Below are 48,737 nucleotides of genomic sequence, written 5' to 3' on the forward strand. Positions count from 1 at the left end.
CTGCGCTACTTCACCTATGGACATGGCGGCTACTTCAGCCCCAAATCCTACGTCTCCGTAGGCATCCCATTTGAAATAGCAGGACGCAAAGGCAAGTTTGCGTATCAACTGGGTACCACACTGGGCCCGCAACACTTCAGAGAACTCGCAGCCCCGTACTACCCGAATTCAGCGGCAGACCAGGCCGAGCTGGAACAATTTGCGGCGGCCAACCCCACCATCAACATCCAGACGACGTATCCGGGGCAAACCCGTTCAGCGTTCGCCTTCAAGATCAATGGTGCGGCAGAATACCAACTAACCCCGCACCTGTTCCTGGGGGGGCGTTTGACGGCAGATAACTCGGGGGATTTCAATGACGCAGCAGCAGCGGTGTACCTGCGCTATAGCTTCGAGACCAGAAAGTCCCCGATTGCCTTCCCACCGGTTACTCCTAAACCTTACTATTCCGGAAATTAAATCGTGAAAGTCATCACCTCCTTATTTTCCTCGCGGCTAATCATGGCATCCATGCTGGCCTGGTCAGCGACTGCAGTGGCACAAGACCCGAATGCAGAAGGCCGCAACCTGATGGCAGAAGGTAATACCAGTGCCGCCAGCAAGAAATTTGCCGAAGCAGCCAAGGTCAATCCGTTTGACGCCTCTGCCCTCAACAACCAGGCGGTGGCGCTGGCCGCCCAGGGCGATACCGAAAAAGCCCTGAACCTGCTGGAAAGAGCCAATCGCCTCAGCCCCAACCGCGCCGATATTGCCGCCAACCTGAATGAATTGCGCAACTGGATGAACCGCAATACGCCACAAGTTGCCGCCATCGAGCGAAAAGCCCCGGTACCCGGTGCCTACCCCACCCAAGGGGGTGATATCCCACCAGAACCCCCACCTTTGTGGAAAAAATAAGCAGATAACATAAGCAAATAACGGCAACGTCCTTGCAAATTGCCTGATTTTGATGCACTATTGATTTGGATAGCCCTTACCAAAGGGCACGACATGGCAAAAACAAATATTTAATCAATAATTGATATGAAACATATTGTTTTCTTTTTCTTCTTTTACTTTAGCTATTCCAAGCCAACGGCGGTGGGAAGACGGTAAGCACTCGAAGAAAAAGCGCTAAACCAAAATTCTAAAAAAACCGCCCGATCTGGCGGTTTTTTTTTGCCTGAATTTTTTACGGAATAAACGTAACGCATAAAAGCAAGACCTCTCAACACAGAGACACGGAGACACAGAGACAGGCAAGAGAAGGGCGAATAAGTGGAATGAACACGGAGCCCCCTCCAGGGTTTCTTGACTTTACTCTGTGGCCCCTCTGTGTCTCTGTGCCTCTGTGGTGAGATTTCAGGTTTTAAGCAGTTTTCAAATTTTCTTATTTTAATTTTCTTATTTTAAATTTTAGTATCTGACAGGAGTTAACATGCAGCGCACCGACGATTTACGCATACGCGAGATGAAGGAACTGGTTCCACCATCGCATTTGATCCGTGAATTTGCCTGTTCCGAAAAAGCTTCGGAAACCGCAGCCAATGCCCGCACTGCCTTGCATCGCATTTTGCATGGCCAGGATGACAGACTGATGGTCGTCATCGGCCCATGCTCCATCCACGACACCAAGGCAGCGATGGAATACGCGCACCGACTGGCCGCAGAGCGTGGCCGTTTTTCTGGTGAGCTGGAAATCATCATGCGCGTGTATTTTGAAAAACCACGCACCACCGTCGGCTGGAAAGGTCTGATCAATGACCCCTACCTCGACAACAGCTTCCGCATCAACGATGGCCTGCGCATCGCTCGTGAACTGCTGCTCAACATCAATGAACTTGGCCTGCCTGCCGGTACCGAATACCTCGATGTCATCAGTCCGCAATACATCGCCGACCTGATCAGTTGGGGCGCGATCGGTGCCCGCACCACCGAATCACAGGTGCACAGGGAACTGGCATCCGGCCTGTCTTGCCCGGTCGGTTTCAAAAACGGTACCGATGGCAATGTCAAAATCGCCGTTGACGCCATCAAGGCATCGTCACAGCCGCATCATTTTTTATCCGTCACCAAGGGCGGCCATTCTGCCATCGTATCCACCAATGGCAATGAAGACTGCCACATCATCCTGCGCGGCGGCAAAACGCCCAACTATGACGCTGCTAGTGTCGATGCTGCCTGCAAAGACATCGCCAACAGCGGCCTGGCATCACGCCTGATGATCGATGCATCGCACGCCAACAGCTCCAAGAACCCGGCCAACCAGATCCCCGTCTGCGCTGACATCGCCAAACAAATCGCCGAAGGCGATACCCGCATCGTCGGCGTCATGATCGAATCCCACCTGGTCGCCGGTCGCCAGGACCTGGTGCAAGGCAAAGAACTGGTCTACGGGCAATCCGTCACCGACGGCTGCATAGACTGGGATTCCAGCATCCAGGTACTCGAAGGTTTGGCCGATGCGGTCAAGCAAAAGCGCTTGAAGGAAGCGTATTGAAATTATTTAATTTCGTTATGCGGTAGTTTGTTCCGGTCATGACAGTGCAAGTAAGCTTTGAGGTATATTTGTGCTGTTGTGATGGACAAGGCTCAACCCCAGACAAGTGGAAAAACTCCCCACCAAGCTGATCGTATCGGCAGTAATGCCAGGAAAGCTCGATCTAGAGCAAAGAATGATGGCCGACCATGCGCTTAGCATGGGTATTCCTGTCGAGACCGCATCTGAAAAGATGATGGAACGGGGCAAGGTGCAGGTTTCCCGCGATTTTCTGGTGATGGGGACAGTTCCTTTTGTTCAGCATGCCTTGAGATTGCTCGGTGCTGCTTTACCGGAACATACACCTTACCCGGAAGTCCTGGCCCCTTGGCTGTATCGCAAGGTATGGAAAGAAAAAAGTCTGCGTCGTGTGCTGGATCGCTTGGGCGCAGATGGCGCACCGGTTTTTATCAAGCCGGCATCAGGATGGAAACGTTTTACCGGTTTTATAGCCAAAAATCCAGAAGATTATCGCCTGAGTGCTGTTTCAAAGAATATGCAGGTCTGGGTGTCTGAGCCCATACAATTTTTGAGTGAATGGCGTGTATATGTGCTACGCGGAGAAATTCAAGATATCAAATTCTGCGATCATGGCGGTGACCCGGCTTTGCGCCCAGGCCTGCACGAAATAGAAAGCGCAGTGAATACTTTGCGTGATCATCGTCTGGCACCAGCAGGTTTTGTGATTGATTTTGGAATTACATCGAAAGGGCAGACGGCACTGATAGAAATGAATGACGGATTTTCTTTCGGCGCATATGACGGCGTTTCGGCACAGATATACTGGGATATTAACTGGGCAAGATGGGATGAACTTGTTTCGGCTCAGCTAACTGTTTAATGTGCTTGTGGCGATTGAAATTGGAACTGCTCTCTAACGCCATTTCGGCCCGTTGACAGCATGCCCGATTGGCTCCAAGACACGATGGAGGATAGTTTGATCAAGCTAATATTTTTCGATTACGATGGTGTACTCACGACCGACAAAACTGGTTCGCTGACGACTAACAGATATTTAAGCAAAGCGACAGGTCTTGAATTTTCACGCGTGAAAAACGCGCTCAGTCGATACAACAACGATCTTATATTGGGAAAAACTACTTACTCTCGCATTTGGGGCAATGTTTGCGAAGAATTGGGATGTGAGATAAATATTAGCTTGCTAAAAGAAGCTTTTGAAAGCACGCCGATAAATGGCCCTATGTTTTCATTGGCGCAACAACTTAAATCCAACTACGCTATAGGCATAATCACCGACAACAAGAAAGATAGATTCGACCATCTGAAAATCACGCAGAAATTAGATAAATTATTTTCCCCTATCGTGGTCTCTGCAGAAATTGGCATGAGCAAGCAAGGCACAGGCATCTTTTTGCATGCATTAGATCGTGCCAGCGCCGTTTCTGAAGAATGCATCTTCATAGACAATAACCGAGATAATCTAATTGCGGCCACCATGGTTGGTTTTAGAACTATTTTCTATGACGATGAGAAAAATGACATTGAAGCCTTAGTTCTCAGTTTAAGAAATATGGGCGTCATCTTGGATAAGCGATAATTGATAAACAATGAATTGCGATTACTGTAGCCCGCATAGCCCGTGTAGGTGCGATTAGTGTAACGTAATCGCACGCAGTACGCCTCGATTAAAAATACTACTGGTCTTCTTACAATCATGCGTGCGAATACGCAGGCTATTCGCACCTACGTGGGCTGTCAGTTAGAGCCAGCCTAGGTAGGCGCGATTAGTGTCAGGTAATCGCATGTAGTCTGAGCGTCAAAATACCAGCAACTGTCTCAAAACCATATCTGGCAATCTGTGCATGCACTGACCAGCTATCGCCGGAAGCGGGTGCGACTTTATTCTTCAAGGACGTAGCTGGCTGTAATTGCCTTACGTGCGACTCGCTCCCCGGCTACGAGATAAAACTGGTACTTTATAACTACCTACCCAGTCGTCGCCAGCACTACCTGCGCTACAAATCGCATACTTTCTTCACACTACCTTCATTTTCCCTTCACAGCGGTGTGTCATTCTGCGTTCTCTTCGAAGAAGGGAATGACATGATGGATCTGCTTATTTCCAGGAAGAACAAGTCATAGATATGAACTTCGGTACCCCGGTATCGCAGGTTCAGTTCTTGTCCCATATTTTTCTCAGTTCACGATTGTCTTTTTGAATGTTTATGCATGTTTGAATTATTTGCCCCCATACTGATGTGTTTTCTCATGCCATTGCTCTTGCCATTGGGGCGATGGCTTACTGTTTTTAGCTGGTTAGTTTTAATGACCGTCTTTACTAACGCCATCGTGACATTGCAAACCATGTCGCAGGTGGAATCAAGCGGTGGCGTGACTGACGACCTGATGATGTTCCTTTTAATTGTAAATCTATTTTTTCTATGCCTTGGCCTGATAATCCGGCTGATCGCAGCACAGTTACTGACCTGGTGTGGGTATCATGGATATGGCGACTTGCATGGATTCAAGTCTTGGTGGAAAGGAAATCAGCCACTGGCACTGCACTGGTTTTTAAAACTACTGCTGTTGCTACCGCTGGTGATATTGACAGGCTTCAGTGTGTATTCCGGCCCTGGTTCAGGGGAAACGACTGGCAATGATCCATTTATGGCAGGGAATGCAATTGCGCCAGCAATCTATGGGACTCTGTTAGGGATGATATGCTGTGACGCCCCGTTTTCTTGGAGTATTCTGGTAGTTCTGCCCGGGATCGCTTATCAATTGAATTACAGTTGGAACGTGCAGGGATATCTTAATGCCAGATCCTGGCCAGACACCTTCAATTATTTGATCGTGTATGCAACCCCCTTCGTTTTTGCCGCATATCTTTCAGGCCTGTTTCGTCGTACGAGGGTTTGTCAAAATGCAGATTGATTCCGTGCAGGCTATAAGCTTATAGTATGCGTTAGTGCAATGGGCTAGACTACTCTGAAGACAGGACGTCAAATAACTGATTGCATGGTTGATGTGCTGGAAAAACCGGCATTACCTGTCAGTTTTGAAGTCGTAGGAAAAATCGAGACACATATCAAAGGAAACATTTTTTTTGGTGGCGTCGTGCGTGCCAATGATGAAGGCTATAAAGAATTACGCGCGAAGGCATGCGCCATGGGTGGGAATGCTGTAGTGATTGATGACTTGATCGAGTCATCGGCGGCGGAGATGCGCCATATACATATTTGGGCCAGGGTGCTTGTTATCCCCACAGTGGCTCAGAAATGAAAACCCAAGTTAAAGCTGCCTCAATTGGTTGTTTCATTGCCGGGACGCTAGTACATACCAAAATTGGTTTACCTTCAATTATTTGATCGCCTATGCGATGACCTTTCTTTTGCTTGCCTACCTTTCAGGCCGTCTTCGTCGCACGCGGTTTTGTCAAAAACTAAGCTGATTCAGTGCAGAGAAATATTGCTCACGCTCCGCGAGCCACCGGCGTATGACTGCTTATGTGGACACGCTGTTTGACCCCAGGGCTTAGTTATCCGCGTCCAGCGAACGGGAACCGCGAAAATTACTCAAGCTGCGCCAACCCCAAAGCGTTGTGACAATGATCGCTGTGAGGATGATGATGAAGTAGCTGATTGAGCCTTCCCCGAGCTCGTAGCCGTGACGGCCTCCCGGAAATGCCGTACGGGTCGTTGTACCCACTGCGTGTGCTATGACGACAGCAAAAAGCGAGAAATTTGAGTTGTTATAAATCCACACGGTTATGACCCGGAAGGCAAGGGTTGCCACAAGCCCCCAGGCGATAAGTTGTGAGGTTTGACTCATTTTAATCATTGATGGAAGATGCCACAGCGCCCAAGGTACGCCAATAATGAGAGACGTCTCTAAGGCCGAATGCTTACTTTGCAGTGCATCGGTGGCGTAGGCTGAGTAGCCAATCTCTTCTACTGTTGCCGCAACGGTGAACATTGCAAGGGCACCAAGTAACGACGTTGAAATAGTTAGATAGTGGGGAACAGGAAGCGCAGCGATCCTCATTGCCGCATACGTCACGGCATATAGACATGGCAGGAGGAATATCGCGATGACTAACCATCTCTTGTTCTTAATTCTGTCGTAGTCAAGGATGCGAGCAAGAAACCGTTTCAAGCCTGCCGTTCCGTTCTCCATGTAGATTAGCGCGCAGGCAGCAATGAATGGGCTTAGTGTGGCACCAATATCTGTTACTGGAATGTCGTCAGGCAGGAAGCTATGAACTGAATTGACGCTGATGATCCAAAAAGGCGTGCTCAATGCGAATACCAGAACAAAGAAAGCGAGTGGATGACTCTTGTTGAGGTCTTGGGTGGTCATGGGTTTCCAATAGTGATTTACATCGTCGACAGCGTCTGGAATTTTGTCACTTGTCAGAGTAAAACTGGCATTGATTCTGAGTGCAGTGCCGTTATATCGTGCTGATAGGTCAGACGTTGCTTGGGCACGCAGTGCTTGGGGGTAGGAAGATAACGACTTTTCCGGCGTCAATGTGGATTTTAGCCCGTGTAGGTGCGATTAGTGTAACGTAATCGCACGCAGTACGCCTCGATTAAAAATACTACTGGTCTTCTTACAATCATGCATGCGAATACGCAGGCTATTCGCACCTACGTGGGCTGGTACTTTATAACTATCTACCCGGTCGTCGCCAACTCTACCTGCATTACAAATCGCATACTTTCTTCACACTACCTTCATTTTCCCTTCACAGCGGTGTGTCATTCTGCGTTCTCTTCGAAGAAGGGAATGACAGATGGTCCATAGCGTCATCTGTTTATTTCCAGGAAGAACAAGTCATAGACATCGACTTTGGTATCGCAGGTTCAGTTTTCATTTCATATTTTTTTCAATTCACGATCGCTTTCTGAATGTCTACGCATGCTTGAATTATTTGCTCCCATACTGATGTGTTTTTTCATGCCGTTGCTCTTGCCATTGGGACGCTGGCTGACTGGCTTTTGCTGGCTCGCTTTAATGAGCATCTTTATTAACGCCATCATGACATTGCAAGCAATGTTGCAGATGGAATTAAACGGCGGCGTGGCAGACGACGGGATGACGTTCCTGTTTTTATTGGCATGTCTTTTTTTCTTATGTCTGAGCCTGATCATCCGACTTATCGCCGTACAGTTATTGACGTGGCGTGGGTATCATGGATATGGCGACCTGCATGGATTCAAGTCTTGGTGGAAAGGAAATCAGCCACTGGCACTGCACTGGTTTTTAAAACTATTGCTGTTGCTGCCACTGGTGATATTGACAGGCTTCGGTGTGTATTCCGGCCCTGGTTCAGGGGGGACGATTGGCAATGATCCATTTATGGCAGGGAATGCAATTGCGCCAGCAATCTATGGGACTCTGTTAGGGATGATATGCTGTGACGCCCCGTTTGCTTGGAGTATTCTGGTAGTTCTGCCCGGGATCGCTTATCAATTGAAATACAGTTGGAACGTGCAGGGATATCTTAGTGCCAGATCCTGGCCAGACACCTTCAATTATTTGATCGTGTATGCAACCCCCTTCGTTTTTGCCGCGTATCTTTCAGGCCTGTTTCGTCGTACGAGGGTTTGTCAAAATGCAGATTGATTCCGTGCAGGCTATAAGCTTATATTGTGTGTTAGTGCAATGGGCGATGTCTGGCCTGCCCATGGGCAGGGTAAATTGCAAAAAGGTAGTTTAAACAAGCAAGTTACAACATTGATCCTTTGCTTAGTTGCATGGTATTGTTGACCCCGCTTTCTGCGCGCAGCATCTGCCAGCCCGGGACAAAGCAAGTTTTGTCAGGCTGGACTGGTTTTTGCCCCACATCCCACACCGTCAACCCGATGAAAATACCTGATTATTGGCAACGCGAAAGCAGTGATTTCAGGCGGTTTCTGGCGCAGCCTCACCGGCGCAGGCCTGATGCGACAACGGTCGCCAATGGCGGTGGCCGCATGCTGTTTTTGCTGGTGCTGGCCTTGCTGGTGGCCTTGTTTATTTCTATCCCTGTCGATCTCATGCTTGAACATTGGGCGGGCATAGAATCAAAACTGGATATGTCGGGCCTGCAGTTATTTCTTGTCGCGGTTGTGGCTGCCCCTATATTGGAGGAACTGACGTTTCGTGCAGGCTTGCGCAGTGCAACATATTGCCTGTTCGTTGGCCCGTCAGTGATTGCCCTGCTGTTGATGGCATATACGTTGGCGATGGTGCTGGCCGTATTGTCGGGCGTGATTGCGCTGATTGATTTGTTTTATATGAAATGGGCCATCTCCAAAGGAAAAAACGGGCTTCGTTTCACACGCGGTCGTACTTATCTGCGTCGCTTTCCTTTGGTGTTCTGGTCCTATACAGCTGCATTCGCGCTGATGCACGTCAATAATTACAGTGTGGCAGGGCTGGCTGGCTTGCTGGTTGTTTTTGCGGTGTCGTCGCAATTGATGATAGGCATGGCTGCCAGCTATCTGCGCCTGCGCAACGGACTGATCAGCGCCGTGATTTTTCATGGGCTGTTTAATTTCGTCTGGATAGCGCTGACCTTGGGATTGCTTACAGCGTTTGACGTATCTTGACAAAACTGATAAGTGAAGAAGCGCTTGCTGGTCATATCCGGTATGGACGCATGATTTTCCGGTCTGTATCTTGATGATGCGATCAATCAGGGTATTCCCTCAAAATCAAGGAACATAATCATGTTGAAAATAGTAATTGCCATGCTGGTGCTATTGGCAAACCAGGCATTCGCTCTCGACGTAACCGAAACTGCCCTGAAAGGTAGCTGGAGGATAGTCTCGTATAACGGCACCGCCTATGACGACGATGACAGGTGGGAATATAGCGGCCATCACATGTCGCAAGTGACGTATTCAAAGAACGGTAAAATTCACATGATGAGCCCATCGGTTTATTACATTACAGACGGTCATTTACTGGAATTTGATTTTGGTGTTCTGGATATAAATCAGCTCGATAAAAAGACCATGAAAGCCAGTGTCGGGGGTATAGTTTATGTATTTCAAAAAGTCAGTGATGAGGTGTATGTCAAGCCACGGGGAAAAGAAAAAACAATTTCGAAAGAGGTTGCTGGCATGGCATCAGGAATGGCGAAAGCGCTGTTTGGACAGGGCGAAGACAATGCAAAAGCATTGAGTTGCTCCAAAGCTGTCAAAGACACCTGGCGTTTTCTGGATCAGACCATACTCCAGGGCGAAGTCAATTTTAATGACGGCTACCTTACCAGGAAAGAACTGGACGATACCAGCAAAAAGCTTAACACCATCCGCGACGCCATTGACGTGAAGTCTTGTGAGGGTTCACAAGGGAAGACCAGGCAATTTTATCTCTGCCTGAGTAACCCGAAAAACATCATTATGTATTGCTCGGACAAGTATAAATTCAATCCAGGTGCCAAGGCATCTCCGGCCAAGTAAGTCTCGTCTTTTTTTATGCATGACTGATGCTTATTCGTGGCTGTTGTATATTGGGCTTCCAATGCTGTGAGCCTACTGAATAAAGTTATTTATTCAAGCTGAAAAAGTTATAAAATAGTTAGTAAATTCAACTATTTGTTATGACTCTCTGAGGCAAGCGATGCGTATCAACACACCTTTACAGCAAGCGAGCCAACAGCAAAGTCAAGCAGAGCCAACGCGCCAGCGGGTATCCACGGTTGTCGATACCCGCCAGCAAGCTTTGAGGCACAGGCAAATGCAAGAACGGGCGAACAATAGCCCGCAAGCCAGGCAACTCAAGGCACGCAGCGATTTGCTACAAGCCAAATCCACCGCCACGCAGCGACAAGTACAACAAACAGCGCCAGCATCCGCCGCAAATAAGACAGGTATGCCCAGCCAGCTCAAGGTTGGTATTGAATCCTTGTCTGGCATGCGCATGGATCATGTGCGGGTGCACTATAACTCTGCACAACCAGCGCAATTGAATGCCCATGCGTATGCGCAAGGCAACGATATCCGTGTTGCACCAGGGCAGGAAAAACACCTGCCGCATGAGGCCTGGCACGTCGTGCAGCAGGCGCAGGGACGCGTGCGCCCCACCATGCAAATGAAGGGCGCAATACCGGTCAATGATGATACCGGGCTGGAAGCGGAGGCAGATGTCATGGGGGCACGGGCACTGCAGATGGCGGCAATGCCTGCTACAGAAAATACCCCTCCCAACTTCATGCAAACAAATAATGTCGCTTCAGTTGGTAAAGGCAGCGTGCAAAGAAAGATGACGATTGAGGATCAGCCTTATTCTTACCAGGAAGAAACGGGCAGAATTCACAACATGGGCATGAACAGACAACACACTTTCACTCCTTCAAACAAGCCCAAGGCGAAAGAATGGTCATCGGATGTATGGAAAAGGCAGTACGCGGACGTAGATGAATTCCAGGACCATGTATCTGGGCAGCCGGTTAATTGTGGATTGTTTCGGTCGCTGGGCTTATGGTACCGGCTTCCATTTAATCCGGGAACACCTTTTGTCCTGGCGGAAAACCATGCGACTAAAATTATGCCCATCATGATAGAGAGTAATCGTAAGGGCAGCATTTTGCATGAGAGCAATGGCGTCATTCCTATCAAGTCAAAGAGCCCCGAGCAGAAACCTGATGGCGTTACCGGTTTTCATAAAACAGCAATGGAATCGGTGGTTGCCAAGACCCTGTTTGGTGTGGTGTTTCATCCAGCTGAAAAAATGAAACCCTCAGAACAACCAGGCCATGTAACGGAAGCGCCTTCAGTATGGATAGGAAAATACACCAATGCCAGTGTCAAAGGTAAGGACGGGTTCAAAAGACCCTATTACAAGAATGAGCAAGGCGTTAAAGTCATACAAGAAGAAAATGCAGGCGTGGCTTACAGTTCAATCAACACGATGTTAAGAGTTAAAGCACAGTTTGACGAAGAAGCAGATAAATATGTTGAGGCTAATGCGATAACAAAACCAGAGGCAGTCAAGTATGTAAAAGAAACAAAAGCAGCATTGGATCAGTGGTGGACTGCCATGTTACAAGTGCGAGCATTGTATGCTGCACCGGACGGTGATGCTAAGGCAATAGAAAATATAGAAAGTGAAATTACTAAAATGAGGGAGAAGCTCATTCCTCAACTAAGGCTGTTATTCAGGGATGAGTATAAGGATGAAATTGGCGGCCTGAAAGAGCGAAAAGCCGCTACCAAGTCAATAGGGTACGAAGGTGAAATGGGGGAAACCATAGCCATGCGGGATCTGGCCATGTTGACCGTTATTCTCAACCAGAAGAAGCAGGGTTGGGGAGATTACGAAATGATTTCCATGGGGGATGCGCATGCAGAAACCTTAAAAGCCCCACTGACCAACGAAGCAAAATTGGAAGTGATCACCAGGAAAGAATTTATCGACGACAGCAAAAGCGCACTTTAATTTCCGACCTGAGGATATCAACAAGAAATCTCATCGGCGGCGATCAGCTTGTCACCATAAAAATGCACCGCTTCAAATTTGACCTGATGACAGCTATGCGATATTGAACATGAACGACGAAGGGTAGACATGAAATTCAATGTACGGGCGTTCTCTGTCGACTTGACCGTCGAACCATACACATTTACGGTGCCGCGCGACGAAATGATCGATACGTCTGAAAATGCGATTTTCCATGATTGCGAATCGATTCGTGACATAGAAATTGTCTACGAGGACTATTGGAATTATATGAACAGCGAGCACGCCGTTCATGACGCGTCGTCTAAAGTCAAGGTACTGTCCGTCATTCAATTGCCTGACGACGCTTGAGCAATGTACGTGTTGACTTAAAACCGCTTCGTCAACGTCATCTGATCTCCTTCACGTCGCATTTCCATGCGGTTGAGGAAGGACATGCCAAGCAGGGGCATGGTCAGGCCATTTTCGATGACAGAGGCTTCGACCTGGTGTAATTCAACATCGCCGACCTTGATGGTGTCGATCTTGACCAGGTAGGTGTCCACCACGCCGCCGGCGGTGTTGGCGCGGCCAAGGCGGCCTTCTTTGTATTTCAGGCCCATTCTGACGGCTTCGCTGGCGGGCAGGGCGATCAGGCTGGCACCAGTGTCGACCAGCATGCTGACGCTGACGCCGTTGATGACGGCAGGGGCCATGAAATGGCCACGGTCACCCGCTTTCAGGACCACGGAATTGCCGGAACTGGCGGCGGCATGGTGTACGGCCTGGCCGATGATCAGTACCCGGCGTTTGCCATTGATGATAACGGTGGCAGATTCGCGGTCGGCTTCGACCAGCTTGCTGTCACCATTGATGGTGGCACCGACAGAATAGGTTTTGGGGGCTGCGCCGTCTACCACCAGGATGGCTTTGCCGGGAAACAGGCCAACCACGCCGATATCGGTGGCCATGCTGTTGCCTGCCATGGTCAGCATGGTCAGCGCTGCGGCTGTTGCTATTGCCAGCAGGGCCTTGCGGCCTGGTAAGCTTGGTACATGTGTTCGGCGCATGATGGCTTAATCCCTGAAGTTGTTGAATTCCAGCGGTAAATCCTTGATTTCTTTGCGCAGCATGGCCATGGCACCTTGCAGATCGTCGCGCTTGGCGCCGGTGACACGTACTGAATCGCCCTGTATGCTGGCCTGTACTTTAAGCTTGCTGTCCTTGATGGCTTTGACAATTTTCTTGGCATCTTCGGTTTCTATGCCGTTTTTTACCTTGATGCCCTGCTTGACCTTGTCGCCACCAATTTTTTCGATCTTGCCCAGGTCGAGGAAACGCACGTCGACATTGCGTTTGGCCAGTGTCATGGTCAATTCGGTACGAACCTGGTCGAGATGGAATTCGGAATCGCCATAAATGGTCAGTTCACGGTCTTTTTGCTCTACCTTGGCGCTGCTGCCTTTGAGGTCAAAGCGATTGGTGACCACTTTGTTGGTCTGGTCAATGGCATTCTTGACATCCACCATGTTGGCTTCGGATACGGTATCAAATGAGGGCATGGTTTACTTCCTTGCTAAAAATATTAATTGGGGACCTGACCAAAACTGCCCCGGCAAGGTATTACAACGCTTTGGGGCAATTTCGAGTCCGTCCTATAACCTATAAGTAACTGCATTTTAGCAAATGCAAGCAGGCTAAAGAGCGCTAAGGCTATAATTTCGGGTATATGACGAATTTATCTACACTTCAGGCAGATTATCCTCTGCAAAACCTGAATACTTTTGGTATTGCCGCCCGTGCCCGCCAGTTTTTGCAGGTGCAGAGCCCGGCGCAATTGCGGGCCGTGTTTGATGACCCCACATTGCAAGCCATGCCACGCCTGATACTGGGTGGCGGCAGTAACCTGGTGCTGTCAGACCAGGTGGATGCCCTGGTCCTGCAAATGTGCCTGAAAGGCCGGCAGATTGTTGATGACAATGCGCAGCGGGTGCTGGTGGAGGCCGCTGCCGGTGAAAACTGGCATGAATTTGTCTTGTGGACCTTGCAACAAGGCCTAGCCGGGCTGGAAAACCTGTCACTCATCCCTGGCACTGTCGGCGCAGCGCCGATACAGAATATCGGTGCCTATGGGCTGGAAATGCAGGATGTGTTTGACAGCCTGACAGCCTTTGATTTTGTGACCGGCGAGACGGTACAACTGGACAAGGCAGCTTGCCGGTTTGCTTATCGCGACAGTATTTTTAAACACGACTACAAAGACCGCATGGTGATCCTGGCGGTGCGTTTCGCCTTGCCCAAACCATGGCAAGCCAGGCTGGCGTATGCAGATGTAGCGCATTATTTAAGCCAGCACGATATCGGCGATGCTGCCCCCGTTGATGTTAGCAACGCCATCATCGCGATACGCCGCGCCAAATTGCCAGACCCGGCACAGATAGGCAATGCCGGCAGCTTCTTCAAAAACCCGGTGGTATCTGGTGCAAAACGCGACAGCCTGCTGGAGGTGTACCCCACACTGGTCAGCTATTTGCAAAGTACTGGCGACTACAAGCTGGCCGCCGGCTGGCTGATTGATCAGTGTGGCTGGAAGGGCAAGCAACTGGGCCGCGCTGGCGTGTATGAAAAACAGGCACTGGTGCTGGTCAACCGTGGCGGTGCCACCGGTGCCGATGTGCGGGCGCTGGCCAGTGCGGTGCAGGCAGACGTGCTGGCGAAGTTTGGTGTGATACTGGAAGTTGAGCCGGTATTTGTATAGGGAAGCTCTGATTAAGCTACTGCGCGACGCTATTTTGGGCCTGCGATGCTCGCCGTACAGTCGTACGACTGCGCTTCTTAACCCAAACTAGCGCCGCTCGCTACGCTTAATCAGAGATTCCCAAGCACTTTGCTTTAGTAATTCATTCTTCAATCTGCTTTATCCAACAGGACAGTGAATGTCAGAATTTTTACCCATCAGTGCCAGTAATGATGACCAGTTGAACAATCAAGACGATCAGCCGGGTCATGACGCAGAAGAGCAGGGAGTAAATGCATCATCCATGCAGCGTCTGTTGACAGAAGCCTTGCGTGTCAGCGTGTGCCGTGCACCGCGCTGGGATGGCATGCCCGCCTCGCCGGGGCTGATTGCCGGTTTGATGATTTTGTATCTGCTGACGCACATTGCGGTACAGCGCGTGACGATTATTGGCCCTGCGCAGTTTTACTGGCAGGTATTTGCATCTGGCTGGTTTTATTTTGCTGCGCTTGCCTGGGTCTGTTATCGCCTGCGGCCAGTCCGTTTGGAAACGCATTTGCGCCAGGCATCCTCTTCCATGGCCCCGGATGCCAGTCATTTATTCACCCTGGCACTGGCGCAGACGCTGGTGTTGAATGTGGCAGTGTGTTCTGTTGCCGCGTTGCTGATCCGGGTGGGACGGTATGACTATTCTGCTTTGAGCTGGCGCATGCAATGGCTGGTGTATCTGGCGCCCGTTTGCGTGGTCTTGTTGATACAACTGCTATTCTTGTGGCGGGCAAGTGATCGCCGCAAGACGATCATGGTGTCTGTCATCATGGTGATGCTGGTGGTGTGCGGGCTGGAATTAAGCACCAGGTCGATGACCTTCTGGTACCCGCGCGAGCAATCCAAAACCAGTGAGGATGCAGCCGACAAATCACCGGAAATCACGCAGGAAATATTTGAACAACAGGCCGCCTTGTTTGCCCGGAAACTGGCAGACATACAGCCACAAAGAGCGGGCACCATCGATCTGTACAGCCTGACTTTCGCCCCTTACGGTGAAGAAAATGTCTTTTTGAATGAAACCAGCATGGTGTCGCAGGTGATGGCGCAGCGTTTTGATGCGCAGGGGCGCAGCCTGCAACTGGCGAATAATCCCCGCACCATGGCTACGCTGCCCTGGGCCACGCCACTGAACCTGCAAAGAGCCATTGCGCATATCGCCAGGCGCATGGATGTGAATGAAGACATTCTGTTCATGCACCTGTCTTCGCATGGTGCCAGTGATGGCGAACTATCTGCCGGCATGTGGCCACTGACCATCAAGCCGGTGACCCCGGCAGATTTGAAGCAATGGCTGGACGATGCAGGCGTTAAGTACCGCGTCATTTCGATTTCTGCCTGTTATGCGGGTAACTGGGTGGCCCCACTGTCGGATGTCAATACGCTGGTGATGACGGCATCGGATGCTGACCATACTTCATACGGCTGCGGCAGCAAATCCGACCTGACTTTTTTTGGTCGCGCCATGTATGACGAACAGTTGCGCAAGCAAACCCTGTCGTTTGAAGCTGCCCATGCAGCAGCGCGGCCCATCATCAAACAGCGTGAAGAAGAGGGAGGCAAATCAGATGGCTATTCCAACCCGCAAATAGCCGTCGGTGAGCAGATACGTGCACGCCTGAAATTGCTGGAACAGCGTTTGCAGACGCAAAAGCCAGCAAAGACGGGCGATGTTGCAGCGCTCAAGAGTTTGCCGTAAAGAGTTTGCCGTAAAAGTTTACCGACAATCAGGGCTCAGTCTTGACGTTGCTGTCCCTGTTATACCCACGTATGCGCATGACGCGTTCGGTGCCAGCGGGGTGGCTGGACAGGTAGGGCGACAGGCCAGGGGCCAGGGCATTGAGTTTTTCAAAGGCGACGGCCAGGTGTTCACGGGCGATGCCGTTGGCGTCCAGCATTCGCAGGGCATAGTCGTCGGCTTCGGTTTCGGCGTCGCGTGAATATTTCAGGTCCAGCATCAGCGTCGGTATATTCGCCACCACCGCCGACACATCGCCAAACAGCAGGGTCGCCACGGCACCCACTGCCGAACTTTGGATGATGCGGCGGGTCAGGTGACGTTCATGCAGATGTCCCAGTTCGTGCGCCAGCACACCCATGATGGCATCATCGTCATTCATCAGCTTGATGATTTCATCGGTGATGATAATGTCGCCCGATGGCAGGGCAAAGGCGTTCGGGCCTATGGTACTTTTGCGAAACACCAGGTGATAGGTGGGGCTGTTGCCGCGAGGTGGGCGCAGCCGCTGGAAGCGTGCACTCAGTTCAGCCTGTCTGGCAGCAGGCAATACGGATGGTTTGAAGATCTGTTTGTCCAGAATTTCCAGCACGCCGTTACCCAGCTTGCGTTCTACTGATACCGGCGTGGCAAACGCCACCATACGGGCCGCGTTTGGCAACACATACACATAGCACAGCGTCAGCACGATGATGGTGCCTATCAGCGCTGCCAGGGTACCGCTCCAGCTTTGCTGGATTTGAACCACGGTCGAATCCTGATAGCCGGTGCTGTCGAGCATGGCATTGAAGGTGGCGTGGTCGGTGATCTCGACATAGGCACCATCGCTGAAGGTGACTTTACGCGGCGCATGACGGCTACGTTCTGATACCCGCAGTTCCGTCAAGGGGCAACTGCGGGTGACACCTTCGTTCAGGTCATTCGTGATCTCGCGCACATAAGCGGTGTCGCCCAGCACCGAAAATTCCACCCGGTGCAGGCGCGAGGTTTTGCCATCAAAATAGATGGCGGCAACTGTGTTCATAGAGATAAATCAAAATCCAGTAAATCGGCCATGCCCTCGCCGGTTGCGCTGACTTGTTCCTGCGTTTCAGCGATGAAATTATCCAGACTGCCATTGACTTCCAGCTCCAGGCTTTCAATACGGTAACGCAAGGCACGAATTTGCGCAAACGGGATAAACAGGCCCAAGGTAAAGGCAATCGCCAGTACATTGGTGATGGCGATGAAGCTCATACGGCCCCAGGTCAGGTTATTCTTGAACTGATGATCCCCCAGCTTGGTATGGTTCCAGATCAGGTTTTGCAACAGGGTCAAAAAGATAGGGTAGATGGCAAACATCCACGCGTACAAAGCTAAAGCTAAGAAGACGGCAGCAGCGCCACCTTTTGTTCCATGCGTGAGTGAACCCAGTGCCACCGTACCGCCAAAGCCGACAATGATGACGACTATGCCAACGATCATGATGCCTATGCCCAATAAATAGGCTTTATAAAACGCGCCAGAACCGGCATTAAAAGAAAAATGCGTGCTGCCGAAACGGCTTTCATTGTGCTGGAACTGCTTCAGGCGCTGATGAAAGACCGGTGCCAGCAAGTACAGGGTGATGCCTGTCAGGAAAGGCCACAGCAAGAACGTGGTATATGCCTGTTGCGCAGTCCCCCGGAAACCAAAGCGTATGCCACGATAGCTGGAGTTATACAACTTGAATTGCAGGCTTTTCCAGACCAGCCAGGGCATGATCATTGCCATCAGCACCACCATGGCCCCCCCCAGTGCAAGCGAGTATTTGAAAGCCATGTTGTAGCAAAAGAAAAAGACAAAGGCCACCACGCGACCCTTGAGGATGGCCATGGCATTGCCGTGGTATTCAAAACTGCTGCCACCCAGATGCGTGCTGGAATACAGATAACGGTTGCGACGCACCTTGGCCCAGGCAGAATAAATGCCCAGGGTAAGGATGGTCAGCAATAAATTGACGATCCAGATACGGAAATATTCACTGCCGCTGCCCCTGAATTCAAGTTGCAATGTCCCGGTTGGCTGTTGGTGGCTTGCTGAAAAGCCATGACTTTGAAAGTTATCCATACTTGTGTTTCCCCATGCACTTATTTTTTTAGAGCATCGACAATCGCATGGGGTTGGTATTAAGTCAAGTACATTTCAAGTACATTAATCCTCTGGCCACCCATCGCGGCCAGCTTTACCACAAAGGGCGATGGGGGGATAGATAATGTGTCTTTATGGCAATGACAAGTCAGGCTGGTTACGCGGTGGTGGGCAGTATGGCGCAAGCCCCCCGGTACCGTATTTTTTATCGTATCTTTTTCCAGATGGAGATAGCCGTCGTACCGTTGCCGCTGGCACTGGCTGGTACGTGGTAGCTAAGTACGTCTGCCTTCAGTTCAAACTGCCTGGCTTGCTCGCTGCCATCCCAGTTGGGGAAAGACGCGTGTTCGATACGGAAGATCAGGACATTGCGTTCCACATCAATAAAACAGCGACCATAGTGTGCGCTGGTGTCGAGCGCGGCGGCACGGAATTCATTCTCTGACCCCTTGCGCTTGTCGCCATTGGCAAATTTGGTCCTTTCTGCCTTGTAGATTTGCAGGGAATAGCGGCCCGTGTCGTCAATAATCAGCAAACCCTGGGGATTGGCCCCAAAGGTTTCGCCCCGGCTGCCATCGGCACGGATTTCTGGCGCACCGATCAGCGTCCAGGTGCCGGTCAGGCGCTTTTGTGCCTGTTCATTCTGGTCACTATCCTGTTGCATCAGGGCGCAGGCGGGCAGGCTGATGCAGCTTATGCTGGCGATGCAGATCAGTAGCAAGCTTCTTATGCTATTCAGGCTTCTCAGGCCAGCAAGTGAGCGTAACAATGTGTTCATGGTCATCCTTGGTGAGTGGGGTAATGCGCCTCAGTTGGGGGCGTCCACAGTGAGTAGCAATTTGCCGGTGGTCTTGCGTGATTCGAGATCGGCATGGGCCTGTGCCGCCTGTGCCAGCGGATAGCTGCCACCTATGCGCGGCCGCAAAATGCCTTCACGCAGCCAGCCCAGCACACGCTGGCTGCGGGCGGCCAGGCTGGCAGCATCGGCCACATGGTGGGCCAGGGTGGGGCGGGTGAAGAACAGGGAACCGCTACGGCACAGCGTCATGGGATCGATAGGCGGCACATTGCCGCTGGATTGGCCAAACAGCACCAGCGAACCCAGCGGGCGCAATACCGCCATGCTGCCCTGGTAGGTGCTCAGGCCGACCGAGTCATACACCACGTTCACCCCCTGTTGCTGGGTCAGTTCTCTCACCGCCACGACAAAATCCGTTTCGGTATAGCGGATGACATGGTCGGCACCGGCCTGGCGGGCCAGTTCTTCCTTGGCGGCGGTCGATACCGTCGTCAGTACGGTGGCACCCTTGTGTTTCAATAGCTGGATCAGCAGCAGGCCAACGCCACCCGCACCGGCATGCACCAGCGCACGGTCGCCGGCCTTGATCTGGTAGCTGGTTTCGGCCAGGTATTGCACGGTGACACCCTGCATGATGACGGCGGCTGCCTGCGGGTTGCTGATGTCATCTGGCAGGCGTACCAGCTTCCAGGTCGGGATGCTCAGATATTCGGCATACGAACCGGGCTGCGACAACCAGGCCACCCGGGTGCCGGCGGGCAAATCGGCATTGCCCTCGGCCACGACACCCGCCCCTTCGGTACCAGGGATGGCAGGCAGGACCGCAGGGTTTTGCCCGTTGCGCTGATACACGTCGGCATAGTTGATGCCGGCAATGTCGACGCGCACCAGTACTTCTCCTTCTTTTGGGATTGGCGTGGGCAGGTCGGTGAGTTGTAAAACTTCCGGGCTGCCTTGGGTCAGTATTTGTATGGCTTTCATTTCTATTCTTTCTGTGTACTGTTTAAGTTGAGGGGGCGTTGTTGCACATAGCTTAGACAAAGCAGGCCTTAAATAAAATTACTGAAAAATTCGCCTGGACTGTGCATAATTGCACCATGATGAATTGGGACGATTTACGGTTTTTTCTGGCGCTGGTCGATAGCGGTACGCTGACCGGGGCCGCGCGTCGCCTGCAGGTGGAACACACCACCGTGGCACGCCGCATCGATGCACTGGAAGCGGCATTGGGCTTGCGCCTGTTTGACAGGCTGGTGCGTGGCTGGCAATTGACAGTGGAAGGGCAACACCTAGTGCCGCATGCGCGGGAAGTGGAAGAGCGCTGGTTTTCGTTCGAGCGAAAAGCCCTGAGCGCTGGGCAAATGGAAGGCGTGGTGCGCATTTCTGCCGCCCCCACCCTGACATCATTTGTGCTGGCCCCCAACCTGAAAAACCTGCACGCCGCCTTGCCCGGTCTGGAACTGGAATTGTTTGCCGAAAAACACGAAGTCAGCCTGGGCCGGCGCGAAGCCGATATTGCCCTGCGCATGTCACGTCCGCAAGCGGCGGGCCTGGTCATCAAGGCAGTGGCTACCGTCCAGTACGGCCTGTATGCCAGCAAAAGTTATTTGAAAGGAAGCAAGCGCAGCGACTGGCAGTTTGCCGCCTATGAAAAAACTTCCGGCACGCCCCATCACCAGTGGCTGGAAAACATGCTCGATGCTGATCCATCCAGGGTGTTGTTGCGCAGCAATGATCAACTGGTGTTGCGTCAGGTGGTGGCCGCCGGCATGGGGGTGACGGTATTGCCGCATTACCTGGCTAAAGGGATGGGTAGCCGTAGCAGTGACTTGCAAAGGATAGATGACCCGCTTTGCCCCCTGCAGCGCAAGCTGTGGCTGGTCATGCATGATGATGTACGCCGTTCTGTGCGGGTGAGGGCCGTGGCAGATCAGTTGATCAGCTTGTTGGCCAGTAAAGCGGTACAGGATGTGCTAGCCTGATAGTATGCCCGTCAGATGATGTGCAAGTGCTGCAAGGCAGACCTTGCACTGCACCATATTGGGGCTAACGCGGTATCATGTGGCTTTGGACAGGCAAGCAACAGCACAATGAACACCTTACTCATTATCGATATGCAGAACTCATGGGTGAATGGCACCACGCCCCGCTATGATAAAGAGGGAGTGGTCGCCCGCATCCAGCATGCGATTGAAGTCACGCGCCAGCATGGCGGGCAAATCATTTATATCCGTCATGCCAATGATGACGCAATGATAGGCTCTGACGGCTGGGAAGTGATACCCGAGCTGCCGTTTACACCAGGCGATGTGTTCGTCGATAAAACCGCCTGCGATTCCTTTGCTGATACCGGCCTGCTGACCCACCTGAAAATCACTGGTGCCCATACTCTGATGGTGTGTGGCCTGGCGACTGAATTGTGCATCGATACCACCATACGCTCTGCCGTATCGCATGGTTTTGATGTGATCGCCCTGTCCGACGCCCATACCACCGGCGACCGCCCCCACATGAAGGCCGAAAAAGTCATCGAGCACCATAACTGGATATGGGAAAACCTGTCCACCCCGGCCGACAGTCGCCTGATGGTGCGGACGGTGGCGGAAGTATTTGGGCCTTAGTCACGGCCCATGCTTCCTCGATGTTGCTTACTGGAAATAAATAGTCAGGATGCCAGATTAGTTAACTGATGGCTTTTTGATGGTTTTTGTCTATTTCTTCAGTCGTTCGTCAGCGCAAAACCCCCACCAGGCCGTTTTTTTCAAATAAAAAATTAAACTTTTAAGTACAACTACCGTTAATGATGTTAACGCAGTAATCCGTTTTGATTTTTTACCATTACAGTCGGGGAATGATATGAATATCAGTCAGATAACAGGCGGGGGCACCAGCATCTCTGCTGTTGAGCCTCGACAAAATGTTAAAAGCGCACCAAAACTCGCGCCTGCCGGGCAGGATTTAAGCACTGGCACCGTGGTGCCTGCACAAGATGCAACGCCAGACACGGCAATCAGCAATGCTGAGCTGAAGCAGTCTGTGGATAAAATCAACCGTTTTATCGATTCCAGCAATAGTGTGAATTTAAATCTGGACAGTGGTTCTGGCAAAGTGGTGGTACAGATCGTTGATCGTGAAACCAATACCGTGATCCAGCAGATTCCTTCTGCCCAGGCATTGTCCATCGCCAAGGATCTGGGGGGCAAAACAGGGTTGTTGCTCGACGCCCAGGCCTAAGAGGGTTGATGCGTGATGTTGACGTCTGACCCGGGTTTTTGGCGCGACCAACTGGGCCGTCCGGTTCTTGAAAGACTGGGTGTGGCACCTGCCGAGGTACTCGCCTATGTCGCCTCTGTGAATGCCGGCCAGCAGGCTGGCCAACAGCATATCCCCTCCCAGCAAGCATCACCTGAAGCAGTCGTGCTTGCCGCTGATTTTTTGGCGGATGTGCAAGATGCCATGGCAGAAATGCCGCCATCCCTGTTAACCCTCTTGGCCCGCCCCTTGCTGGGTGTGTATTTTGCGCGTGGCCTGGGTTCATCTGCCCTGACCGATGTGGTCATGACGCCAGATGGCCAGCAACTGGGCATGGTGTGCCTGATGGATGCCGATGCGTTTTTGCATCGTGCTGCCAATGATTGGGCCAGTTGGAAAGAATACACCCCCTTCCTGCCGCAAGACCAGTACCGCATTGATGTCGTCATCGAAACGCCGGACAACGATACGCGAAAAAATGCCATCCAGTTTTTATTGCTGCATGAATTTGGCCATGTCCTCACGGCCAACAGCGAATACCTGCCTGACTGGTGGATAGGTTCCAAACGTTTCAAATCGACCGAAGAATACAGCTACCTGTCGCTGTCATGGCAAATCGCCATGAGTGGCGACGTCATCCCCTTGTTGCGGGAAGATTTCCCGCAACGCAAACACCTGCACTTTTACACTGGCGAACAATTGCCGGGTGAACTGATACCCGAGATTTATCAATCCCTGCAAAAGACCGGTTTCCCCACCTTGTATGCCGCCACCAATGTCTATGACGATTTTGCCGATGGCTTCGCCAGCTATGTGCACCAGGTCATGCTGCAACGCCCGTTTGAAATCAGCATCCGGCAAGGTGGGCAGGTCATCATGCAATTGAGTGATTACTGGTCCGGCCCCAAAGCAAAGGCCAAAGCCAGCGTTTTTGCCGGGATGTTTGCCAGCGCATAATCTGCATGCATCCCAATGGACGTCTCTCTCGTTCGCCATAAAATATTGCCGTTCGGTTACTGTAATCCATTCAAATTTCATCCAAATTAGTTAGCTACATCAATAAAGCTGCAAAAACGCCTGTATTCGCCGCTTTAATCGTCCTAAGCTCATAGATAATTAATGCATATGAATATGACGATCGGGAATGGGCATGGCAGCATCGGACAATGAATCACTGGACCCCAGCGACTGGCAGGCATTGCGGGCGCAAGGGCATCGCATGCTCGACGACATTCTTGACTATGCCGAACACCTGCGCGAGCGGCCGGTCTGGCAACCCATACCGGATGAAGTGCGGGCGCAGTTCAGGCAAACCCTGCCGACTGGCCCCAGTGATTTATCGGCAGTGCACCAGCAATTCATGGAGCATATCCTGCCGTATTCGGTAGGTAACAGCCATCCGGGTTTCATGGGGTGGGTGCACGGCGGCGGCAACCCGGTCGGTACGCTGGCAGAAATGCTGGCAGCGGGCCTGAATGCCAATCTGGGTGGGCGCGACCACATGCCCATCGAAGTCGAAAAACAAGTCACCCGCTGGGTCAGTGCCCTGTTTGATTTTCCTGACACGGCCAGTGGCCTGTTTGTGACCGGCACATCGATGGCCAATTTTATTGCCGTGCTGGTGGCCAGGGCGCGGGCATTGGGTAATCAGGTACGGCAGCAAGGCGTGGCTGGCTGTACGCCCAGGCTGGTGGCATACACGTCTGCCGGTGCCCATGCCTGCATTGCGCAAGCCATGGACATGGCCGGTTTGGGGACCGATGCCTTGCGCGTCATCCCCATGAATGCACAGTTTGAAATGGACACGGCCTTGTTGCAGGCCGCCATACAGGCGGACCGCGCCAAGGGCTTGACTCCTTTCTTTATTGCCGGCACCGCCGGTTCAGTTGATGTCGGCGCGATTGATGACCTGGCTACGCTGGCAAACATCGCCACGCAAGAGCAGTTATGGTTTCATATCGACGGTGCCTTTGGTGCGCTGGCCATGCTGTCACCAGCGCTGGCACCGCGCCTGCAAGGCATACAGCGTGCTGATTCCATTGCCTTTGATTTTCATAAATGGTTGCAGGTACCGTATGACGCCGGGTTTATCCTGGTGCGTGACAGCAAGGCCCATTACGACACCTTTGCCACGCCCGCCAGTTACCTGCGGCGCGAAGCCAAAGGCCTGGCCGCCGGCTCGCCCTGGCCCTGTGATTTTGGCCCCGACCTGTCACGCGGTTTTCGCGCCCTGAAAACCTGGTTCACCCTGCAGGTATATGGTGCAGACCACTTGGGCCGCATGATCGCCCACACCTGCGAGGTGGCGCAATACATGAAGCAGGCTGTACTGGCCAACCCCCAGCTTGAACTGCTGGCCCCGGTGGCGTTAAACATTGTCTGCTTCCGCTATCGTTGCGATCATCCCGATGTGGTCAACGCCAACATCGTGGTGGCCCTGCATGAATCCGGCATTTCTGCGCCGTCTACCAATACCATCAACCGGCAACTGGCCATTCGTGCCGCCATTGTCAACCACCGTACACGCACTGAAGACATCGATGCGCTGCTCACCGCCACCCTGCGTTTTGGCGACCAGTTCAGCAGTGCAGACCCCCATGCAGCAAGCAAACAGGATGATATCCACCATGAGTAATCTACAAGGCAACCCTGCCAACCCCACCAAGCCAGATAGCCATGACAGCGCGCCACTGCCAGGCAAGCTGATCGGCCTGGCACCGCTGATGCGCAAGGCATTTGCCGGTGTCGACATGAAACCGCAAGGCATGGAACTGATTGCCCATGCCGAAAAATATCCCAACGATGCCAATGCCATGATGGACCTGGCGACTACGCTGTTATTGCTGGGTCACCGCGACACCGCCCTGGCCACGCAGATGGAAGCCTTGAAGCTGCAACCCCTGTATTCTGTCCCGTCGGCACATGACACAAAAATCAGATTGCTGGCCCTGATGACCGATGGTGACCTGATGGCCAATACCCCGCTGGAATTTTTGGTGGAAGATTCAGACATCGCGCTGGACCTGTTATACGTCGGCGCTGGTATCCCCGCCATAGAACAGTTACCCGAACACGATGTCCTGTTTGTGGCCGTAGGTGAAGCCGATGACAAGCATGAACTCTTGCTGGACTTGCAGGCGCTGGTAGATGGCTGGCCACGGCCCGTCATCAATGCACCAGAACGCATCACCCACCTGGGGCGTGACGGTGCCTGCGCATTGTTACAGTCGGGTGAAGGCATAGAAATGCCCACCTCTATCCGCATAGACCGGCCTACGCTGGAAAAACTCGGTAGTGGCGAGATCGCGCTCAGTCAATTGTTGCCGGGCGATGATTTTCCCATCATCGTGCGGCCTTTGGGTTCCCACGCCGGGCATGGTTTAAGAAAAGTCGTGTCACCCGATGCCATTCCCGATTATCTGCAAGCCGTACCCAGCGATGAATTTTATGTCGCCCGCTTTGTCGATTACCGCAGCGAAGATGGACAATTCCGCAAATACCGCATCATCCTGATCGATGGCAAACCCTTTATCTCACACATGGGTATTTCCAAACACTGGATGATTCATTACCTGAACGCAGGCATGACCGAGAGCCAGGAAAAACGCGATGAAGAAAAACGCTTCATGGAAAATTTCGACACCGACTTTGCGCCGCGCCACCTGACCGCCTTTGCAGAAATCACTCAACGCCTGGGGCTGGATTACGTAGGCATAGACTGCGGCGAAACCCGCGACGGCAAATTGCTGATATTTGAAGTCGACAGCGACATGATCGTGCACGCCATGGACCCGATAGACATGTTTCCCTACAAGCAGGCACCGATGAAAAAACTGTTTGCCGCATTCCGGAACATGCTGCTCAAGGCCATGGCTGCAGCACCAGTTAACCAGGAGTGACATTGAATGTGGCCCATTCATCTGCCAGGGACGGAGCCACGCCACAGCGTGTCATAGTGTGTTGCAAGGAGCAAGATCACTCATGTCCATGAGTACACTTCAAGATTTACCCACGCTTAGCCAGTTGCTGATTGACGGTGGCGATGCCAGACTTATTCTGCAAGCAGACGGCACCAATAAATATGGCTGCGCTGCCGTGCCTTTGAATGCGCATGACGAGATGTTTGCCTTTAGCTCGGCCACGGCATCCAGCATATCCGCCCATGCGTATACCGCTGCTGCACGCACCTACGCCAGGCTGCAACACAGCGAGGAGGATACGTACGCAAGTTACGCAGGTTATGCCAGCGAACTGAACCAGGTCCGGCAAGATTTGAAGCAACTGTGCGGGCTTGAACAGCGCAAAGACGTAGATATTGTCTTTGCCGCGTCCGGCACAGACCTGCACCTGATCGCGGCCCAGCTATGCGCCAATTTTTCCAGTGCACCTACCCTCGTCATCATGGCTGACGCCAATGAAACCGGCAGTGCCGTCCCATCGGCACTGATGGCACGGCACTTCAGCGAACGTACCGCCCTGGGCGAACAGGTCAGCGCTGGCAGCCACATCGCACAGGCGAAAGAGGTCGATATCGTCAGCATCAGCTTGCGCCTGGCCGATGGCACAACGCGTGACAGCCATGATGTGGATAGTGAAGTCGAAACACTGACCAAACAAGCCATACAAAACGGGCAAGCCGTCCTGCTGATTGTGATGGATGTCAGCAAAACCGGCATGATGGCACCGTCATTACGTACGGTCATGCAGTTGCGGGCCAGTTATCCGCAATTGCAGGTCATGGTAGATGCCTGTCAGTTCCGTTTGTCAAATGCCAGCCTGCGTGCTTATCTCGACCAGGGCTACATGGTGGCGATGACAGGCTCCAAATTTTTATGCGGCCCCAGCTTTTCCGGTGCGCTGTTTTTACCCAATGCCATGCATCCGGGCTTGAAGGCGATCAGCTTGCCGGCATCCCTGCATGCCTACAGCAGCCGTGCCGACTGGCCATCTGATTGGGTAGCAGGTGGGGCGAAGGGTTTGCCAGCACGCCCCAATTATGGCCTGCTATTGCGCTGGGTCGCCGCGCTGGAAGAACTGCGCGCCTTTCGCGCCTTGCCAGATGCGGCCATCCTGGCTTTTATCCAGCAGTTTCAACATGCTGTCTACGCCTATTTTTCCAGCCATCCATCGTTAGCCCTTTTGCCGGTGGCGGCACCCGACCGCAGCGCCATCATGGCAGGGCAGGGCTGGGATCAACACACCACCATTTTTTCGTTTGTGCTGATGTCGCCAGCCACATCGGTATCGGGCAAGCCACAGCCATACAGCCATGCAGACACGCTCGCCATCTATCGCCACCTGCAAAAAGAAAAAGGCATGCAACTCGGCCAGCCTGTCACCTGCGGCATGCACCATGGCCAACCCATCAGCGCCTTGCGTCTGTGTTTAGGCGCCAGGCAGATTGTTGCGGCTATCCAGAAAAATCAGGCCAGCACCATCATCGCGGCGGCATTGACGGTGCTGGATGAGGTGCAGCGGGAGATGCGGCGGGTGGCGGCGCAATCTGTTGCAGCATAAAAATAACTCACGAGGCATATGAATGATCAATGTTGAAGGCGAAGCCTGGCAACAATTGCCCTATAAATGTCCATGGATACTGGAAAGCGCGAAAAGAACTGAGAGATTGACGCCATAGATAGAGAGATAGGTGTCAATGTGCAGTTTATTGGACGGTGTACTTTCAGAAAACACATAACAGATATTGCAAAAAACAATTAATCTACACGGAAAGAAAATTGCAATTCTTGCATAAAATTGGTGTGAGGAAACTTAACTGGCGGTTATAATGTCAGACTACATTTAGTTAATTAAAAATACTTAAAATAAATTAATTGACAAATTAGAAATATTTCGTATAATCAAGAAGTCACCATTTGTGGGTGGCTTTTTTTTTGAGATTTTCCAATGAAATTGAAGCAGATTTTTCCAGGTCTTACACTTCTTGCCAGTTTCAGTGTGGCAAGCACCCAACCCGTGTCAGACATACCGTTACAAGGGACTCCTATTGCTGAATTGTTAAGAGGGTATTAACGCAGGTTTTGCGCCTCAAAACATAGCTTGGCACTCAACTGAGTCGCCAGGTGCCTTGACAACCTTGCTGTATCGATGCGTCGTCCCAAACACTGGTGATCAGAACCGCTTCGCTACACCGGACCCTAATTATGAAGAGCAACTTAACGAGGGCAGTCTGTACCTCAACAAATATGCTCACAAATACAAAATATGACTTTATCGAAGTTTGCCGATGGGCATGACAATAATTTTAACTTGATTCGAATAATTGCAGCAATTTCAGTACTAATTGGACATAGCTTCTCTTTACTCGGTTATGAGGAACCATTCACAAAACTGTTAGGGATGTCGATAGGGACACTGGCTGTTGACGTGTTCTTTATTAGCAGTGGTTTTTTGGTTGGCAAAAGCTTGTTGACCAGAAGAAGTGCGATTGAATATCTTACATCTCGATTCTTGCGAATATTTCCAGCCTTGGCCCTACTCACATTTTTAAGCACTTTCATACTTGGGCCACTATTCACAACTTTGCCACTCACTTCGTACTTCACGGATCTGGAGACTTATCAATTTCTACTTAAAGGGGTGACGATATTAGCTGGCATTTCCATGAAATTGCCGGGGGTGTTTGAAGATCATAAGTTCACTGCTGTAAATGGTTCACTGTGGACAATCATTTATGAACTAAAAATGTACTTATTACTGCTGATATTTTGGGCGGTTTTTAGGCGCATTGGAAAATCACAAATAGCTCCTTTGGGATATGTACTTGTTGCAGTCTCGTTCGTTTCTGGATTAATGCTGATCTTACAGAATTTCTACGGCCAAAATGAAAGTCATTTAATCCGATTTATTTTTATGTTCTTTACTGGAACATCGTTCTATGTTTGGAAAGACAAAATTCAGTTAAAGCCAATATATTTTTTAGTTTTTACCGGGCTAGGACTTTGTGCATTTTTCATTAGCAAAGAAATTTACTTTGCTACATATTGCATCACGATTTCTTACCTGCTGTTTTATATAGCATACGTCCCCTCTGGACTTATTCGAAAATTTAACCTGGTCGGTGATTACTCATATGGCGTTTATATTTACGCTTTCCCCGTTCAGCAAATGGTCATTTCGCTCCTGCCAGGAATTTCAATAGCGGCTATGGCCGCATCATCTATCGTGGTTACATTTCTATTTGCGATATTTTCATGGCATTGTGTGGAAAGTCCTATTCTCAACAATAAAAAACAATTTACAAAAAAAGTATTTGAATTGAGATTGATTTATTGAAGTTGGCAGATATCCTCGGTTAGCAATTTATATCAAGGAGGTATTGTATTGAGGTGTTTTTTCTATGATGCGATTTATTTGCATCCTCAGCATCCGCATCCATATGAAAATGTATCGCTGCCCAGTACCTTCCATGCGCCGTTGATGTTGACCAGCACCAGGCGATACCAGCGGTCATCGGTTTTTGTTGGTCCTTCCAGATGGCCTGGGCCTTTGCCTTGTCCTTCCCAGACAGCGATGTCGACAATGCCGTCACCATCCAGATCGTAGTACAGATAGGTGCCACCGATAAAGCCGGTGTTTTTTCTGTCCAGTTTCATTGGAGTTTCTGTATGCAGGGCGGGGCCAGGTGGTAGGGTGATATTGGTGTAGAACCAGTATAAGCTTCCGGCAGGATTCTTCTTTAGACTTTCCTCTGGGGTAGTCTGGGTAATTGGGGTATGTGTTTGATCAAAATTGAAATAACGCCATATACTGGTGTCCGCATCACCATATTCAAAACCCATATCATAGTTTGGACATTCTGACACATCGGAATCTTTGACGATATATTCACTCGATCGCATCAAAGTGGCTTCGCTACGTAAACGCCCATCACGGAATAACTGAACGCGTTGAACAGGTTTTACAAGGGACTGTGTATGTAAGGTCATGTCATATAGTCCAGGCATCAATAGCTCTTCTTCGTTTTTTTTAAGCTTGGGACGTGGTGTAGTAAGATGACGAAATATAATATTGAAGCGGCCGCTGGCCTGCTCTGTATTAGTTATAGGTGGACTCAGTGCGGACTCATTCCGAAATAGTGATGGTTGTATTTTTGGGAAATCCAACCCACGGACAAGTTGGATAATTCGGGCAACACCATCGTACGATGAGATAGGGTCGTGTTGAGCGCTGAAGATACCTATCCCATATCGCAATTCAGTGGCTATACTTTGCGCCAATTTTTCACGCCTCAAGACCTCTTCTGGAACTTTTTTACCTTGTTCCTGCAATTTGCTTGATTCTTTGTTTAGCGTCAGATCTTGTGCAGCCTTGCGCTTGATTTCTTGCCAATCCGCAAACGGTTCCGGTTTTTTCCCTTTTATCCCAAGTGCCAGATGCGCTTTCATTTTTTCCAGAGCTTCATCGCGTGGCCATGGGCCTTGCTGCGGGATTTCGGGATGGCTAAATTTGAGGTAGGTGGCGTAATCTTCCAATGCACTCCAGCTTGGGTCCAGCCAGAACGCACGTACGGGGTCATAGCCAGATGGCAGTGGGGCGTCTACTTGACCATAACCACGCACATTCGCTAATATGGTGGGAGCCGCGCCAAGGTAGCGGCAGGCGGTATAACCACGTGCACCGCTTGCTGTTTGAACCTCGCAATAGGCGCTACCTGATTCTTCACGCACTAATTTTACTATTGTGTTCAGCGCTAATCGACTGATAACAGGCGCATCCGCGCGCGGCGCTTCACGCAAGGTCAGTCCGGTGCCACTTACCCAGCGCTGCGCTGCATCGATCCCACCTTCGCCTGCCTTTGGAGGTTCGATGCGAGTGATACTCAGATATTTACATGCAGTGTAACCATAGAGTCCTCCTCCTGCAACCAGGCAAAAACCATCATATTCATTATTGTCTTTCAGGATTAATTCGGCACCACGCTGCAATGTGCCAAGAACTTTTTTATCCAGACCTGGATTCTCCCTCACTCTCAGGTCATCAACCATCACCCAACGCGGTGGTTGAGTTGAGCTTTGGGCATAGGCACCGGCCTGCATCAATAGGGATAAGCTAAAGGCAGCGCCTGTTAAGAATAGTCGTAATTTCATTGCCGTCACTTATTGCATCGTAGTTTTAGGCGCAGCATCGCAGCCCAGTGATTTCAGATTACTTTCTATTTCACGCTTGTTGCGTGTCAGTTCATCCATGGCGCTGCCCTGGCCGCCGGTGCGTTGTGCGCTTTGGACGGATGCCAGTTGTTTGCGTACATCTTCACATAAGGTCTTGGTGCGGGCGGCGTCGGCGCTGGTGCGTTTGGCGGCATCTGCCGGGCTTTCGCCCTGGCTGGCTTTGTGTTCGGCGGCTTGTGTGCGTTTGGCCGGGTCTTCTGTGACAAGTGCTGTGCCAAACTTGCGTTCGTTTTCTTTTTCTACCATGCAGTCGCTTTCAATGCGGGCGCGTATGTCCATGGCATTGCCGCGCTGGGCATATACATCGGCGATTACTTTGCGGCGTTCTGTTGTGCTTGCTTCTTTCATTAATTTGTCTTGCTGGGCACCGCCTTCACGCATCCAGATGACTTTCTTGGCTTCTTCTCCACGTTGTACGCAACTGAGGTCCAGCGCTGGTTTGTCCGTCGGCGTAGCAGTCACGGCCTTGCCGATGACTTTTTCTTTTTGCCCGTTGTCGCAAGGCTTGTCCTGATAACTGCTGCCGCAACGGTACATTTTTTGTGCCATCACCTGGCCAGGCAAGGCGGCTGCACTCAGCAATAGGGCTAGCAATAGGGCTTGCAATAGGGCTTGCAACGGCCAGGGAGCGGCGAACGATAAAAGAGGATGGTTACGCATGGTGGCAAACCTGTGCAGAGGGCTATAAAACTATTACTTTAGCACTGCGCATAGTCGAATGGTGCGTTGGGCCAGAAGAAAAATCTGCCACATCGACGAATCCCCTTACTTGTCTAAGTGGTATTTTTTATGGAGGTAAAACAGGTTTTTACTCCCGCTTGACATGCATTTGATTTTTAGATGATAATCAACATCCATAAGATGATGATTGACATCTAAATGGCTTGGTAGCCATCTTGGCACCTTAGTTACCTTAGCCACCTTGGCCGGAGCAAGAGATCATGAACAGTGCGAGCAAGGCAGTACATCAGATCGACCATACAGGCAGCGGTACGGAAGCTTTACTGACTGCATTTGATGCAATCGTCGAACATCATTATGTGGATAGCGATGGCGTGCGCATCCATTACGCAGCCATGGCGCAGGGGCCTTTGCTGGTGCTGTTGCATGGCTTTCCTGATCACTGGCTGGGCTGGTGGCAGGTGATGGTGGATTTGTGTGCCGATCACCGCGTGGTCGCCCTTGATTTGCGTGGCTATCACCTCAGCGATGCACCGGCTGACCCGCAAGCCTATCTGCCCGCTGCACTGGTGGCCGATGTGGCAGCCGTGGTAGAACGTGAGGGCACTGGCAAGGCAACATTGATAGGGCATGACTGGGGCGGCTTCATTGCCTGGCATGCGGCGATGCAGGCACAGCCCTGGCTGGAAAGACTGATCGTGCTGAACATGCCGCACCCCTGGGCCATCGCACGCGAGCTGAGCAACAACCCGCAGCAGCGTGTTGCCAGTGATTATGTGCGTGCATTCCGGCAGCCACAATCGCATTTGCAACTACCCATATCGGGCCTTGGCACATGGATCAAGGATGCAGCTTTCAAACGCCGACATGACCAGGCCATGGCGGTGTCGAAGCTGGAAACCATGCTGCATTACTACCGCGTCAATTGGCCGGCAGAACCGTATTTCATGCCGGGCGACATGCCACACAAAGTTGCTGTGCCCACCTTGTTGATACATGGCCTGGCCGACCCCTATGCCTTGCCTGCCGGTCTGAACGATGTCTGGCAATGGGTGGACAATGCACTGAGCATACAAACCATTCCCGATGCCGGTCATTTTATTCAACACGACAACGCGCAACAGGTGGTGCGCATCGTACGTACATGGCTGCACCAACAAACTGGCAGCAGTGATCAGAAAACGCGGCAAACCCGGCAAACCCCTGCACTTCCAATCAAGGAACTGCATTCAATTTTTCATACATAAATAGGCAGGTAACAGGTAAAAAAATAAGGTCCCAGGCAATTGCCTGAGACCTTATCTGATACTGCCTGCAAAAACAATTACAGCAAGTTTACTTCACTTAATCCGTCGCAAGCAAAGTCACGCCACTGATGGCGCTATAGGCTTTCACCATGACGTAATACGTACCGGCTGTTGGTGATGTGACAGTGATGCTTTCACTGCTGCTGGTGCCGTTGGATCTTTGCAGATACGACGTGGTCGTTGGTGCAGAACCCAGTTTGATATACAGGTCAGCATCGCCTGTACCGCCGCTGGTTTTAAAGGTCACCGACGATTTGCCAGCAGGTACCACGAAGGTGTACACCGCAGTGGCACCCGATGCCAGGGTGATGCCTGTAACCGGCACACCATTGCTCAACACATTACCCTGTGTGGTAGTTTGGTAACTGGCCACCAGGCTGATGCCGCTGGAAGCGGTGTAGCCATTCAGCAGGACATAATAAGTGCCTGCTGTTGGTGAGGCGATGGTGATGGTTTCAGTGCTGGTGGAACCATCCGATTTTTGCAGATAAGTCGTGGTCGTAGGTGTGGAACCCAGTTGCACGTACAGATCCGCATCGCCTGTGCCGCCCGTGGTTTTGAACGTCAGGTTGGTGGCACCAGTCGGTACAGAGAATGTATAGACCAGGTTACCGCCGGTAGTGACAGACAGGCCCGTGACTGCAACATCCTTGGTCAGGGTGTTAGGTGGTGGTGGCGTTGTTGAACCCATGGCCGACGCAAAATTTGCCATGTTCAGACTGCCGTAACCACTGGCATAATCCCAGCCTGCCTTGGCGGTGTAGCCGCCATTGCTGCCAGAAGTGATGTCGTGGAACATGCCCGGTGTGCTGGCTGCTTTTTGGTAAATCGCAGCAGCAGGGAAGGGCAGGCTGTTATTGTTCATCGATTGCACACGTGCCCAAAAGCCAGTGAAGATAGGTGCTGCCAGACTGGTACCACCGATCTGCTGGTTGGAACCACTGACAATCACCAGCGCACCGCTGGCCGGATCAGCATTGAAAGAAATATCTGGCGTGCCGCGTTTGGTAGACGTCCCCAAAATGCCCGCAGCTGTTTGCCAGCTTGGTGCTGATTCATTCAGGGATGGCCCGCCACCAGCGCCACCGTTGGCGGTTTGCTGGCAACTGGCTGCCGTGGTGCAAGCCCAGACCGATTCAGATACCCAGGTCGTGCCCGAGGTATTGAGCAAAGTACCGCCCACCGAAATCACATAGGGTGATACCGATGGATAGCTTTGCGACGTACCAGGGCCACCGCATTCATAGGATCCCGAATCACCGGACGAAACCGAGAAGGTCTGGCCCTGTGCCACAGCGGTCTGGAAGATCTGGTCATTACTGGCCATGACACCAGAGTTGAGTGCATCGTTTTCGCATTCACCCAAAGACACATTGATGACCTTGGCCACGTTGTCGGTGACAGCGCGGTTATAGGCAGCAGTGATGTCGGCATCATTGAGCGTGTTTGCTGTGTACAAGATCATTTTCTTGATCGTGCCACCTGCAGTTGCCAGGGCATCTTGCGTATCCATATTCCATTCACCGACACCGGCAGTGTCAGAGCTGGCAGCACCGATGGTAACGGTCTGCACATTCACCGTCGGATAACCGGCACGGCTGGTGAAGGTGTTCAGATCAGCAATCGTTTGTGTCATGCTGCCTTGAGTGATGATGCCGATAGTGGCGTTCACCGCGCTAGGCAAACCGCTGGCGTTATAGATGGCAGAAAACTCGGTAGGGTTATGCCCTGTGCTGGCCAGCGTGTTGGCGTTAGGCCGGACCAGGTGGGTGTGGTAGGTATGTAGATTTTGCAGACCATGCACAGCCAGTACCGTATCTGACAGCGCTTGCGGTATCTGCGCATCACTCAGGTTGACCTGGACAGAACGTCCTCCTACCGTATAGGTATGCAGATCGGTATTGAAGGCGGTCTTGACCGTCGAGGCGGCACCATCGGCGCTCACCAGCGTGCGGTTGTCTGACACAGTGATGTTGATGAAGCCGCTGTTTTTCAAGTGATCAACCACGGCCTGCACCTGTGCTGCTGTCGGTGCATAGTTCGCCATGAAATCGGCACTGGAAATCGGCCTGACATTTTTCCCGTTCAGGATACCCGTGGTCAGCGTGTCAAGTGCTGCCTTGTTGCGCAGTTTGAGCGCGACCACCACATGCGTGGGCGAACCCGCTTGCATGAGTGTGGCCACTGATGTCGTTGACACGGTCGTCGGTATCCTGGTGGCCTTGGTTGCTGTCGGTGCCCATTGTGCCTGGGCAGTGCCGCACAGCATGGCCAAAGCCATCGAGGCACCGGATAGTAGTTTGAAATTACCGCTGATACGCATTACTTTTCTCCTTTTTTTGATGCGAAGATATGACCGGCACCGTTTTAGCGATGCCGGCCAAGCTCAGTCACCCATCCCCGATGTGGTTTGAATCCGGGATGGGTGCGTAAGCCAAAGCGGTGTGTAAGCACTGCCTTGGCCCTCCCCCAATTGAGCATCCGTGCAAACTGCGCGAGGCTTGCCCTTCCGCTCCGACTTGCATGCCAGTAATTGATCAAATTCCTGACATTGCAATTTTTTTTAGGCAATAGTTGTCCCACTCGCAGGCGAAAGCACCTGCAAGACTATTGGTCCTGCTCAAAATTAAAACGACCTTACCGAACGACAAAAAAGTAGCTTGGCTGCAATATGTCGCTTTGTAACAAGAGGCCGATTATTGACATTGTTTAACAATATGTCAAAAACAATAAGCCATTGTCCTTTGGTAAATCTTCTCTATTTTTCACCTTGATTTTTACGAAAATCTGTTTTTTTATAGACAAAAAAGGATACTCACATAACCAAAAAGAAATGATTGAAGCGCATAAAGTGGTTGCGAAACTGCAACAATGCTGGCGGGAATGATGAAATAGCGCGGGGGTAAAAATGCGCTTTTTTGGGGCGAGAATAAGAGCAGGTCGGGGCAGGGCGTCAAGAATTAAGGCGACAGTAAGGTGAAACTCAGCTGAAACTCAGTTAAAACTCAGTCAATACGCCAGTGTCGTATTGTTATGCAGGCAAGAAGGTACTGCCCAACTTGGTGGGTAGGCTTGCCCACAGGTCAACACGCCCGGATTATCGCCCGCCAGATACGTCCACAAAGTTGCCCGTGATGTAAGACGCAGCATCGCTCAGCAAAAAGCCGATGGCAGCCGCCACTTCGCCAGGGGTGCCGCCACGTTGCATGGGGACGCCGCTTTTCAGTCTTTCCACCCGGTTGGCTTCGCCGCCGTCGGCATGCATGGTGGTGTATATCAGGCCGGGCCGCACGCAGTTGACGCGTATGCCTTCGTTGGCTACTTCCACTGACAGGCCTTTGGTCAGCGTATCTATGGCCCCTTTGGTGGCGGCGTAATCGATGTATTCATTCGGTGAGCCCAGCCGGGCCGCCGCCGACGACACATTGACGATGGCACCACCCTGGCCGCCATGCCTGGTTGACATGCGTTTGACCGCTTCGCGGCAGCACAAGAAATAGCTGGTGACATTGGTGCTGAACAGGCGGTTGATGCGCTCTGCCGTCAAGTCTTCCAGCCGACATTGCTGCATCAGTATGCCTGCATTATTGACCAGCGCATCCAGCTTGCCCAGTTGCTGATCCAGCTCGCTAAACAGGCGCACGACTTCTGCTTCTACCGCCACATCGGCCTGTATGGCAATGGCAGTGCCACCTTGCGCAAGTATGCCTTGCACCACCTGCTGCGCGGCGTCGCGATTATGCAGATAGTTGATGCACACCGCATACCCGGCAGCCGCCAGTTGCTGTGCCGTAGCAGCACCAATACCGCGACTGCCGCCAGTGACCAATGCGACCTTTTTCATGGCTATCTTTCCTTGTTTTATATCTTTGATTTTGTACTGCAGATCGTGCATGGAACAGGCGAGAAATATCTCATGACGAGATGGTCAACGAGATGAAGATTTTTCACCGGTGAGGGTGATGATCTGCTGGAGGCTGTTCGCACCACATGCGTAAATCCAGGGAAGATAACACCCGACGGAATGGCGCGGTGCACATGGTGCACCCTACAGGGCGCTGCAATTTGGCGGGTGTCGCTACCCGCATTCTGCACAAAAAAAAACGACACCATGCGTGAGGCAGGCGTCGCTTTTTTTGGTTCCTACGCGCGTAACGCATGAACCTGCCTTTCGGTTGACAAACGGCCTGCCGTTTAGAACAACAACACTAAGCCGCCTGCACTGTGGTTTTTTGCGTCAACGCAGATGTGTCGACTGGCGTTTTTGGCTTACGTAGGCTGACTACGCAAAGCAAAATAAAGCAAACCAACCCAAATACGAATAGGAAAATTATCATGAACAAACTGATCACTGCACTCATCGCTTCCACCGTTCTGATGGGTAGCGCATTTGCCCAAACACCAGCCAGCGCATCGGCCAGTGCTTCTGTTAAGCCAGCCACTGCCGCCGCTGCTGCCAGCGTCGCGAAATCTGCCCCGGCAGCCAAAGTGACCGCAGCTTCCGCATCGGCTACTGCATCCACACCAGCCACACCAGCAGCAGAAACCAAGCCAGCAGTGGCAACAGAAAAAGCAACGAAGCATGAAAAACACGCCAAGCACACTAAAAAAGAAGTCAAGAAAGATGAAGCAAAACCAGCATCTGCTTCTGCAACAGCCGCTTCGAAATAAATCACTACCTGTAGCAATCGTTCGCAACAAATAAGTACACCGGCAGCAGACGCTGCCGGTTAAAAAAGTAAAATAAATCGCTCATATAATTGAAGGAATATCACATGAATAAGCTTATTACTGCCTTGATCGCTTCCACTGTTTTGATGGGTAGCGCATTTGCTCAAACACCGGCAACCGTAACCGCAAAAGTCACACCGGCTGCGACGCCTGCAGTGGCAGCCACAGCACCAGCAACAGTTACAGCACCAGTCACCGCCGCAGTCACCGCAACAACACCTGCGGCTGCACCAGCGAAAGCCGTAACGACTGCTGCCACAGCCACGCCTGTAGTAGCAGAAGCCAAGACAGTAACAAGCGACAAGGCTGTGGCCAAGCATGAAAAACATGCCAAGCATGCCGCCCATGAAAAACTGGCCAAGGGCAAGACCGATGCTAAAGCAGATGTGAAAGCCGAAGCGAAACCTGAAGTCAAAGCCGAAGTGAAAGCTGAAGTGAAAACTGACACCAAGGTCGCAGCAGTAACAAGCACAGCCAAGGCTGCAGCACCAGCAGCAAAATAAGTGTTGCGGCACATGGCCGCAAGCTGGGTACTACAAGTACCACCAGGTAAGTAAAAAACGACGTGCAATCACTAGCGATTGCGTGTCGTTTTTCTTTTGGCGCCGCACTTGTTCAGTGTCATTCTTGAAAACACGCAGTGTGGCCTGCTGTCAAGCAGATCGTGCAGAAAAGCAGCCAGCTTTTTTCCCCAACACGGTATTTCCTTAAGGATATATATTTTTTGATAGAATGCCAGCGCACTCAGGCGTGATTTTTGCGCATTGCACATACTGCAATATAGTTTGTGCAATGCAGTATGGTTTGTTGTGAATGATCTATGTGTTCCCCTCTTTCGGAGTTTTTTTAATGGCTTTGCGTACCTTAAAAGCGGCGATTCTGGTTTTTGCTTCTGGCCTGGCGATGCATGCATCGGCTATCACCCAACCGAGTGCAGAACAACTGCAGGCTTATTTGCATAAGCAGGTGGATACTGAAAACAGCTATTTCATCGTGCCGATTCTACCGAATGAAATCTCCAACAGGCTGGCGCACACAATGCTCGACACTTTGTGGAAAGAAGCTGCCTACCGCGACAATATGCGCGCCTGGCTCGCTAAAAACCAGGCCAGCGTGATGGAAGATTTGCTATCAGATTGGCATAGGCACTACCATAAAGCCTTCACTGAAAGCCTGGACCTGCTTGACGATGACACCATCAAACTGCTGTGGCGCCTGAACCGCAGCAATGCCATGTATGCCATGGACCGCCAGCAATGCAGCACACGGACCGAAGCGCAGGTTGCTGATATCGTCAGGCTCGAAGCCGAAAAGCTCATTACCGCACAGGCAGGCAAACTGGCCGTGGCCTTGCCCAATGCACTGACGCGTGAATTTGCGCGTCAGAATAACCCCCGCCCAGGTGAAAAGCCGGATTCCAATTTTGTCGCCAAAGTGGCCATGAAAACCCTGCCAGCTCTCGCCAAAGAATGGCCAGAGGAAGATAAAAAGCGTATCGAAGGTCGCTTTTCTTATGGCTACAATCCATCCACACCGCAAGAACTGTGCGAGTCAATCTGGGTGACCAGCCGCGCCATTTACGACGGCCATGTCGAAAAGTCAGCTGCCATGCTGTCTGCCACCATGCTCAGGCTTAGCGTGACCAAGTCTGTCTATCAAAAAGCACTGGCGCAGGCCGATGCGCCAGGTGGGGCAATGCAGCCTGCAGTGCAGGGTTTTACGCCCGGCAAGGCATTTATTTATTACCCAAGAATATTCGATAACAAAAACCTCAACGGCTCAACTACCTACAAAATAGCCTTCGATGAAAAAGGTATAGTCACCAAGGTGACGCAGGTTGCCGGCAGCGTTAAACCGCAATCACTCACCAGCATTGATGGCACGGTTTTTCCTACCGAAACCATGTTGTTGCGTATCGTTGAAAACTATTTCCGCAACGGCTCTTTTGCACCCACTGTGGTGGATGGCAAGCCTGTGCCAAATGCAATCAGCCTGGGATTTACCTGGAGTTGGGATTAAAGACAGTTAGCTTTGAAAGCATAAAAAAACGACGCCGCGCATGAAGCGGGCGTCGTTTTTTCATTCTTGGGTAGATGATGATGTCGCTGCTAATTCAACACTTAGTCAGCTCTAACTCAGCACATACTCAGCCCTTACTCTTCGCCTCTATCACTTCCCATTTTTCCAGCGCTTCCAGCAATTGCTCATCAATCTCAGCATGGCGCGCATTCAATTGATTCGCCTGGTCAGGGCCGTTTTTATACAGATTGGCATCGGCCAGTTTTTCAGTAATGGATGCTTGCTCGGCTTCCAGTGCAGCGATTTGCTTGGGCAATTCTTCCAGTTCACGCTGTTCTTTATAGCTGAGTTTCTTCGGCTTGGCGGCTGCCGGTGCGCTCATGCTTGAAACGGCTGCCACGGCTGGCTTTTGTTCTGCCTTGCTGGCTTTGACGGCTGGCACGGTGCTGCGATAGCGTTCCCAATCGGTATAGCCACCAATAAATTCGCGCCACTGGCCTTCGCCTTCAGCAACGATAACCTGGGTCACCACATTGTCCAGGAATGTACGGTCATGGCTGACCAGGAAGACGGTGCCGGTATATTCTTCCAGCAATTCTTCCAGTAGTTCCAGCGTGTCGATATCCAGGTCATTGGTCGGTTCATCCAGCACCAGCACGTTCGCTGGTTTGGCAAACAGGCGCGCCAGCAACAGGCGATTGCGTTCGCCACCAGACAGGGATTTAACCGGCGACCGTGCACGCTCAGGCGCAAACAAAAAGTCACCCAGATACGACATCACATGCTTGCGCTGGCCATTCACTTCCACCCAGTCACTACCCGGGGCAATGGTATCGGCCAGGCTGGCTTCTTCATTCAGTTGCGCACGCATCTGGTCAAAGTAAGCGATCTGCAATTTGCTGCCTTGCTTGATGGTGCCGCTATCTGGCTCGTCTTGCCCCAGTATCAGTTTCAGCAGCGTCGTTTTACCGGCACCATTCTGACCGATCAGGCCCACCTTGTCGCCACGCAAAATAATGCTGGAGAAATCGTCGATGATGACCTTTTCGCCAAAACGCTTGCTGACGTTTTCCAACTCCGCCACGATCTTGCCTGAGCGTTCGCCAGAAGTCACATCCAGCTTGACCTGGCCTTGCTGGTCACGACGGGCAGTGCGTTGCAGACGCAATTGTTCCAGACGCTTGACGCGGCCTTCATCACGCACGCGACGGGCTTTGACACCCTTGCGTATCCAGATTTCTTCTTGCGCCAGAAACTTGTCAAACTTGGCGTTTTCTACTTCTTCATTTTCCAGCAAGTCTGCCTTGCGCGTCTGGTAAGTCGTAAAATTGCCAGGGAAAGAAGTCAGCTTGCCGCGATCCAGTTCAATGATGCGGGTGGCCACGTTATCCAAAAAGCTGCGGTCATGGGTGATGAACAGCACGCTGCCTTTAAAGTCTTTCAGCAAACCCTCCAGCCATTGTATGGATGAAAAATCCAGATGGTTGGTTGGTTCATCCAGCAGCAAGACATCAGGCGCACTGACCAGCGCACAGGCCAGTGCCACGCGCTTTTTCATACCGCCCGACAGCGTACCCATGATGGCGTCTTTGGACAGGTTCAGCTTGTCCAGCGTGGTTTCTACCTTGTTGCCCAGGCTCCAGGCATCCGCCGCATCCAGTTGCACCTGGATGTCATGCATGCGTTCCATCAGGGCATCATCATTGTCACCGCCAAACTGGCCGGTCAACGCTTCATATTCCTGCAACAGGGCAGGCAATTCACCCAGGCCAGAAGCCACCGCATCAAATACACTAAGAGTCTGGTCAAACTGCGGTTCTTGCTCAACATACGCAATCTTTATGCCCTGCTGCATCACCAGCAGCCCATCATCAATCTTGGATGTGCGGGCAATAATTTTCAGCAACGAAGACTTGCCGGTGCCATTGCGCCCGATCAACCCAACCCGCTCGCCTGCCTCTATGGAAAACTCTGCATGATCAAGCAGAGCAACGTGACCGAATGCCAATTGGGCATCGCTTAATGAGATAACTGCCATAAAACCCTGTGAAACCGGCATCAGGAAGATGCGCGGACATAATTAGAGAAAAGCAGTATTGTACGCTAGGGCAGCCTTTAATCTCACGTCCTTAATTGATTGTTGCGCCCGGCTCAGGTAAGATGGCGGGCTGATTGAGAAATGCACAAGCATTTCTCACCGTGTCTCGCCGTAGTTCAATGGATAGAACGTATGCCTCCTAAGCGTAAGATACAGGTTCGATTCCTGTCGGCGGGACCAGGGCACTAAATCACATATCCTCAAAATGACAGCTTAGCCTAATAAAATCAAAGGGTTAGCGTTGAAATTCAAGAATGTCAAAACTGCAAAATAACACTTAAAAACGTTGTTTTCTGTTAGCCTTTACGAACAATTTACGAACATGGCTAGCTTCAAAAAGGTGGGGACCGCTTGGCGCGTCCAAATTGCTATCAAAGGTGTACGCGAATCTGCATCCTTTTCTTACCTGCTTCGAGCTGGTAGGAAGCAGGCAAGTTCTAGACTCATAGTTATTTCCGATTTTCAATTGCTTTAAGAACCCTCTTCGTCTCTACTTGTAGTAGGAGCTCGTCATCTCTTGTAATTATACGAGCGTGCATCGTTGCGATACGAACCGGAAATAGGCGTTGGAATGACTCACGAATATCTTCAGGACGGCCAAAAATTGGCATGAAGACCTTGTTCCAATTGTCCTTTTTTTCAATTATTGTTTTGTAATCGGAAAAATCGGCATATTCTATTAACATATATTCTTTATGACCCGCTTTAGTCGCTTTTTGCTTTTTATCCTTCCAGCCATCTAGCATATTTGGAGGAAGTTGATGCTTCATCCAATCAGAACCAAATTCCGCCTCCATAACAGCTTCTATAAAACGACGAAGCGCTACCTCAAAGCGTAGGAGAATGGAATGCGCTTTATTCGTACGCATTAATCCGCCTTCATCGTCAGTGTCATCTATGGCTTCTAGAGGCTGAAGTCCACCAATTATCAAACCTTCACGAAACGCGGGCGTGGTGAAGTTAGTAAGGTTAGAGTTGAATCCTTGTGCAGAGTAAAATTCCGAACGGAACATTGGGTCGAGCAAATTTTGCGATAGCGGCATTGAAACATCACGCCAGTCACCAAACTCAGATCTCAGAGCCGTAACTAATTTGTTATCGAAAGATGAATAACTATCAATGGCCTTGCCAATGGAAACAAGCTCAGATAGTGCAATAGCAGATGCGGAATTGTTTTCAATTTGCATCCAAGGATTTTGCATAGTTCCTAAAATCCCCTTTAAATTGTCTTCTGTTCCCATGACAATCTGACTTATTCCAGACTTGATCATCGCAGCATGAGCGAGTGCACTTAGCTCAGATATCTCAGGCAAGCGGAAGAGTCGGTTGTAGCTATTTTGAGCTTCCAGAATATTATTAATTGCACTTTGAGTCTCCGTCTTACTGTCTATGAAGCCTAGTTGACGAAGCTCCTCTACAGAACCACGAACCAACTGACGCTGACGTTCAATTTTTTGAATTTCATTGCTGAGAGCCAAACCCACCGGTATGTCGGAGAGCAACTTCTGTCTTGCTTCTGCATCGCGAATGATATCTAAAGCTGTAGGTTCTATCTCGAATTTTTTAATGTAATCTTCGTGTGGATTGATATAACTCTGAATTCGCTTCAAATCATTTAACGGATTGAGTAGCTGCCGAATTCTTTCTTGCTCTTCCAAATACCGTCGTAAATCATCAGACATCATTACCTCCAGTAAGAGCTTAATCAGCATTAACAAATAATAGTTTCTATTGTCGATTATGCATCAGATAAGAAATTGCTACAAGAGCCACAAAAATAGCACCCGCAAAATGCGAGGATGGCACGAGTTAAAGTAGGAAATCAATAAGCGATATCGGTCTCATTGATACCTTGCCGAAAAATTCAATTCGATTCTTGCAATAGAATTACTTTTATTCATGTATTTCTTGATAATCAATGACTTTCTTGTACTGGAGATATCGATGCTTTTGATTTGGCGTGGATTTGGTATTTTTGCAATATTGATTCCAATTACATTTCTTTTTCTTGTCCAGTATGTAACTGCTTTGATCGCAGGAGACGGCTATTTTCAAGCTCACCCTATCTTGGCAGGCGTGACGCATTCCTTTTCGGCGGCAATTGTTTTTTTCATTGGAAAACACGTTAATCGCAGAATTCCTCCGAGTGAAGACAATCCTTTTGGACGAGAGAAGGGAGATAGGCAACACTCACTTTTCGAGATACCTTTGGAATTTTGGGCGATTCCAATCGCCTTAGTTGCATTTTCTAATTTGAGAGAGGCTTTTTTTTAAGCTCGCGTGCGATAAGTGTAACGTAATCGCACGCATGTAGAGCCGGAAAAAATATCAATAATCACGTTAAAATCATGCGTGAGAATACGCAGGCTTGCACCTACGCGGGCTGAATTCAGTCTGCCAACGGCATACAACTAGACCGCTATCCCACTAAGTGCCGTCGATCGTTTCATGGGCAAAATTTCAAGGGCATCACCCAATCAAGTAGTAGATATGGATCAACAGATCATCTCAAGACATTCAAAAGAAAGGTCAGGTATGGATCAAAGTAACAATGAAGTCAGTACTGCAGTTGCTGGCGAGTTTGCGTTCCCATTGCGCACCACGTTTGGCCTGGGAGATCGCGTTCGCAAGAAATCCGGTGCCGCTTGGCAGGGGCAAGTTGTCGGCTGGTACTGCACAAAACTGACCCCTGAAGGCTATGCCGTCGAGTCCGAGTCTCACCCAGGCTCAGTACAAATTTATCCTGTGGCTGCGCTTGAACGCGTGGCCTGATCCCTCCATCGAGCGGACGTCCTCAAGCAAGCTTTGCTTGCTTCTGGCCGCCGCTCATGTTGAACCTTGAGCAAGGTAGTGCAAATCATTGCAAGATGAAAATACCCTACGCTACCAACGCCAAATCCGCTTCAATCGAAAGCCGCTTGCTCATATCCAGATCAAACCGGCCGTACGGATTCACATGGCTATCCCGCTTTGAGACACAGTGATCGAGCATATACAAGGAGGAGTCCAACATTCCTGCACGGGCATTAGGCACTAATCTGATCGCCTCTACGCGCTCTACAAAGCGGCCAGTTACGTTCCCTTCTAGTCGTTGTTTCCGCTAGAAATACCACCATCCTTTTTCATTTGGGCGATAGTGTGAAAAGTGTTGTAAATAAAATCGTATTGATGGTGTTCAATTCTCTTTGAAACTGTTGAGTAAGGAAATGACGTAATTTCTACATCTGCATTTTTTCCACGGATAGAATAATCAGTTCCATACTTATCTGTGACCTCTACCCATTCCATATTTAATTTTCTTACCAACTCATTGCCAAGATAGCTTCCAATTATCTGAATTACTTCTTGATTGGATAATTTCTTTCCGGTTGAAGTCTGCCACGCTCTAAAAGCACGATCAAAATCTTTTAAATCTGGTCTGGAAATTGTAGGGTAGTAAAATTTGACGAATACATCGCCTTTTTTAGCTAACTCGTTTATTCGGTTTATTTCTTGACGTGTAAGAACTCTGAATTTTTGTTCGAACGGCGGGAGAGATCCTATCGAGTTTGTAATTGAACTCCCATCCGGCAGTGCCATTGTTTTTGTGTCAGACGTTTGTCCCATTACGCATTCAGAAATAATTAGAAATATTATTGAAATAACGAATTTCATATAAAGAGATCCTCGCAAATTAGGCTAAATATCAGAGCATTACTTGCAATTGTGGATTCGGTAACGGTGGAAGTTAATGATCTCAAAGGTAATAGCGAGTAATTTTCTAGAAAATTACTCGGTCAAGCTTTGGTGCATCGTCAACGAGTAAATTTATTAAATTCGAGCGATTGTCCGGCGTTGGCAACTTTTATCTTTTAATGAAACCAGTGCTAAGGGCCAGCCAAAGCATAAGAATCAATACGACAATTATGAAGATGATTTCCCAAAAAGGTGATCCTTCTGGCACCTTCTTTTCTAACTGTTCCCGGCTCTCTTTGTCACGTGCAACGATTGGCGCAGCGCTAACACGAGGCGCTTCAACTGTCGTATAAACCCATTCATTGTAAATACTATAGTCGCCGGTGAATCGCTTTTTTACACTCTCTTCCGACCTGATTACATAGCCAGCCCAGGAAAAACCGTATTCCTGACAAAGCTTTTTAAATGAATTGCAGAAATGGCCGTCCAGTATTTCTTTAAATGATTTTTCATTGCTAAGTAAATTGCAATCTGCCTCCGTTTCCGGGCAAATAAGTAATTTCAATCGTTCAGGAGATGCCTCGTCTTTTTGTGCAAAGCCTAAATGCAGCATAACTGATTTGACGCGGGCTTTTGCAATTTCAGTCAATTCATTTTTCAGCGTACGAAAATTGGGAGATACATCGGGTTCATCTATGAACGAGACAAGTTCTTCGTAATGTGCTCTTTGCTCGCCGGTAGATTTAATCCAGAAACTGCTATACCCGATATCCAGTGCGACGCAATTCTGCAATCGGTTCTCATCGTATGAATCATCAGCCTTGGTTGCCACGTTGTATAACACATCAGGAGGGTAGGGGCGCACACCCGGCTCATACGCGGAAAGGTCCATCAAATTTCGTACGGCTATATCGTCGCGGCCCATAGCTGCAAACATGGATTCCATATAGGGTGCATGGTCGCCCATGAACATGACTTCAATCGGGTTAATGCAGAGATAGGGGAGCGGCAAGCCACGAAGGGTTATCATTGCGTTTTGCCAGAACATCTTTCCCAACTTTGCATCGCCTGCGATGGCTTCAAAGATGGGGAGACTCTGCGTCATGTTCTCCAGAGCCTTCTCTACCGAAGTAACCGGAAAGAACACTTCAACGCCCGCTGGGGCATCCCCTTCTTCATCTTCGTCGAATTGCACGGTGACCGGTAGAAAATCTTCCCGGCGGAAACACAGTAGCCAGGGAACAGGGATTTTATAGACAGCTTCTGCAACTTCGAGGTAATCGGTACCTGGTTCACTGAGCCTGGCAGCCAGCAAGTAGGGGTCACTTGTCAGAATGGGTGTATTAAGTAAGTGTGTTCTATTTGCCATACAGTTGTCCCTGTGTCCCTATGCTGAAGCTGGTTGATGTTGCAGTAAAATACTTGTCCGGATGGCCTTGCCAGAAGATGTGCACGTTCGCGATAAGTCCGGCAAACCCATACTCAAATGGCCGAATTTGGCAATAGTGGTATTCGATTCACGTATTGACCCGTATGACTGCAGGCATTGGCAACTGCCAGAAATGTTCCGACTACAGCCATAGAGCCAGAAATCGCATTTTAGAATAATAAATAACATTGCGATAGCCTGGCTGTTTAGCTTGACCGTTCATCAATGTAGAGATTAAAGTGTGGTCGCATACAAGTGCTAAACCATTGCGTCAAAATGAAAACACACCTATAGGACTTACGCAAAATTGTTCCGGCAAGGCGCAGTGACGAAGACAGTACGAATAGTACGGCAAGGAGCTGCAACACAGTTGGGGCGGTTTTGCGTAAGTCCTGACTTACTTACTAAGAGGAAGTATGGCTGATCTATTCGCTCCGCGTAAGCCGACTACATGGCTTGAACTGCGACTGGGCGGATATCTTGTGCGCCTATGTGTTTCTCTTGTCGCCTACTTTGCCACGCTGTTTGCTTTTTGGTGCCGTATACTGGGCGTGACGGTGTTTCCGATCGGCGTATCGCTGTCCATTATCTATGTGGGAATCGCCAATTACGTCTTTCTTACGTGGACCGCTTATCGAATCCAGAGCAAGTTGCATGAGGCTGATTAGCAGAAGCACGGCGGCTGGCAGGTATTGACCGGTGCATTGATTCTCAACCCGGCGTTTCTTGGGTGGTATATTCCCTTATCGGTGTTGATCAGCGCCAGTCGTACACGGCGTAAAATGATGGCTGTCGTCACGGTGCCTATCTGAGCCGGGCAAATATCTGGCAATGTTTTGTACGGTGGCGACGCTGTTGGTGCTGCTGACAGTGGCGGTGATTTTTATAAGAAGCTATTCGAGATCTTATTGTAAACAAAAAGAATATTGCGTAAACTTGGGTGATGAGAAAAACCTACCCAAGCGATATCAGTCGAGAACAGTTTGCGAAGATAGAAGATCTTCTGCTGAGCGCA

At 50.6% G+C, this 48,737-nt stretch carries 44 protein-coding genes and 1 tRNA gene; 30 read left to right on the forward strand and 15 right to left on the reverse strand.

Annotated elements, in window-relative coordinates; all coding sequences use genetic code 11:
- From ACO0LM_RS26690 to ACO0LM_RS26720, 7 genes are all read left to right on the forward strand, one after another.
- A partial coding sequence (locus tag ACO0LM_RS26690) for a cellulose synthase subunit BcsC-related outer membrane protein (RefSeq protein WP_423041655.1) occupies positions 1–459 on the forward strand: 459 nt, incomplete at its 5' end.
- A 3-nt stretch (positions 460–462) separates the two neighbouring features.
- Positions 463–897, forward strand: a complete 435-nt coding sequence (locus ACO0LM_RS26695) for a tetratricopeptide repeat protein (RefSeq protein WP_423041657.1) — start codon at positions 463–465, stop codon at positions 895–897.
- Positions 898–1,417: 520 nt separating this feature from the next.
- Complete coding sequence (gene aroG / locus ACO0LM_RS26700; protein WP_423041659.1) at positions 1,418–2,479, forward strand: 3-deoxy-7-phosphoheptulonate synthase AroG; 1,062 nt, start codon at positions 1,418–1,420, stop codon at positions 2,477–2,479.
- Between the two features lie 106 nt (positions 2,480–2,585).
- On the forward strand, positions 2,586–3,359 hold the full coding sequence (locus ACO0LM_RS26705; RefSeq protein WP_423041661.1) for an ATP-grasp domain-containing protein: 774 nt from the start codon (positions 2,586–2,588) through the stop codon (positions 3,357–3,359).
- A 60-nt stretch (positions 3,360–3,419) separates the two neighbouring features.
- On the forward strand, positions 3,420–4,076 hold the full coding sequence (locus ACO0LM_RS26710; RefSeq protein ID WP_423041663.1) for an HAD-IA family hydrolase: 657 nt from the start codon (positions 3,420–3,422) through the stop codon (positions 4,074–4,076).
- Between the two features lie 632 nt (positions 4,077–4,708).
- Complete coding sequence (locus ACO0LM_RS26715) at positions 4,709–5,413, forward strand: hypothetical protein (RefSeq protein ID WP_423041665.1); 705 nt, start codon at positions 4,709–4,711, stop codon at positions 5,411–5,413.
- 84 nt (positions 5,414–5,497) lie between these two features.
- Complete coding sequence (locus ACO0LM_RS26720) at positions 5,498–5,761, forward strand: hypothetical protein (RefSeq protein WP_423041667.1); 264 nt, start codon at positions 5,498–5,500, stop codon at positions 5,759–5,761.
- A 252-nt stretch (positions 5,762–6,013) separates the two neighbouring features.
- Here ACO0LM_RS26720 and ACO0LM_RS26725 read toward each other — a convergent pair whose 3' ends face one another.
- Positions 6,014–6,838: a CPBP family intramembrane glutamic endopeptidase gene (locus ACO0LM_RS26725; protein ID WP_423041669.1), complete on the reverse strand. Its 825-nt coding sequence runs from the start codon at positions 6,836–6,838 to the stop codon at positions 6,014–6,016.
- Between the two features lie 561 nt (positions 6,839–7,399).
- On the opposite strand from ACO0LM_RS26725, the gene ACO0LM_RS26730 reads away from it, so the two are divergent.
- The 5 genes from ACO0LM_RS26730 (at position 7,400) to ACO0LM_RS26750 (ending at position 12,283) form a co-directional block, all read left to right on the forward strand.
- Positions 7,400–8,107, forward strand: coding sequence for a hypothetical protein (locus ACO0LM_RS26730; RefSeq protein ID WP_423041671.1), 708 nt, complete (start codon positions 7,400–7,402; stop codon positions 8,105–8,107).
- Positions 8,108–8,346: 239 nt separating this feature from the next.
- Complete coding sequence (locus tag ACO0LM_RS26735; protein WP_423041673.1) at positions 8,347–9,075, forward strand: hypothetical protein; 729 nt, start codon at positions 8,347–8,349, stop codon at positions 9,073–9,075.
- A 120-nt stretch (positions 9,076–9,195) separates the two neighbouring features.
- A complete protein-coding gene (locus ACO0LM_RS26740) occupies positions 9,196–9,933 on the forward strand; it encodes a hypothetical protein (RefSeq protein ID WP_423041675.1) in 738 nt (245 codons plus the stop codon).
- A gap of 412 nt (positions 9,934–10,345) precedes the next feature.
- Positions 10,346–11,911 carry a DUF4157 domain-containing protein gene (locus ACO0LM_RS26745; RefSeq protein ID WP_423041677.1) on the forward strand — a complete coding sequence of 522 codons (1,566 nt, stop codon included), beginning with the start codon at positions 10,346–10,348 and terminating at the stop codon, positions 11,909–11,911.
- A 129-nt stretch (positions 11,912–12,040) separates the two neighbouring features.
- Positions 12,041–12,283, forward strand: coding sequence for a hypothetical protein (locus ACO0LM_RS26750; protein WP_423041679.1), 243 nt, complete (start codon positions 12,041–12,043; stop codon positions 12,281–12,283).
- A 17-nt stretch (positions 12,284–12,300) separates the two neighbouring features.
- On the opposite strand, the gene ACO0LM_RS26755 is transcribed toward ACO0LM_RS26750, so the two are convergent.
- A complete protein-coding gene (locus ACO0LM_RS26755) occupies positions 12,301–12,981 on the reverse strand; it encodes a retropepsin-like aspartic protease family protein (protein ID WP_423041681.1) in 681 nt (226 codons plus the stop codon).
- Positions 12,982–12,987: 6 nt separating this feature from the next.
- On the reverse strand, positions 12,988–13,473 hold the full coding sequence (locus tag ACO0LM_RS26760) for a YajQ family cyclic di-GMP-binding protein (RefSeq protein WP_186949744.1): 486 nt from the start codon (positions 13,471–13,473) through the stop codon (positions 12,988–12,990).
- 167 nt (positions 13,474–13,640) lie between these two features.
- On the opposite strand from ACO0LM_RS26760, the gene murB reads away from it, so the two are divergent.
- Positions 13,641–14,669: a UDP-N-acetylmuramate dehydrogenase gene (murB, locus tag ACO0LM_RS26765; protein ID WP_423041683.1), complete on the forward strand. Its 1,029-nt coding sequence runs from the start codon at positions 13,641–13,643 to the stop codon at positions 14,667–14,669.
- 178 nt (positions 14,670–14,847) lie between these two features.
- The gene (locus tag ACO0LM_RS26770; RefSeq protein ID WP_423041685.1) at positions 14,848–16,395 is read left to right on the forward strand and encodes a C13 family peptidase; all 1,548 of its coding nucleotides are present in this window, start codon (positions 14,848–14,850) and stop codon (positions 16,393–16,395) included.
- A gap of 28 nt (positions 16,396–16,423) precedes the next feature.
- On the opposite strand, the gene ACO0LM_RS26775 is transcribed toward ACO0LM_RS26770, so the two are convergent.
- The 4 genes from ACO0LM_RS26775 to ACO0LM_RS26790 all read right to left on the reverse strand — a co-directional run bounded on the left by ACO0LM_RS26775 (position 16,424) and on the right by ACO0LM_RS26790 (position 20,323).
- Positions 16,424–17,458 carry a M48 family metallopeptidase gene (locus ACO0LM_RS26775; RefSeq protein WP_423041687.1) on the reverse strand — a complete coding sequence of 345 codons (1,035 nt, stop codon included), beginning with the start codon at positions 17,456–17,458 and terminating at the stop codon, positions 16,424–16,426.
- Entirely contained in the window at positions 17,455–18,522 is a 1,068-nt protein-coding gene (locus tag ACO0LM_RS26780; RefSeq protein WP_423041689.1) for a YjgN family protein, read from the reverse strand. Before ACO0LM_RS26780 ends, ACO0LM_RS26775 begins: the two co-directional genes overlap by 4 nt.
- A gap of 226 nt (positions 18,523–18,748) precedes the next feature.
- Positions 18,749–19,321: a lipocalin-like domain-containing protein gene (locus ACO0LM_RS26785; protein ID WP_423041691.1), complete on the reverse strand. Its 573-nt coding sequence runs from the start codon at positions 19,319–19,321 to the stop codon at positions 18,749–18,751.
- Between the two features lie 30 nt (positions 19,322–19,351).
- The gene (locus tag ACO0LM_RS26790) at positions 19,352–20,323 is read right to left on the reverse strand and encodes a quinone oxidoreductase family protein (protein ID WP_423041693.1); all 972 of its coding nucleotides are present in this window, start codon (positions 20,321–20,323) and stop codon (positions 19,352–19,354) included.
- Positions 20,324–20,439: 116 nt separating this feature from the next.
- Here ACO0LM_RS26790 and ACO0LM_RS26795 point away from each other — a divergent pair, with 116 nt between their 5' ends.
- From ACO0LM_RS26795 to ACO0LM_RS26830, 8 genes are all read left to right on the forward strand, one after another.
- A complete protein-coding gene (locus ACO0LM_RS26795; RefSeq protein ID WP_423041695.1) occupies positions 20,440–21,324 on the forward strand; it encodes a LysR family transcriptional regulator in 885 nt (294 codons plus the stop codon).
- 108 nt (positions 21,325–21,432) lie between these two features.
- A complete protein-coding gene (locus tag ACO0LM_RS26800; RefSeq protein ID WP_423041697.1) occupies positions 21,433–21,963 on the forward strand; it encodes an isochorismatase family protein in 531 nt (176 codons plus the stop codon).
- 235 nt (positions 21,964–22,198) lie between these two features.
- Positions 22,199–22,576 carry a flagellar protein FlaG gene (locus tag ACO0LM_RS26805; RefSeq protein WP_423041699.1) on the forward strand — a complete coding sequence of 126 codons (378 nt, stop codon included), beginning with the start codon at positions 22,199–22,201 and terminating at the stop codon, positions 22,574–22,576.
- 15 nt (positions 22,577–22,591) lie between these two features.
- On the forward strand, positions 22,592–23,551 hold the full coding sequence (locus ACO0LM_RS26810; RefSeq protein WP_423041702.1) for a hypothetical protein: 960 nt from the start codon (positions 22,592–22,594) through the stop codon (positions 23,549–23,551).
- A 193-nt stretch (positions 23,552–23,744) separates the two neighbouring features.
- A complete protein-coding gene (locus tag ACO0LM_RS26815; protein ID WP_423041705.1) occupies positions 23,745–25,229 on the forward strand; it encodes a pyridoxal phosphate-dependent decarboxylase family protein in 1,485 nt (494 codons plus the stop codon).
- A complete protein-coding gene (locus tag ACO0LM_RS26820; RefSeq protein WP_423041707.1) occupies positions 25,222–26,493 on the forward strand; it encodes an ATP-grasp domain-containing protein in 1,272 nt (423 codons plus the stop codon). Before ACO0LM_RS26815 ends, ACO0LM_RS26820 begins: the two co-directional genes overlap by 8 nt.
- An 88-nt stretch (positions 26,494–26,581) precedes the next feature.
- Positions 26,582–28,111 carry a hypothetical protein gene (locus tag ACO0LM_RS26825; RefSeq protein WP_423041709.1) on the forward strand — a complete coding sequence of 510 codons (1,530 nt, stop codon included), beginning with the start codon at positions 26,582–26,584 and terminating at the stop codon, positions 28,109–28,111.
- Between the two features lie 705 nt (positions 28,112–28,816).
- Positions 28,817–29,887 carry an acyltransferase family protein gene (locus tag ACO0LM_RS26830; protein WP_423041711.1) on the forward strand — a complete coding sequence of 357 codons (1,071 nt, stop codon included), beginning with the start codon at positions 28,817–28,819 and terminating at the stop codon, positions 29,885–29,887.
- An 86-nt stretch (positions 29,888–29,973) separates the two neighbouring features.
- Here ACO0LM_RS26830 and ACO0LM_RS26835 read toward each other — a convergent pair whose 3' ends face one another.
- On the reverse strand, positions 29,974–31,701 hold the full coding sequence (locus tag ACO0LM_RS26835; protein ID WP_423041713.1) for an SH3 domain-containing protein: 1,728 nt from the start codon (positions 31,699–31,701) through the stop codon (positions 29,974–29,976).
- A gap of 9 nt (positions 31,702–31,710) precedes the next feature.
- Positions 31,711–32,442, reverse strand: a complete 732-nt coding sequence (locus ACO0LM_RS26840) for a hypothetical protein (protein ID WP_423041715.1) — start codon at positions 32,440–32,442, stop codon at positions 31,711–31,713.
- A gap of 281 nt (positions 32,443–32,723) precedes the next feature.
- Between ACO0LM_RS26840 and ACO0LM_RS26845 the strand changes: the two genes are divergently transcribed.
- Positions 32,724–33,710, forward strand: a complete 987-nt coding sequence (locus ACO0LM_RS26845; protein ID WP_423041717.1) for an alpha/beta fold hydrolase — start codon at positions 32,724–32,726, stop codon at positions 33,708–33,710.
- A gap of 97 nt (positions 33,711–33,807) precedes the next feature.
- Here ACO0LM_RS26845 and ACO0LM_RS26850 read toward each other — a convergent pair whose 3' ends face one another.
- Both ACO0LM_RS26850 and ACO0LM_RS26855 read right to left on the reverse strand, forming a co-directional pair.
- Positions 33,808–36,093: a pre-peptidase C-terminal domain-containing protein gene (locus ACO0LM_RS26850; RefSeq protein WP_423041719.1), complete on the reverse strand. Its 2,286-nt coding sequence runs from the start codon at positions 36,091–36,093 to the stop codon at positions 33,808–33,810.
- Positions 36,094–36,867: 774 nt separating this feature from the next.
- Positions 36,868–37,614 carry an SDR family oxidoreductase gene (locus tag ACO0LM_RS26855; RefSeq protein WP_423041721.1) on the reverse strand — a complete coding sequence of 249 codons (747 nt, stop codon included), beginning with the start codon at positions 37,612–37,614 and terminating at the stop codon, positions 36,868–36,870.
- A 491-nt stretch (positions 37,615–38,105) separates the two neighbouring features.
- Here ACO0LM_RS26855 and ACO0LM_RS26860 point away from each other — a divergent pair, with 491 nt between their 5' ends.
- The 3 genes from ACO0LM_RS26860 (at position 38,106) to ACO0LM_RS26870 (ending at position 40,520) form a co-directional block, all read left to right on the forward strand.
- Positions 38,106–38,441, forward strand: coding sequence for a hypothetical protein (locus ACO0LM_RS26860; protein ID WP_423041723.1), 336 nt, complete (start codon positions 38,106–38,108; stop codon positions 38,439–38,441).
- Between the two features lie 104 nt (positions 38,442–38,545).
- The gene (locus tag ACO0LM_RS26865) at positions 38,546–39,004 is read left to right on the forward strand and encodes a hypothetical protein (RefSeq protein WP_423041725.1); all 459 of its coding nucleotides are present in this window, start codon (positions 38,546–38,548) and stop codon (positions 39,002–39,004) included.
- 346 nt (positions 39,005–39,350) lie between these two features.
- Positions 39,351–40,520: a hypothetical protein gene (locus tag ACO0LM_RS26870; protein WP_423041727.1), complete on the forward strand. Its 1,170-nt coding sequence runs from the start codon at positions 39,351–39,353 to the stop codon at positions 40,518–40,520.
- A 127-nt stretch (positions 40,521–40,647) separates the two neighbouring features.
- Here ACO0LM_RS26870 and ACO0LM_RS26875 read toward each other — a convergent pair whose 3' ends face one another.
- Positions 40,648–42,558: an ATP-binding cassette domain-containing protein gene (locus ACO0LM_RS26875; RefSeq protein WP_423041729.1), complete on the reverse strand. Its 1,911-nt coding sequence runs from the start codon at positions 42,556–42,558 to the stop codon at positions 40,648–40,650.
- A gap of 165 nt (positions 42,559–42,723) precedes the next feature.
- Between ACO0LM_RS26875 and ACO0LM_RS26880 the strand changes: the two genes are divergently transcribed.
- Positions 42,724–42,798: transfer RNA gene (locus ACO0LM_RS26880), tRNA-Arg, on the forward strand.
- Positions 42,799–43,067: 269 nt separating this feature from the next.
- Here the strand turns inward: ACO0LM_RS26880 and ACO0LM_RS26885 are convergent.
- Positions 43,068–44,303: a Swt1 family HEPN domain-containing protein gene (locus ACO0LM_RS26885; protein ID WP_423041731.1), complete on the reverse strand. Its 1,236-nt coding sequence runs from the start codon at positions 44,301–44,303 to the stop codon at positions 43,068–43,070.
- Between the two features lie 259 nt (positions 44,304–44,562).
- On the opposite strand from ACO0LM_RS26885, the gene ACO0LM_RS26890 reads away from it, so the two are divergent.
- A complete protein-coding gene (locus ACO0LM_RS26890; protein ID WP_423041733.1) occupies positions 44,563–44,892 on the forward strand; it encodes a hypothetical protein in 330 nt (109 codons plus the stop codon).
- Between the two features lie 261 nt (positions 44,893–45,153).
- Positions 45,154–45,390 carry a trimethoprim-resistant dihydrofolate reductase DfrB gene (dfrB, locus tag ACO0LM_RS26895; RefSeq protein WP_423041741.1) on the forward strand — a complete coding sequence of 79 codons (237 nt, stop codon included), beginning with the start codon at positions 45,154–45,156 and terminating at the stop codon, positions 45,388–45,390.
- Between the two features lie 312 nt (positions 45,391–45,702).
- On the opposite strand, the gene ACO0LM_RS26900 is transcribed toward dfrB, so the two are convergent.
- Positions 45,703–46,272: a DUF3806 domain-containing protein gene (locus tag ACO0LM_RS26900; RefSeq protein ID WP_423041735.1), complete on the reverse strand. Its 570-nt coding sequence runs from the start codon at positions 46,270–46,272 to the stop codon at positions 45,703–45,705.
- 190 nt (positions 46,273–46,462) lie between these two features.
- Positions 46,463–47,662, reverse strand: coding sequence for a hypothetical protein (locus ACO0LM_RS26905; protein ID WP_423041737.1), 1,200 nt, complete (start codon positions 47,660–47,662; stop codon positions 46,463–46,465).
- A gap of 476 nt (positions 47,663–48,138) precedes the next feature.
- Here ACO0LM_RS26905 and ACO0LM_RS26910 point away from each other — a divergent pair, with 476 nt between their 5' ends.
- On the forward strand, positions 48,139–48,390 hold the full coding sequence (locus tag ACO0LM_RS26910; protein WP_423041739.1) for a hypothetical protein: 252 nt from the start codon (positions 48,139–48,141) through the stop codon (positions 48,388–48,390).
- Positions 48,391–48,737: the final 347 nt, after the last annotated feature.

The sequence above is a fragment of the Undibacterium sp. Di26W genome, assembly GCF_049340265.1.
Classification (GTDB): Bacteria; Pseudomonadota; Gammaproteobacteria; order Burkholderiales; family Burkholderiaceae_D; genus Undibacterium.

Coding starts and splice junctions, on each gene's coding strand:
- aroG (WP_423041659.1), top strand. CDS start 1,418: ATGCAGCGCACCGACGATTTACGCATACGCGAGATGAAGGAACTGGTT.
- ACO0LM_RS26710 (WP_423041663.1), top strand. CDS start 3,420: ATGCCCGATTGGCTCCAAGACACGATGGAGGATAGTTTGATCAAGCTA.
- ACO0LM_RS26715 (WP_423041665.1), top strand. CDS start 4,709: ATGTTTGAATTATTTGCCCCCATACTGATGTGTTTTCTCATGCCATTG.
- ACO0LM_RS26720 (WP_423041667.1), top strand. CDS start 5,498: ATGGTTGATGTGCTGGAAAAACCGGCATTACCTGTCAGTTTTGAAGTC.
- ACO0LM_RS26725 (WP_423041669.1), bottom strand. CDS start 6,838: ATGACCACCCAAGACCTCAACAAGAGTCATCCACTCGCTTTCTTTGTT.
- ACO0LM_RS26730 (WP_423041671.1), top strand. CDS start 7,400: ATGCTTGAATTATTTGCTCCCATACTGATGTGTTTTTTCATGCCGTTG.
- ACO0LM_RS26735 (WP_423041673.1), top strand. CDS start 8,347: ATGAAAATACCTGATTATTGGCAACGCGAAAGCAGTGATTTCAGGCGG.
- ACO0LM_RS26740 (WP_423041675.1), top strand. CDS start 9,196: ATGTTGAAAATAGTAATTGCCATGCTGGTGCTATTGGCAAACCAGGCA.
- ACO0LM_RS26745 (WP_423041677.1), top strand. CDS start 10,346: ATGCCCAGCCAGCTCAAGGTTGGTATTGAATCCTTGTCTGGCATGCGC.
- ACO0LM_RS26750 (WP_423041679.1), top strand. CDS start 12,041: ATGAAATTCAATGTACGGGCGTTCTCTGTCGACTTGACCGTCGAACCA.
- ACO0LM_RS26755 (WP_423041681.1), bottom strand. CDS start 12,981: ATGCGCCGAACACATGTACCAAGCTTACCAGGCCGCAAGGCCCTGCTG.
- ACO0LM_RS26760 (WP_186949744.1), bottom strand. CDS start 13,473: ATGCCCTCATTTGATACCGTATCCGAAGCCAACATGGTGGATGTCAAG.
- murB (WP_423041683.1), top strand. CDS start 13,641: ATGACGAATTTATCTACACTTCAGGCAGATTATCCTCTGCAAAACCTG.
- ACO0LM_RS26770 (WP_423041685.1), top strand. CDS start 14,848: ATGTCAGAATTTTTACCCATCAGTGCCAGTAATGATGACCAGTTGAAC.
- ACO0LM_RS26775 (WP_423041687.1), bottom strand. CDS start 17,458: ATGAACACAGTTGCCGCCATCTATTTTGATGGCAAAACCTCGCGCCTG.
- ACO0LM_RS26780 (WP_423041689.1), bottom strand. CDS start 18,522: ATGGATAACTTTCAAAGTCATGGCTTTTCAGCAAGCCACCAACAGCCA.
- ACO0LM_RS26785 (WP_423041691.1), bottom strand. CDS start 19,321: ATGAACACATTGTTACGCTCACTTGCTGGCCTGAGAAGCCTGAATAGC.
- ACO0LM_RS26790 (WP_423041693.1), bottom strand. CDS start 20,323: ATGAAAGCCATACAAATACTGACCCAAGGCAGCCCGGAAGTTTTACAA.
- ACO0LM_RS26795 (WP_423041695.1), top strand. CDS start 20,440: ATGATGAATTGGGACGATTTACGGTTTTTTCTGGCGCTGGTCGATAGC.
- ACO0LM_RS26800 (WP_423041697.1), top strand. CDS start 21,433: ATGAACACCTTACTCATTATCGATATGCAGAACTCATGGGTGAATGGC.
- ACO0LM_RS26805 (WP_423041699.1), top strand. CDS start 22,199: ATGAATATCAGTCAGATAACAGGCGGGGGCACCAGCATCTCTGCTGTT.
- ACO0LM_RS26810 (WP_423041702.1), top strand. CDS start 22,592: ATGTTGACGTCTGACCCGGGTTTTTGGCGCGACCAACTGGGCCGTCCG.
- ACO0LM_RS26815 (WP_423041705.1), top strand. CDS start 23,745: ATGGCAGCATCGGACAATGAATCACTGGACCCCAGCGACTGGCAGGCA.
- ACO0LM_RS26820 (WP_423041707.1), top strand. CDS start 25,222: ATGAGTAATCTACAAGGCAACCCTGCCAACCCCACCAAGCCAGATAGC.
- ACO0LM_RS26825 (WP_423041709.1), top strand. CDS start 26,582: ATGAGTACACTTCAAGATTTACCCACGCTTAGCCAGTTGCTGATTGAC.
- ACO0LM_RS26830 (WP_423041711.1), top strand. CDS start 28,817: ATGACTTTATCGAAGTTTGCCGATGGGCATGACAATAATTTTAACTTG.
- ACO0LM_RS26835 (WP_423041713.1), bottom strand. CDS start 31,701: ATGAAATTACGACTATTCTTAACAGGCGCTGCCTTTAGCTTATCCCTA.
- ACO0LM_RS26840 (WP_423041715.1), bottom strand. CDS start 32,442: ATGCGTAACCATCCTCTTTTATCGTTCGCCGCTCCCTGGCCGTTGCAA.
- ACO0LM_RS26845 (WP_423041717.1), top strand. CDS start 32,724: ATGAACAGTGCGAGCAAGGCAGTACATCAGATCGACCATACAGGCAGC.
- ACO0LM_RS26850 (WP_423041719.1), bottom strand. CDS start 36,093: ATGCGTATCAGCGGTAATTTCAAACTACTATCCGGTGCCTCGATGGCT.
- ACO0LM_RS26855 (WP_423041721.1), bottom strand. CDS start 37,614: ATGAAAAAGGTCGCATTGGTCACTGGCGGCAGTCGCGGTATTGGTGCT.
- ACO0LM_RS26860 (WP_423041723.1), top strand. CDS start 38,106: ATGAACAAACTGATCACTGCACTCATCGCTTCCACCGTTCTGATGGGT.
- ACO0LM_RS26865 (WP_423041725.1), top strand. CDS start 38,546: ATGAATAAGCTTATTACTGCCTTGATCGCTTCCACTGTTTTGATGGGT.
- ACO0LM_RS26870 (WP_423041727.1), top strand. CDS start 39,351: ATGGCTTTGCGTACCTTAAAAGCGGCGATTCTGGTTTTTGCTTCTGGC.
- ACO0LM_RS26875 (WP_423041729.1), bottom strand. CDS start 42,558: ATGGCAGTTATCTCATTAAGCGATGCCCAATTGGCATTCGGTCACGTT.
- ACO0LM_RS26885 (WP_423041731.1), bottom strand. CDS start 44,303: ATGATGTCTGATGATTTACGACGGTATTTGGAAGAGCAAGAAAGAATT.
- ACO0LM_RS26890 (WP_423041733.1), top strand. CDS start 44,563: ATGCTTTTGATTTGGCGTGGATTTGGTATTTTTGCAATATTGATTCCA.
- dfrB (WP_423041741.1), top strand. CDS start 45,154: ATGGATCAAAGTAACAATGAAGTCAGTACTGCAGTTGCTGGCGAGTTT.
- ACO0LM_RS26900 (WP_423041735.1), bottom strand. CDS start 46,272: ATGAAATTCGTTATTTCAATAATATTTCTAATTATTTCTGAATGCGTA.
- ACO0LM_RS26905 (WP_423041737.1), bottom strand. CDS start 47,662: ATGGCAAATAGAACACACTTACTTAATACACCCATTCTGACAAGTGAC.
- ACO0LM_RS26910 (WP_423041739.1), top strand. CDS start 48,139: ATGGCTGATCTATTCGCTCCGCGTAAGCCGACTACATGGCTTGAACTG.